This window comes from Agrobacterium sp. 16-172Ci, from assembly GCF_053522725.1.
In genome coordinates this window covers 1-57,671 of the sequence record NZ_JBNWBW010000029.1, presented here as the reverse complement: position 1 = coordinate 57,671, position 57,671 = coordinate 1, and the positions used below count along the sequence as shown (strand labels likewise).

General features: G+C 57.1%; 50 protein-coding genes and 4 pseudogenes (1 of these 54 running past the window's edge). 37 read left to right on the top strand and 17 right to left on the bottom strand.

What is annotated here, in order from left to right; translation table 11 throughout:
- From ACQZ40_RS21685 to ACQZ40_RS21670, 4 genes and pseudogenes are all read right to left on the bottom strand, one after another.
- Positions 1 to 234: pseudogene (locus tag ACQZ40_RS21685) on the bottom strand (RHE_PE00001 family protein); it reaches 908 nt to the left of the window's first position.
- Between the two features lie 203 nt (positions 235 to 437).
- The gene (locus tag ACQZ40_RS21680) at positions 438 to 1,685 is read right to left on the bottom strand and encodes a type II toxin-antitoxin system HipA family toxin (RefSeq protein ID WP_012478038.1); all 1,248 of its coding nucleotides are present in this window, start codon (positions 1,683 to 1,685) and stop codon (positions 438 to 440) included.
- A complete protein-coding gene (locus tag ACQZ40_RS21675; RefSeq protein WP_012478037.1) occupies positions 1,678 to 2,013 on the bottom strand; it encodes a helix-turn-helix domain-containing protein in 336 nt (111 codons plus the stop codon). The genes ACQZ40_RS21680 and ACQZ40_RS21675 overlap by 8 nt, the downstream gene beginning before the upstream one ends.
- 203 nt (positions 2,014 to 2,216) lie before the next feature.
- The gene (locus ACQZ40_RS21670; protein WP_327785659.1) at positions 2,217 to 2,738 is read right to left on the bottom strand and encodes a DUF72 domain-containing protein; all 522 of its coding nucleotides are present in this window, start codon (positions 2,736 to 2,738) and stop codon (positions 2,217 to 2,219) included.
- A 310-nt stretch (positions 2,739 to 3,048) separates the two neighbouring features.
- On the opposite strand from ACQZ40_RS21670, the gene ACQZ40_RS21665 reads away from it, so the two are divergent.
- Complete coding sequence (locus ACQZ40_RS21665) at positions 3,049 to 3,264, top strand: DUF3072 domain-containing protein (protein WP_035258441.1); 216 nt, start codon at positions 3,049 to 3,051, stop codon at positions 3,262 to 3,264.
- A gap of 44 nt (positions 3,265 to 3,308) precedes the next feature.
- Here the strand turns inward: ACQZ40_RS21665 and scpB are convergent, their stop codons facing one another.
- Both scpB and ACQZ40_RS21655 read right to left on the bottom strand, forming a co-directional pair.
- On the bottom strand, positions 3,309 to 4,001 hold the full coding sequence (gene scpB, locus ACQZ40_RS21660; protein WP_012478035.1) for an SMC-Scp complex subunit ScpB: 693 nt from the start codon (positions 3,999 to 4,001) through the stop codon (positions 3,309 to 3,311).
- A 2-nt stretch (positions 4,002 to 4,003) separates the two neighbouring features.
- Entirely contained in the window at positions 4,004 to 4,957 is a 954-nt protein-coding gene (locus ACQZ40_RS21655; RefSeq protein WP_065657626.1) for a DUF1403 family protein, read from the bottom strand.
- Positions 4,958 to 5,081: 124 nt separating this feature from the next.
- Here ACQZ40_RS21655 and ACQZ40_RS21650 point away from each other — a divergent pair, with 124 nt between their 5' ends.
- Positions 5,082 to 6,215 (top strand): site-specific integrase, encoded by a 1,134-nt coding sequence (locus tag ACQZ40_RS21650; RefSeq protein WP_012478033.1) that lies wholly within the window; start codon positions 5,082 to 5,084, stop codon positions 6,213 to 6,215.
- A 182-nt stretch (positions 6,216 to 6,397) separates the two neighbouring features.
- Here the strand turns inward: ACQZ40_RS21650 and repC (ACQZ40_RS21645) are convergent, their stop codons facing one another.
- The 6 genes from repC (ACQZ40_RS21645) to repA (ACQZ40_RS21620) form a co-directional block, all read right to left on the bottom strand.
- On the bottom strand, positions 6,398 to 7,717 hold the full coding sequence (repC, locus tag ACQZ40_RS21645) for a plasmid replication protein RepC (RefSeq protein ID WP_012478032.1): 1,320 nt from the start codon (positions 7,715 to 7,717) through the stop codon (positions 6,398 to 6,400).
- Between the two features lie 214 nt (positions 7,718 to 7,931).
- Positions 7,932 to 8,948, bottom strand: a complete 1,017-nt coding sequence (gene repB / locus ACQZ40_RS21640) for a plasmid partitioning protein RepB (protein WP_012478031.1) — start codon at positions 8,946 to 8,948, stop codon at positions 7,932 to 7,934.
- Positions 8,949 to 9,051: 103 nt separating this feature from the next.
- Positions 9,052 to 10,269 (bottom strand): plasmid partitioning protein RepA, encoded by a 1,218-nt coding sequence (gene repA / locus ACQZ40_RS21635; protein ID WP_012478030.1) that lies wholly within the window; start codon positions 10,267 to 10,269, stop codon positions 9,052 to 9,054.
- A 941-nt stretch (positions 10,270 to 11,210) separates the two neighbouring features.
- The gene (repC, locus tag ACQZ40_RS21630) at positions 11,211 to 12,425 is read right to left on the bottom strand and encodes a plasmid replication protein RepC (RefSeq protein WP_172691037.1); all 1,215 of its coding nucleotides are present in this window, start codon (positions 12,423 to 12,425) and stop codon (positions 11,211 to 11,213) included.
- A 174-nt stretch (positions 12,426 to 12,599) separates the two neighbouring features.
- Positions 12,600 to 13,559 carry a plasmid partitioning protein RepB gene (repB, locus tag ACQZ40_RS21625; RefSeq protein WP_172691036.1) on the bottom strand — a complete coding sequence of 320 codons (960 nt, stop codon included), beginning with the start codon at positions 13,557 to 13,559 and terminating at the stop codon, positions 12,600 to 12,602.
- A 102-nt stretch (positions 13,560 to 13,661) separates the two neighbouring features.
- A complete protein-coding gene (gene repA, locus ACQZ40_RS21620; protein WP_012478027.1) occupies positions 13,662 to 14,858 on the bottom strand; it encodes a plasmid partitioning protein RepA in 1,197 nt (398 codons plus the stop codon).
- Between the two features lie 365 nt (positions 14,859 to 15,223).
- On the opposite strand from repA (ACQZ40_RS21620), the gene traI reads away from it, so the two are divergent.
- From traI to ACQZ40_RS21555, 13 genes are all read left to right on the top strand, one after another.
- Positions 15,224 to 15,862 carry an acyl-homoserine-lactone synthase gene (traI, locus tag ACQZ40_RS21615; protein ID WP_173994888.1) on the top strand — a complete coding sequence of 213 codons (639 nt, stop codon included), beginning with the start codon at positions 15,224 to 15,226 and terminating at the stop codon, positions 15,860 to 15,862.
- Positions 15,859 to 16,830, top strand: a complete 972-nt coding sequence (gene trbB, locus ACQZ40_RS21610) for a P-type conjugative transfer ATPase TrbB (protein ID WP_065657566.1) — start codon at positions 15,859 to 15,861, stop codon at positions 16,828 to 16,830. Before traI ends, trbB begins: the two co-directional genes overlap by 4 nt.
- On the top strand, positions 16,820 to 17,224 hold the full coding sequence (gene trbC, locus ACQZ40_RS21605) for a conjugal transfer pilin TrbC (RefSeq protein WP_065657565.1): 405 nt from the start codon (positions 16,820 to 16,822) through the stop codon (positions 17,222 to 17,224). The genes trbB and trbC overlap by 11 nt, the downstream gene beginning before the upstream one ends.
- Positions 17,217 to 17,516, top strand: coding sequence for a conjugal transfer protein TrbD (locus ACQZ40_RS21600; protein WP_065657564.1), 300 nt, complete (start codon positions 17,217 to 17,219; stop codon positions 17,514 to 17,516). Before trbC ends, ACQZ40_RS21600 begins: the two co-directional genes overlap by 8 nt.
- Positions 17,517 to 17,526: 10 nt before the next feature.
- Positions 17,527 to 19,989, top strand: coding sequence for a conjugal transfer protein TrbE (locus tag ACQZ40_RS21595; RefSeq protein ID WP_065657563.1), 2,463 nt, complete (start codon positions 17,527 to 17,529; stop codon positions 19,987 to 19,989).
- Positions 19,961 to 20,770 (top strand): P-type conjugative transfer protein TrbJ, encoded by an 810-nt coding sequence (gene trbJ / locus ACQZ40_RS21590; RefSeq protein WP_065657562.1) that lies wholly within the window; start codon positions 19,961 to 19,963, stop codon positions 20,768 to 20,770. The genes ACQZ40_RS21595 and trbJ overlap by 29 nt, the downstream gene beginning before the upstream one ends.
- Positions 20,767 to 20,994 (top strand): entry exclusion protein TrbK, encoded by a 228-nt coding sequence (gene trbK, locus ACQZ40_RS21585; protein ID WP_065658790.1) that lies wholly within the window; start codon positions 20,767 to 20,769, stop codon positions 20,992 to 20,994. The genes trbJ and trbK overlap by 4 nt, the downstream gene beginning before the upstream one ends.
- Positions 20,988 to 22,178 (top strand): P-type conjugative transfer protein TrbL, encoded by a 1,191-nt coding sequence (gene trbL / locus ACQZ40_RS21580; RefSeq protein WP_065657561.1) that lies wholly within the window; start codon positions 20,988 to 20,990, stop codon positions 22,176 to 22,178. The genes trbK and trbL overlap by 7 nt, the downstream gene beginning before the upstream one ends.
- Positions 22,179 to 22,192: 14 nt before the next feature.
- Positions 22,193 to 22,855: a conjugal transfer protein TrbF gene (locus tag ACQZ40_RS21575; protein ID WP_065657560.1), complete on the top strand. Its 663-nt coding sequence runs from the start codon at positions 22,193 to 22,195 to the stop codon at positions 22,853 to 22,855.
- Between the two features lie 16 nt (positions 22,856 to 22,871).
- Positions 22,872 to 23,726 (top strand): P-type conjugative transfer protein TrbG, encoded by an 855-nt coding sequence (gene trbG / locus ACQZ40_RS21570; RefSeq protein WP_065657559.1) that lies wholly within the window; start codon positions 22,872 to 22,874, stop codon positions 23,724 to 23,726.
- A complete protein-coding gene (gene trbH, locus ACQZ40_RS21565) occupies positions 23,726 to 24,202 on the top strand; it encodes a conjugal transfer protein TrbH (RefSeq protein ID WP_065657558.1) in 477 nt (158 codons plus the stop codon). Before trbG ends, trbH begins: the two co-directional genes overlap by 1 nt.
- Positions 24,203 to 24,213: 11 nt before the next feature.
- Positions 24,214 to 25,524 (top strand): IncP-type conjugal transfer protein TrbI, encoded by a 1,311-nt coding sequence (gene trbI / locus ACQZ40_RS21560; RefSeq protein ID WP_065657557.1) that lies wholly within the window; start codon positions 24,214 to 24,216, stop codon positions 25,522 to 25,524.
- Between the two features lie 198 nt (positions 25,525 to 25,722).
- Positions 25,723 to 26,487, top strand: a complete 765-nt coding sequence (locus tag ACQZ40_RS21555; protein ID WP_065657556.1) for a glutamine amidotransferase — start codon at positions 25,723 to 25,725, stop codon at positions 26,485 to 26,487.
- A 120-nt stretch (positions 26,488 to 26,607) separates the two neighbouring features.
- Here ACQZ40_RS21555 and ACQZ40_RS21550 read toward each other — a convergent pair whose 3' ends face one another.
- Positions 26,608 to 27,510, bottom strand: a complete 903-nt coding sequence (locus ACQZ40_RS21550; protein ID WP_065657555.1) for a LysR family transcriptional regulator — start codon at positions 27,508 to 27,510, stop codon at positions 26,608 to 26,610.
- A gap of 108 nt (positions 27,511 to 27,618) precedes the next feature.
- On the opposite strand from ACQZ40_RS21550, the gene ACQZ40_RS21545 reads away from it, so the two are divergent.
- Genes ACQZ40_RS21545 through ACQZ40_RS21510 form a run of 8 tightly spaced genes read left to right on the top strand, consistent with a single transcriptional unit; the run spans position 27,619 to position 38,411 of the window.
- Positions 27,619 to 29,700 carry a hydantoinase/oxoprolinase family protein gene (locus ACQZ40_RS21545; protein ID WP_233279015.1) on the top strand — a complete coding sequence of 694 codons (2,082 nt, stop codon included), beginning with the start codon at positions 27,619 to 27,621 and terminating at the stop codon, positions 29,698 to 29,700.
- Complete coding sequence (locus ACQZ40_RS21540; RefSeq protein WP_065657554.1) at positions 29,700 to 31,310, top strand: hydantoinase B/oxoprolinase family protein; 1,611 nt, start codon at positions 29,700 to 29,702, stop codon at positions 31,308 to 31,310. Before ACQZ40_RS21545 ends, ACQZ40_RS21540 begins: the two co-directional genes overlap by 1 nt.
- A 22-nt stretch (positions 31,311 to 31,332) precedes the next feature.
- Positions 31,333 to 32,379 carry an SIS domain-containing protein gene (locus tag ACQZ40_RS21535; RefSeq protein ID WP_065657553.1) on the top strand — a complete coding sequence of 349 codons (1,047 nt, stop codon included), beginning with the start codon at positions 31,333 to 31,335 and terminating at the stop codon, positions 32,377 to 32,379.
- Positions 32,380 to 32,397: 18 nt separating this feature from the next.
- Entirely contained in the window at positions 32,398 to 33,303 is a 906-nt protein-coding gene (locus ACQZ40_RS21530) for a fructoselysine 6-kinase (protein ID WP_032489959.1), read from the top strand.
- Between the two features lie 11 nt (positions 33,304 to 33,314).
- Positions 33,315 to 35,018, top strand: a complete 1,704-nt coding sequence (locus ACQZ40_RS21525; protein ID WP_065657551.1) for an ABC transporter ATP-binding protein — start codon at positions 33,315 to 33,317, stop codon at positions 35,016 to 35,018.
- Positions 35,015 to 35,989: an ABC transporter permease gene (locus ACQZ40_RS21520; RefSeq protein WP_065657550.1), complete on the top strand. Its 975-nt coding sequence runs from the start codon at positions 35,015 to 35,017 to the stop codon at positions 35,987 to 35,989. Before ACQZ40_RS21525 ends, ACQZ40_RS21520 begins: the two co-directional genes overlap by 4 nt.
- Positions 35,986 to 36,825 carry an ABC transporter permease gene (locus ACQZ40_RS21515; protein ID WP_174000899.1) on the top strand — a complete coding sequence of 280 codons (840 nt, stop codon included), beginning with the start codon at positions 35,986 to 35,988 and terminating at the stop codon, positions 36,823 to 36,825. The genes ACQZ40_RS21520 and ACQZ40_RS21515 overlap by 4 nt, the downstream gene beginning before the upstream one ends.
- Before the next feature lie 5 nt (positions 36,826 to 36,830).
- Positions 36,831 to 38,411, top strand: a complete 1,581-nt coding sequence (locus ACQZ40_RS21510; RefSeq protein WP_032489955.1) for an ABC transporter substrate-binding protein — start codon at positions 36,831 to 36,833, stop codon at positions 38,409 to 38,411.
- Positions 38,412 to 38,511: 100 nt separating this feature from the next.
- Here ACQZ40_RS21510 and ACQZ40_RS21505 read toward each other — a convergent pair whose 3' ends face one another.
- Positions 38,512 to 39,621 (bottom strand): LacI family DNA-binding transcriptional regulator, encoded by a 1,110-nt coding sequence (locus ACQZ40_RS21505; RefSeq protein ID WP_234911001.1) that lies wholly within the window; start codon positions 39,619 to 39,621, stop codon positions 38,512 to 38,514.
- A 56-nt stretch (positions 39,622 to 39,677) separates the two neighbouring features.
- Here ACQZ40_RS21505 and ACQZ40_RS21500 point away from each other — a divergent pair, with 56 nt between their 5' ends.
- The 5 genes from ACQZ40_RS21500 to ACQZ40_RS21480 all read left to right on the top strand — a co-directional run bounded on the left by ACQZ40_RS21500 (position 39,678) and on the right by ACQZ40_RS21480 (position 44,027).
- Positions 39,678 to 40,826 carry an NAD(P)/FAD-dependent oxidoreductase gene (locus ACQZ40_RS21500; protein WP_065657548.1) on the top strand — a complete coding sequence of 383 codons (1,149 nt, stop codon included), beginning with the start codon at positions 39,678 to 39,680 and terminating at the stop codon, positions 40,824 to 40,826.
- A 48-nt stretch (positions 40,827 to 40,874) separates the two neighbouring features.
- Positions 40,875 to 41,618, top strand: a complete 744-nt coding sequence (locus ACQZ40_RS21495; RefSeq protein WP_065657622.1) for an amino acid ABC transporter ATP-binding protein — start codon at positions 40,875 to 40,877, stop codon at positions 41,616 to 41,618.
- 103 nt (positions 41,619 to 41,721) lie between these two features.
- Positions 41,722 to 42,567, top strand: coding sequence for a cysteine ABC transporter substrate-binding protein (locus ACQZ40_RS21490; RefSeq protein ID WP_081307307.1), 846 nt, complete (start codon positions 41,722 to 41,724; stop codon positions 42,565 to 42,567).
- A 74-nt stretch (positions 42,568 to 42,641) separates the two neighbouring features.
- The gene (locus ACQZ40_RS21485) at positions 42,642 to 43,301 is read left to right on the top strand and encodes an amino acid ABC transporter permease (protein ID WP_139103027.1); all 660 of its coding nucleotides are present in this window, start codon (positions 42,642 to 42,644) and stop codon (positions 43,299 to 43,301) included.
- A 3-nt stretch (positions 43,302 to 43,304) separates the two neighbouring features.
- Complete coding sequence (locus ACQZ40_RS21480) at positions 43,305 to 44,027, top strand: amino acid ABC transporter permease (RefSeq protein ID WP_032489949.1); 723 nt, start codon at positions 43,305 to 43,307, stop codon at positions 44,025 to 44,027.
- Positions 44,028 to 44,094: 67 nt separating this feature from the next.
- Here ACQZ40_RS21480 and ACQZ40_RS21475 read toward each other — a convergent pair whose 3' ends face one another.
- Positions 44,095 to 45,198: a LacI family DNA-binding transcriptional regulator gene (locus tag ACQZ40_RS21475; protein ID WP_065657547.1), complete on the bottom strand. Its 1,104-nt coding sequence runs from the start codon at positions 45,196 to 45,198 to the stop codon at positions 44,095 to 44,097.
- Positions 45,199 to 45,341: 143 nt separating this feature from the next.
- Between ACQZ40_RS21475 and ACQZ40_RS21470 the strand changes: the two genes are divergently transcribed.
- The 7 genes from ACQZ40_RS21470 to tnpB all read left to right on the top strand — a co-directional run bounded on the left by ACQZ40_RS21470 (position 45,342) and on the right by tnpB (position 52,590).
- Entirely contained in the window at positions 45,342 to 46,364 is a 1,023-nt protein-coding gene (locus ACQZ40_RS21470) for an SIS domain-containing protein (RefSeq protein ID WP_065657546.1), read from the top strand.
- 9 nt (positions 46,365 to 46,373) lie between these two features.
- The gene (locus tag ACQZ40_RS21465) at positions 46,374 to 47,192 is read left to right on the top strand and encodes a PfkB family carbohydrate kinase (protein WP_032489946.1); all 819 of its coding nucleotides are present in this window, start codon (positions 46,374 to 46,376) and stop codon (positions 47,190 to 47,192) included.
- Positions 47,193 to 47,199: 7 nt separating this feature from the next.
- A complete protein-coding gene (locus ACQZ40_RS21460; protein ID WP_032489945.1) occupies positions 47,200 to 48,405 on the top strand; it encodes a M24 family metallopeptidase in 1,206 nt (401 codons plus the stop codon).
- The gene (gene potA / locus ACQZ40_RS21455) at positions 48,405 to 49,487 is read left to right on the top strand and encodes a polyamine ABC transporter ATP-binding protein (RefSeq protein ID WP_032489944.1); all 1,083 of its coding nucleotides are present in this window, start codon (positions 48,405 to 48,407) and stop codon (positions 49,485 to 49,487) included. The genes ACQZ40_RS21460 and potA overlap by 1 nt, the downstream gene beginning before the upstream one ends.
- Positions 49,488 to 49,519: 32 nt before the next feature.
- On the top strand, positions 49,520 to 50,539 hold the full coding sequence (locus ACQZ40_RS21450) for a polyamine ABC transporter substrate-binding protein (RefSeq protein ID WP_065657545.1): 1,020 nt from the start codon (positions 49,520 to 49,522) through the stop codon (positions 50,537 to 50,539).
- 26 nt (positions 50,540 to 50,565) lie between these two features.
- On the top strand, positions 50,566 to 52,344 hold the full coding sequence (locus ACQZ40_RS21445) for an ABC transporter permease subunit (RefSeq protein WP_174000897.1): 1,779 nt from the start codon (positions 50,566 to 50,568) through the stop codon (positions 52,342 to 52,344).
- Between the two features lie 141 nt (positions 52,345 to 52,485).
- Positions 52,486 to 52,590, top strand: a complete 105-nt coding sequence (gene tnpB, locus ACQZ40_RS21440; protein ID WP_081307306.1) for an IS66 family insertion sequence element accessory protein TnpB — start codon at positions 52,486 to 52,488, stop codon at positions 52,588 to 52,590.
- A gap of 159 nt (positions 52,591 to 52,749) precedes the next feature.
- Here tnpB and ACQZ40_RS21435 read toward each other — a convergent pair.
- A pseudogene (locus tag ACQZ40_RS21435) lies at positions 52,750 to 53,352 on the bottom strand (IS3 family transposase); the annotation flags it as partial.
- Positions 53,353 to 53,542: 190 nt separating this feature from the next.
- Between ACQZ40_RS21435 and ACQZ40_RS21430 the strand changes: the two are divergent.
- Both ACQZ40_RS21430 and ACQZ40_RS21425 read left to right on the top strand, forming a co-directional pair.
- A pseudogene (locus tag ACQZ40_RS21430) lies at positions 53,543 to 54,918 on the top strand (ISNCY family transposase).
- A gap of 551 nt (positions 54,919 to 55,469) precedes the next feature.
- Positions 55,470 to 56,741 (top strand): M24 family metallopeptidase, encoded by a 1,272-nt coding sequence (locus tag ACQZ40_RS21425; protein ID WP_139103025.1) that lies wholly within the window; start codon positions 55,470 to 55,472, stop codon positions 56,739 to 56,741.
- Between the two features lie 348 nt (positions 56,742 to 57,089).
- Here the strand turns inward: ACQZ40_RS21425 and ACQZ40_RS21420 are convergent.
- A pseudogene (locus tag ACQZ40_RS21420) lies at positions 57,090 to 57,581 on the bottom strand (SDR family NAD(P)-dependent oxidoreductase); the annotation flags it as partial.
- Positions 57,582 to 57,671 lie beyond the last annotated feature (90 nt).

The following is a 57,671-nucleotide window of genomic DNA, read 5'->3' as shown; positions in this document are numbered from 1 at the left end:
GCGGATATCGCGGGTCGCATCGTGAAGGACGAGGTCTTCGAGATGGACGAGTTCGCCGTCAATCCAGAGGGAAGCACAGGCGTCGGCGAAGTTTTGGCGTTCGATCCAGCCGGCGCCGACCGGTGAACGGGCGATCCGCTCGTCCAAACGCGTCAGAGCAGTTCCCGCGTCGAAAGCCGGCCGCATCAGGGCTGACATGCTAATTTTTGCAAGATCGCAAGCCATTGAAATCATGGTAAATGATTTTCTATAGGAACTCTATAGGAATATCGCAGTTCATCACATGGTATGGTTGTGGGTTGTTGGTATAACCATCGTTAATTACTCCTTATCGATGGTAGATACTATATATAAAACCTACAGGAAATTTAATATATAATTATATAGCTCTTGAATATATTAAGTTCTAATGGATATCCATCACCATAAATACTATATCAAACAGTGAGCGCTCGGTTAAGGTCGCTATGCTCGAAGGCGCTGGCCATTCGGGTGATTTCGCTGCCGCGCGCACCGACGGCCTTGGCTGTATCGCGCCAGGTCGCGGTGACGGTCGCTACGTCTCTGATGATGCCGCGGGCCTGAGCTAGGGTGAGTGCGAAATACTCCGATGCAGCCTCCAGAAGATCGAGTGAGCAGGTACTCTCATCAAGATCTATATTGGTGCTCAATACCCGCGCCTTGACGTCGGTCGGAACGGGATTGAGATCGTAGGCCGGTGACAACGACCACCCCGCCTTGCCCGACCATAAAAAACCGTGATTACGCAGGTGATCATCGACATTGGAGATTAGCACATTGAAGACCACGCGCCGATAGAGAGCGTGCGCGTCTTCCTTGCCCCGCGCGCCGTGCTCAGCAATAGCATCTACAATTTCCGGATAGCTGCCGCGCTCCCCGTCCCTGGCACCCATCATCGCCATCGCTGATAGAAACGGAATGCGGATGGCACCGTTGCGGTCGAAGCGTCGAGACAACATGACGGCTTTGCCCGCGACCTCGACGAGCTGATGTTGCGGCGTTGCAATACCGGCTTTCTCAGCCAGCCTGAGTGCGACCTCCTCCCAGGTCTCGATGCTGTATTCGTCGGTTTCCTTCGGGAACTTGGCTATGGACAGATGGCCATGTTGATCGACGACAGAGGCTTTCGGTCGGGCACCACCGAGCGAGGATCCGGGTGCAAAAATGAGCTGAAGGTCTTCGTCGGTCTCCTCATCGCGCAGGATGCGTTCGGTGATCTGCACAAGCCGGCCGAGTTCGATTATGGCCGGGACCCCGGTCTGGATGGGCGCCTGAAACACCTCATCTCCGACCCAGCGGAACCGGAGTGCGCCAAGCCGGGTCTCGTCTGCGACACCTAGCAGGTAGTCGCTCTCGGAAAGGGTGCGGACGGCCCGCCCCTCACGCTCTGCGCTACGACGTTCGGCACGTTGCATCAACCGCCGACCCCACGTATCCGGAGCCGAGTCGCCGATGGACCCGAAGGTCGCAAACCCTGCCGGTGGCGCGAAGGCACCACGGGTCAGCGAAAGCGCAGGTTCGAGCGAAAAACGATCAGCGTCTTTCAGCCAAGCGTCATCATACTCGAACATGATTGTTTCTGAGCCTCGAATGCGATTGCTTCTTGCCAGCCCAACGCGCCGCGTACATGCGGCGAGATCGATAAGAACTTCAAAATCAGCCATCGGAAGAAGATCCTGATACGCGCTTTAAACGGACACGCTTTGGCAGATCAGCACTGGCAAGCGCTTGCCCGACACTGTCGTTACCAATATCAGCAACCTTGCTCAGCCCCTCGAGCAGTCCCAAAGCCTGAAGGACCCCGGCATAGATACCGATGCTGACATTCGAATCGCCCGCCTCGATCTTTTGTAACGTCGAGCGAGAGGTAAAGGCTCGCTCTGCCACAACAGCCATCGGCAACTTACGGCGTCGGCGCGCGTCGTGAATGTCCGCGCCGAGCTTTCGCAAAGAACGCCGTACGGCTGCAGACGGCTGATGAGGAGTGGGCATTTGTCACCTTCGTACGGCAATACATTGCTTTATGTAGCACGAAGATGACAAAGTAGCTAGCATAAGTCGATGAAGCATATTGTTTAGCAACGCCTCTTGTACGGCTGGAGCGATAACGGGGTTCATGGCTCTTCACTCATGCGTTGTTTTGCGCCTCCCGAATGCTGCGGCGCCATCCGCTGAGCTGTCGGTCCCTAATAGGTTCATTGCTTCTCAAGCATGATCAGCGCGCTCTCGATCGCAGCCCCGGAGGCCGTATTGTCGAAAATGCACCAACTGTTTGGGGCGAGCAAGTTCGAAAACGCTTCTATCTCGTCTTCCGTGTAACTTGAATAATAGATCTTTGGCTTACCGTGTAGACGGACATAACGCGGAGGCTCGGCGAAATCGTCCGCCGGCCAAACCGTGGCGGGGTCTGCAAGAACCCTGTCGATTGCGTATGTCTTTAGCAGATCTTTTGCTTCGACCGATGCCCAGCTTTTATGCCGCACCTCTATAACGATCTGCCCCGGATCGGCCTCCCGCATCACCTGCAATGTTCGATCCAGTTGCTCTGGGTCGAACGCTAACGACGGTAGCAACTGACAAAGCATCGGGCCGCCTTTGTGACCAAGAGGAGCGATGTCTTCAAGGAAGGTGGCGAGCGGTTCCTCAATATCCTTCGTTGCTCGGGTATGCGTGATGTCCTTGGGGATCTTGACCGAGAACTTAAAATTGTCGGGCACGGCCTCAGCCCACAGCGCAAAGGTGGAGGATTTGCCATCGGTAGAATTTCGAATTAATTTCTACGCCACTGAACACGGACGCATATCTGGCCAACCCACTTCCCTCTGCGGCAAAGCGAGCGCCCACCATTTTCGGGATAGACCAGGCTGCAGTTGCTATGACTGGCATATTCGATCTCTCCATCCCGCGGTCGCACTTTGTCGGCATTGGAGGATCAAAAAGCGGCAACTGAGTTCCGCACTCGGCTTCAAAAGCACACCGAACCAAGACGCGGAAGGAACGTTTAGAGAACAAATTCAGGAGAACGTTATGACTGATAATCCTAAAACCGACACCACGTCCAACACCCAAAAGGATCCGGACGACTGGGTAAGCGGCGATGAGCCAGTGACCGGCGCGCAGGGGTCCTATCTCAAGACCCTGTCGGAACAGGCACCCAAGCCTGACACCTACGCCGAGGACCTGACAAAGGCGGAAGCATCAAAGCGTATCGATGAAATCAAGCAATCGCTCAATCTGGAATGAGGCACGGTCGCGCCACCGAACCAAGCTGTTAAACGCCGTTGGCATCACTCCATAAGGCTCTCATCTGCTTCCGCGATTTGAGATGCCGCACTTTCGCTTTGTATGGCGTATCTGCTGAGCAATCCCGCGTCCTCCAGCGCTTCGATGTTTGGGAGATCACGCAACGTCTCCATATCGAAGGCTGACAGGAAGTACTTCGTCGTCACGTAGGTGTAGGGCGCACCGGGCGTCGGACTGCGTGGTCCGGAACCTATGAGGCCCGCGCCCCGAAGACTGCCGATGGTATCGCGGCTTACTTCCTTGCCAAAAATCTTACTGAGCTCTCCACGGGTGATTGGCTGGAAGTATCCCACAGCCATCAACACCATCGCATCGAACTCTGACAGCACCGCCGCTCCTCCCCGCGTCGGTGCATAAGACGCCCGGATCGTTTCGGCAAAGCGTGGCCGCGTGCGATGCTGCCATCCTCCAGCGACCGACACCAATTCATAGGGACGATCTAACAATTCCTCGACGAGATCGTCGATCAGCAGATCAATGCTGCAGTCCCTACCGACTACCCGCGCCAGCGTCTCGCGGGAAACCGGCTCGGCCGAGGCAAAGATCACCGCCTCGACCCGCATCATCCATTCCCGCCAGCGCAGTTCTGGCGGTAGATCTTCCAGCTCGCGATCGTACAGAATATCCTGTCGATCTTGCGCTGGACGACGGCCTGATTTCGGTGAGCTCGCTTCCATGGTCACAGGCCATAAATCCGAAACGATGATCGGCCCGACAGCTCACGCACCGCCTCAAAACTCTCGAGGCGCTCGAACAGTCGGGTTGCCGCCCATCGCGACAGATTGCCTCCGAGTGCCGAGATCGACACGGAATCTTCCGTCAGCAATCTACGAATGACGGGCTCGGCCCCCTTCGTACGCAATTTCGGCGCGACAGTGAGCAACCGTGCGGCTCGTCGGTCGACCTCGGCGGCAGATCGCAGGGCTGTGTCAGCGCCACTCACCAGCGCCAGGCAAATTGCCTTCTGGTACGCCGGCTCGCCGGGATGGACGCGGCCTCTGCCACCAATCGAGCGGAATGCTGGACCGTAGCGTTCCGGCAACAGCAAAGGTACGGGTTTCAGCCAACTCAGCTTATGCGCGAGCACAGCCTCACCCAGCACTAGCCCCAGCACCTCTGCATCCGGGCGAACAGCAGAGATCGCCGATATAAGGTCCGCCACAGCAAAGGGTGCCGCTCGCCCGGACTGGATGGCGGTATCGGTCAAATCCGGGATCGCCGCAAGGCCATCGTCCCACCGAAGTGCTAACAGGTCAGCGATTTGCTTGACGAAAGAGGTGTTGATGGCCCCGGACCGGCGCGCCAGCTTTCGTGTGGCGAGAAACAGCCTTCCAGCGGGGCCTGGATCGTCTCCCGCAGAGGTCAACAAGACGGCGTCGCGAAGCGCGTCTTCCTCTTCGCTTCGGCCGAGCATTTTGGCAGCGACAGCGGCGGACTTGAGTGCATGGCGATCGCGCCAGCAGTCGAGCCATGGCGGGGATAAGCGGATGAGATCATCGAGTGATTTCAGAGCGATACCGGCAGAGAAGGCTACATCTGAGTCGGTCAGATCCTGTCCGCGTGCCACGACCCAACGCGGCAGGCGGGGCGACCATGTTGAGGCGGGTTCTGTGATGATAGGTAACGAGTCCATGCCGAGGAGAGTAAACCAAGAGAGCGGTTTAATCCAGCCATATCGGATAAAACCGCACAGCATGTCGGCGTATTATTATGTCCGATAATCTTGCATTATCGGACATAATGCTCATTATAGAGAAATGGCCCAAATCATCGAGCAAAACAACGAAATTCACGTCGAGGAGACCTCAGCGCCATCTCTCAGCATGGCGCCCGGGTTTGATGTTTCCGCGCCGGAGGTGTCTGGCGATAGCCCCCTCCCCTCTCTCGTCGGCGAGGATCAGACGCCAGCTCATCTCGCAGGTCTTGCTGATCGCGCCCGGGGTTATGTCGAAGCCGCCAGTTCCGCCAATACCCGCAAGGCTTATGCATCGGACTGGAAGCATTTTGCGGCCTGGTGTCGGCGGTCCAATCTGGCTCCGCTCCCGCCACACCCGCAAACCGTTGGGCTCTATATTACCGCCTGCGCCTCCGGTACGGCTGAACGGGGTGCAAAAGCGAACTCAGTCTCGACCATCGAACGCCGCCTCTCCTCGCTCTCTTGGAACTATGCCCAGCGTGGCCTCTCGCTCGATCGCAAAGACCGGCATATCGCCACCGTGATGGCCGGCATTCGCAATAGCCACGCCAAGCCACCGGTCCAGAAGGAAGCGGTCATGGCTGAAGATATCATCGCTATGGTCGAGACGCTCGATCGCGGTTCGCTGCGCGGCCTGCGCGACCGCGCAATGTTGCTGGTCGGCTTTGCCGGTGGTCTTCGTCGCTCCGAGCTCGTTGGCCTTGATCTGAAGGCAGACCAGACCGAAGATGGGCGCGGCTGGATCGAAATCCTCGACAAGGGAATGCTCGTCACCTTGCGCGGCAAAGCCGGATGGCGAGAGGTTGAGGTGGGTCGCGGCTCGTCTGATACGACCTGCCCGGTCGCCGCGATCGAGATGTGGATCAAGTTCGCCAAGCTTGCGCACGGTCCCCTCTTCCGTCGCGTGACGGGACAAGGCAAAGCAGTTGGGCCAGAACGGCTGAATGACAAGGAAGTAGCTCGGCTAGTGAAGCGGGCCGCGATGGCGGCCGGCGTTCGCGGTGATCTCAGCGAGATCGAGCGTGCGTTTAAGTTCTCCGGTCACTCCCTTCGTGCTGGCCTCGCTTCTTCTGCCGAAGTCGATGAGCGGTACGTCCAGAAGCAACTGGGGCACGCGTCCGCAGAGATGACCCGCCGATATCAGAGACGACGTGATCGCTTCCGCGTGAATTTGACCAAGGCATCAGGGCTTTAGCCGGCCCCCTCCCTCCCCCGCATGAGGTCGTAAGCGGAAATTTTTGGTATGGGAGTTTTAGCTTAGCGCTTCAAATGAAGTCGGGAGCTAAAAGCCACATCCGTCAAGAACCTGATCGATCGCGCCCGACGTTCCGGGTTGATCACTGACGTCGACATCTCGGCGGCTGATTAGCGAGGGGATTACCATGATCTCGGCTTTCTCAGGTTTTTGTGCAGCGATTCCGAAACGTGGAGGCGGCTGTCATCCTCGACCTCCTCAACAGTTCGCGGCTTCCCAACGCCGGTTGCATTCTTCTGATCGTCCAGCTTCGCCCGGCGCAACGCCATGACCATCGGCCAGGTCGAAAACTTCCCATCCTTGGCCCGTTCCGTCAGGCTGCGCAGATAGCCCCCGGCGTTATTGATCTGACCGGCCCGCTGATAGATCGAAGCCAGCGTGATCGCCGCGTGTTGCTCGCCCATGGTTTCGCGGGCCTCCTGCCAGGCGCTCGGACTAATCCCCAGCATCGGCCGGGCAAGCTCAGCCGTCGCCAGCAAATCGCGCCAATGTCGGATTGTCCCTCCCTGAGCCAGTTCCTGCATCTCGGGGCAGGCATCCAGCACGATTCCCAATGGCAGCTCGCGTTGCGGCGAACTCCGCCCGTTTTTGGTTTCCGCAACGCTGCCGCCCGCTTCTTTTTCCTTTCTAGTACCGTATTCAGATTCAAATTTAGAGTCTGGCTTTGAATTCTGTATGTGACGACCGAAATGGGACTCATTGGCGTTCAGAATCACTGATTTCGTAAACAATTCCAATACGTCACGGATCTCAGTGCAGAGTTCCTCGAGCTCCAAGGCAATACTCTCGGTAATCTGGCGAGACGCGGAACGTGGCAGCCGGCCGATGATCCCCTGATAGGTCTGTGAAAATCTTCCCCAATTTCCCGGTACGCTCTCGTCGATGCCCGCGTCGATCATTTTCACGATGTCTCGGCGAAGAAGGGTCAAACGCTCCTTCGCCACTCGGAAGGCCGTCTTTTCAACTTGTACCTCCTGAGCCATATCTCGGAATTCTTCGGACCGCGCCACGATCGGCGACAGATCGAAGCCATAGGCCTGCTTGATCTCTCCTCCCCTTCCTTTGCGAGCGAACCGTTTGCCGTTGGGGCTGTCGCGACGAATGATGAGCCCGCAGTCGACCAGTACGGCAAGATGCCGGCGCAGTGTCGTGGCGGGCATGCCGTTGGCGCGAGCCATCAGTTGCTCGTTAGAAGGCCATACGACCAGTTCGGCGCCACCAGTCAAGGTGATCTCTGGGTGAAATGTCAACAGCGCGTTAAGGATCGAGAGTGAGCGGTCGGTGGCTCCGATCAGTTCCCGCGATTCACGGATGTGCTGGAAAACCTGCCATTTGTTGGCAATAACGTCTGATGCGACCGCTCTTGCTGCCATCTGACTTGCAAGATGGCCGAGCGTCATCGGCCGCCGCCCAAAGGGCGTCGTTGAGATATGCGTCTGCATTTCCTCTTACCTTTTGCTAGGCAATAGAAATCCGCCCGTCGAAATGACGCTTTCCCTTACGGGTCCCTTGACTACGATTCCTGGAAATGCGATTCTCTTAGCTGCTAGACTACAGAGGAGGTCTACTGAAACGCTGTTTCGGGGGCCTTTTTCTTTTGCTGTGAGAGCCAATCCATCTTAATCAAGCAAAGCTTTGAATTGGATGAAACCTTGGCTATTGGTCGAGCTTTCCTCCTCCGGTTGTTTCAAGGAATTGGGCATACAGGCTATCCAACTTGTCAGCGACATATTCGCCAAAGGTTGGCACCAATTTCTCGTCGAAAATCAGCGCCGTTCGTCCGACTTCTTGCCGAATCGTCGCGGCCTTTTTCCCCTTTGGCGTGCTCCAGGCCCTTACTTTTTTTAGAACCTTAGCGGTAGCGGGCGGCTTTGAAACAGCGTTGAAAATGAGGGTAAAGCGGGCGTCGCTATCGGAGTGCTTAAAGTGCTCTAAACTAAGCACCGCTTCGATTGCTTCCCTTGCCTTGGGCTTCCCAAGCTCCTCGGCGAGTGCGACCCAACGCGATCGACCAGCTTTCGACGCTGGACCAATTTGTGTAGCGAGGTTCAGCGGTATTCCCCTCGCTACAGTTATGTAGCGGCTGAGGTCGGCTTTGTCAGTGGAAAGCGCGGCGATGATGGTGGCCCGATCAAATCCTGCATCTTCAAGGCGCAGGGCGAAGAGAGCCTTCTCAATGAATGATAGGTCAGCACGGTCAAGATTTTCGCGGCCTTGAGCCACGACCAGTTCACGGTCCGTGAGATTTCGGACAATTGCAGAAACCTCTCTCCGCAGATTTACCGCTGCGCGCAGCCGACGCCTTCCATATACGATTTGATATCGACCGGCAGCCTCAGGATGCGGCCTGACGAGAATCGGCACCTGCTGTCCATCTTGCGAAATGCTCGCCTCAAGCAGCTCGAACTTCGGATCCACGTCCGCGGGCAGCCGATCCGCGATCGGCGAGCCGTCGATCATGGATGGATCCAGGGACACGACCGCTTCGCCCGCAGCCAGTTGCTCCTGCAGCCGAGCTGCAGCTTTTACTGCCTCGGACATTTCTTGCAAAGACGAACCCATGGCCGAAATCGCTCCGGTACGGACACGAACGGCTGACTTGTCGACTGATGTTCTATCGGTCGCAGGCTGCTTCTTTAGGAACAACGTATCGATTGCGTCTTTGCGACTCATGACATCATCCTCTTGGGCTTGCCGTCGTGCCGTCGCATTTTTGATTGCAAAAGCTCTTGGTTGGGAGCTCCCAACAGATCTGTGAGGAACGCGAATGCTACCATCAGACCCGCCCCCACGCCATCTTGATCAAAGCCTCAATCTCCGAGTTCACCGCATCTAAAGATTCCATCGCCCGGTCGTAGGTTGATCGAGTAAGATTTTTTCGCCCTATCTCGTAGAGTGTCTGCTTGGTCAAACCGGCATCAGACACCGCTGCCGACTTGACCATGGGATTTGTAAGGACGTGATCTTCGAACATGTTGCGGAGCAGTGCCGTCACTTTCGTCTGCGGCGCGTTCTGAGGCTCATAGCGCGTCAAGAGGTAGCGTATGAAATCGTACTGGAGGTTTCCGCCCGCCTCTTTCACCACGCCCAGAAGGTCGCGTGTCATAAGGAGAAACTGGCTCATAGACGCGATGTCCAGCATCTGAGGATGTACGGTGATTACCATTGATGTCGCAGCACACAACCCGCTGAGCGTCAGAAAACCAAGCTGAGGGGGGCAGTCAATAACGACCACATCGTAATCGTCGGCGACGTCGTCAAAGGCTTGGGCAACACGAGTGAAGAACAATCCGTCCCGCGTACCTCTATCAGACAAGGCTTTCGGCGTTGCATGCTCAAACTCCATGAGCTCGAGATTCCCAGGAACCAGATGAAGACCGTCAAAATACGTCGGTCGGATAACATCTCGCAACGGACGGCGTGTCTCGTCATACCGAATAGCAGCATAGAGCGTTTCGTTCGCACGGATATCAGATTCTGGTAGAACGCCGAGGAGTGCTGAAAGACTAGCCTGCGGATCGAGATCAACGGTGAGAACCCTATATCCTTGCAACGCCAGATACTGTGAAAGATGAGCGGACGTCGTCGTCTTCCCAGAACCACCTTTGAAGTTGGTTACAGCAATAACTTGCAAATGCTCAGAACCGCGGCGATGAGGCACAAAATCAATGCTTTCACGACCTCGCGTCGATCCGGCAAGCATTCCCCTGATTTCGTTTATCTGACTGAGGGTGTAAAAGCGCCGCCCGTTACTGGCGAGCTCAGGTTGCGGCCCTTCGCCTGCCAGTGTCATCTTCCGAAGGGTTGAGTCAGATATTTTCATTAAGCGTGCGGCTTCACCCGACGTGAACTTACGCAAGCTCTTGTGCGAGGCCGGCGGAAAAAGAGCCTCGCTCATCGCGTGAAGCTGAGAGCTGAGCTGCTCAGCATGCCCACCAATGGTAACCTCTGCCGACGGGCGATCATTTCGGAGTATGGCAGCGGCTTTGCTCACGGTGTAATCTCTTGTCACGGTTAGGAGGCACGTATTGCCGTTTATCCGTGACGATTACCCAGTGCGGGTGAGGTTGCAAGGCGCTTTTGGTTACTCCTAGGTTAAACGCATTTCAATAGAAATCACATTAAAAGCCGATCCTTTAAAGCCTATCTGTTAATTAGACCGATCCCCTTTGTCGGTGCTACGCGGCGCGAAGTGCAGATTTGCAAGCAGGGACACGCGTCGTGTCATGATTTCTATTCGCATGACCTGTTCATGCGGAGATCATGATGGGGATACTGACAGTCTCACCGAACAGTATCAAGCTCGTCGGATCTTCCTCAAACAGATGACCGCCTTCGCCCGCACCCCGAAGCCATGGAGCAGTGTCAGCGCAGATCGGTGCAGCAGGCCTCCAGCTACTACGATAGCGCTACACAGCGAACTACTAGGCAGCCCCAGGCTTTAGATTAGCTTCTGGCGGAGCTGCCCTCTACTCGGCGGTGACCCTCACCCTTCGCTTGGTCAGGCCGACAAGTGGCAATAAGTCAGCGGCGCCATCGTCGATGTTTGTTTGCAGAACCCCACTAGGGCTTCTGCGCCCGAACAGTCCCTTCACCAATCCTCTAGTTAACCCCTTCAAGGTATACTGCTCGATTCGCTGGCGCGCTCTGATGTTGCCCAAATGGCAATGTTTACGAGACAGCTCTATTAGATTCTCTTCCTCGACGAAGACTGTTCCATGGCTTCTGCTCCTCTTCTCCCAGAAAGTTGCCAGCCGGAAACTTTTAACGGGAGAGGGGATATTATAGTAATATCAGTCGCTTCACGCTCTCATCGTTGAAAACCAGACACCTCGCCAAAGCTTTGAATGGAACGGGGGAGCCGTGAATTCGACAACACTCGTCTTTGCCGTTTCGAGTTCAGCCATTTTCGAGCCACCTTCTGTCAATGGTCATTCACGCAGACTGCTTTCCAGCTTCCCCGCTTAACCGGAGCAGTGCCATCACCATCGGCCCCAGGGAAAACTGCCCTCGCGCTGCCCGGTTGGTGAGATCACGCAGATAGCCACCGGCGGATTTGATATGCCCCGCCCTCTCCAGGATACAGGCGACTGCCACCGCTGTATTTTCAGGTCCCATTGTTTCGCAGGCCTCCTGATAAGCCGACGGGCTGACGCCCAGCATCGATCTCACCACAACCGCGGCCGACATGAGATCCCGCCAGCCACCCACAGTGCCGGCCGGACCATAATCGATGATCTGCGGGCATGCCTTCAACACAACACCCAGAGGGAAGGCCTTCAACGTCTCAGTTTGAGATCCGCGTCTCTTGTTCGGCTTTTCTCCCTGCTCTTTTTCAGAGCTAGGTTCAAGTTCATGGAAGGATTCGGATTTTGAATTCTGTAAGTGCTGCTCAATTTGAGCATCATTGGTGCTATTAAATTTTGAATTCGACTGCAAATCCAACAGATTAACGATCTCCTCGCGCAGGAGTTCGAGTTCATCAAGGATATTGGCGATGTCAGCGGTGGTCGGGTGGCGTGGAATGCGGGAAACGAGGTCGATGTACATAGCCTCGATGGCGAACCAGTCGCCGTCAGCCCCCTCCTCTATCGCTGCAGTGATGAGCTTACGGACATCCCGGCGGCAGATTGTCAGGTTCTCTTTCGCCTTGCGGAACGCTGAGCGCGCTGCGACGACTTTCTGCGCGATGACAGCAAGCTCTTCAGACCGGGCAAGGATTGGCGAGAGGTCGAAACCAAACGCACTCTCAATCTCGCCGGCGCCATTCTTTCTCGCATAGCGCTTTCCGTTGGCACTATCCTTGCGGACAATCAGGCCTGCATCGACCAGAAGCGCTAGATGACGACGCAGCGTAGCGCCCGCCATGCCGTGAGCCCGAAGGATCAATTGAGCGTTTGACGGAAACACGACGAGCTGCGCGTCTTGGCGCAATTCGTTTTCCGGATAGAAGCTCAGAAGAGCGTCGAGCACAGCGAGGCTGTTCGACTGCAGGCCGAGCTCTTCTCTCGCTTCCGAGGCATCACGGAAGACTTTCCATTTCTCAACGGTTTTGCCAGCCTTGATCTCGTTTGTGGCCACTTGCCGTTTAACCAAGGCAAGCGTCATCGGCCGCCGCCCGAAGGGCGTCGTTACATGTCTAGTCTCCATCTCTCTCACCTTTCAAAAGGCAAAGAAAAGGCTACGCCGGGACGGCGTTGACTCTTGACTGGGATTCCGGAAAATGCGATTCTCTAAGCGACCAAACTGAGAGAGGCCTTCTGGAACACCGTTTCGGAGGGCTTTTTCTTTGCGCTATCGTTCCTTTCCTGGTTCCGTTTCGCCTTACTGCTTCGACCTTTTGAACGAAGCGTAGATTTCTGGGAGCGCCGACATCAGGTAGTCCGCAAATTCCGGAGCGGCCTTTTTGTCGATCATTAACGTCAGGGTACGCTTGTCTTGCTTGTAACGAGCGGCCTTCGTGCCGTCCTCAGCTTTCCAAACTTCTACCTCAGTCTTCACTGCCTTTGGCTTCTTAGGGGTGACAGCTTCGAATACCCGAGCGAAACGCTCGTCAGAATTCAATCTTCTCACCTCATCGTCATTGAGCAATGTACGGGCAGTTTCCGATGCGCCAGCTTGTCCCAGACAGGCTGACAATTCGTACCAACGGTCCCGACCTGTTTTAGGGGCAGCTCCAATCAAGCGAATAATATCTGCTGGAAGTTGCTTCGCAGCTTGGATCAAGCGGGAAAGATTGCTTTTATCAACGGCGAGGGCCGCCATGATGACTGGCCGCTGAAATCCACCAGCTTCAAGCTCTGCGGCGTATAGGGCGCGCTCGATAAACGAAAGATCTTGCCGGGCACTGTTTTCTTGACCTTGGGCCAGAACCAACTCGTCATCCGACAGGGTGCGAACGGCGGCCTTAACTTGGATACCGGCAGCCTTCACTGCTCTCAGTCGGCGGCGTCCGTAGGCAATCTGGTAACGACCTTCAACAGACGGGTGAGGGCGCACGAGAATAGGGACCTGTTGACCGTGCTCCCTTATATTTCGAGCGAACTCTTCGAACTGCTCGGGAGATTCTTCCAACCGGTCGGCCACAAGCGGCGCGTCAATGAGATCCGGATCGAGTTCCATAAGGGACTGAGACTTTAAAAGCTCGATGGAACGCGAAACAGCACCGATCGCACCACGCGGAGAATACTGCGGAGTGGCGGCGTCCTGGGTGGCAATATCCTCAGAGTTTCCGGCTGGCAACTTTGGTCCAGCGAGATCTGATAACAGGTGTTTTCTAGCCATTAGTAGCCCCCTCGGGCGTCGAGATTGCCGCCCCACAATAAGCGGTTTCCCGAAAGTTTCCGGCTGACAACTTCTGCGCTTCTACGCGAGATGCGAGCGTCCTCATTTGCGCCCCCATGCGCTTTGAATGAGCTGTGCGATTTCAGTGTTTACATTGTCCAGCGACTCCATCGCTCTGTCGTAGGTCGCGCGCGTAAACTGGTCACGGCTGACTTCATAGAGGGTCTGCTTTGTAATCCCCGCGTCGGAGATAGCTGTGCTTTTCAACATTGGATGATTTAGGACATGGTCGCCGAACATTGTCCTCATAAACGACACCATCTGGTTCTGAGGACCATCACCTGGCTCGTAGCGAGTGACAAGGTACCGCATCCAGTCGTAATTCATGCTTCCGCCTGCATCGGCGACGACGCTTAGCAATTCCGACGTCATCAAAAGAAACTGGCACATCGACATGACGTCCAGCATTTGCGGATGAACCGTGACGAGAACGGCGGTCGCTGCACAGAGAGCGGAAATGGTGAGAAAGCCAAGCTGTGGAGGGCAATCCACGACGACGACATCGTAGTCGTCCGCGACTGAAGCAATCGCATCGTCCATGCGCGTGAAAAAGATGTTCTTCCGATCGTTCGAGCCCAAGACCTTTGCTGTATCGTGTTCGAACTCCATCAGCTCAAGGTTTCCTGGCACCAGGTCGAGGTTGGCGAAGTAGGTCTTCTTGATCACGTCTTTCAACGGGCGACGCTCAGCGTCATAGCGCATCGCACCGTATAGCGTCTCATTGTCCTTGACGTCGAACTCCGGCTGGAACCCGTGTAGTGCCGACATACTGGCCTGTGGATCAAGATCGATGGCAAGAACACGATAGCCGTTCAGGGCGAGATATTGCGCCAAGTGCGCAGCTGTCGTGGTCTTGCCACTGCCACCTTTGAAATTGACAACGGTGATGACCTGCAGATGCTCTTTACCTGAACGTTTGGGGGAATAACGCCGATCGTTTTTTCCGGTTAGATCAAGATATTCTCGAAGGGCCTGAATCGTTTCGACGCTATAGGAGCGACGATTGTTGTTTCCAATTTCGGGCTGAGGGCCTTTCCCTTCGATCGAGAGGTGACGAAGGTATCCGTCATTGACACCGATAAGCTTCGCAGCCTCCGTCGAGGAGAAGGAACGCAAGGTTTTCCGCGCCTCTGGCGGATACAACTTTACACGATGTTCGTGCAGCGCACCGGAGAGGTCTCGCGCGTGGGCCGCGATCAGTTTATGAATAGCCTTTTGAAGCTGAGCCGGATTTTCCACGACTTCCTCTCGTACACACGGTAATTTTCGTAAACACACCTATTTATCGTGGATAGCACAACCGATTCCAGCACGGTTTGCAAGATATTTAAAGTTAATCAATAGTTAACGCGTTTTCGTTGTGTCAGAGACCTATCCCGATTCTTTGATTTGAATCTGTCACTTACACCTGTTTGCGCAAGTCGATCTCGTTGGGACGACATGCAGATTTGCACATGAATCTCCTCCGCCTAGCTCACCACACGCTCACACTCTAAGAGCCGGACCAGCGACTCGCTAGAATCACCTTAGGTGCAGATCTGCACATAGGCACACGCGTCGCGGCGTGATTTCCTTTCGCACGACCTGTTCATGCGGAGATCATCATGCGGATATTGACCGTCGCGCCCGAGAAATACGACCGCCATCGCGACTTCCTGAGACAGATGCACCGTCTTCGCGCGACGGTATTTGGCGGACGTCTCGCCTGGGACGTCTCCATCACCGTGGGAGAGGAGCGTGACCAGTACGATGATTGCAGCCCGACTTATCTTCTGGCAATTGCCGACGGTGGAAAGGTCGCAGGTTGCGTTCGTCTTCTTCCAGCTTCTGGCCCGACCATGCTGGAGCAAACCTTTCCCCAGCTTCTCGATACGGGTTCGCTTGGGGGGCATTCAGGCATGATCGAGAGTTCGCGCTTCTGCGTCGATACCTCACTTGTCTTACAGAGGGAGGGGAGCACACTGAATCTTGCGACGCTCACCTTGTTCGCCGGTATCATCGAATGGTCGATCGCGAGCGGCTACAGTGAAATCGTCACGGCCACCGATCTCCGCTTCGAGCGCATCCTGAAGCGCGCCGGTTGGCCGATGACGCGACTTGGCGAACCCGTCGCGATCGGCAACACCGTCGCCATCGCCGGACGTTTGCCTGCCGACCGAATGAGCTTCGAACGGGTCTGCCCGCCGGGATACCGTTCAATCATCGCAGACGACGACGGCCGACCGTTCAGGAGCGCAGCGTGACCCAGCTTCGCTCCCATCCGCGCCTTGTCCGCAAACTCCAGGACGCGCTCGGCGACCAGCTTTGCGTCGCCCTTGATGACGCGACGGTCGTCGAGATCATGCTCAATCCCGATGGTCGACTGTTTATCGAGCGGCTCGGTCATGGGGTCGAATCAGCCGGCGCAATGACGCCTGCCGCCGCCGAAGTCGTGATCGGCAGTGTCGCTCATGCCCTGCAGTCGGAGGCAGACGGCGAGCGACCGATTATCTCTGGCGAACTGCCGATCGGCGGACACCGTTTCGAGGGCCTGTTGCCACCGATCGTATCCGGGCCGGCATTCACGATCCGGCGGAGGGCGTCGCGCCTCATACCGCTCGACGATTATGTGACGTCGAAAGTGATGACCGAGCGCCAGGCTTCCGCCATCCGCAGCGCGATCGATTCCCGCATGAACATTGTCATCTCAGGCGGGACGGGCTCCGGCAAGACGACGCTCGCCAATGCGATCATTGGCGAGATCGTCGCGTCCGCTCCGAACGATCGCATGGTCATTCTCGAAGACACCACCGAAATCCAGTGCGCCGCCGAGAACGCTGTCTCACTGCATACCAGCGATACGGTCGACATGGCGCGGCTCCTCAAAAGCACGATGCGACTGCGTCCCGACCGCATCATTGTCGGGGAGGTCCGGGATGGCGCGGCACTCACACTGCTGAAGGCCTGGAACACCGGCCATCCCGGCGGAGTCACAACGATCCATTCCAACACGGCGATGTCGGCCCTACGGCGACTGGAGCAACTGACGGCGGAAGCCAGCCAGCAGCCAATGCAGGAAGTGATCGGCGAGGCCGTCGATCTTGTCGTCTCCATCGAACGCACGGGGAAGGGGAGGCGGGTCCGCGAGGTCATCCATATCGAAGGATACCGCAACAGCCACTACCAGACCGAACATTACGCCCAGATCGACGAGGACAGCCATGTCGCGTAAGACCCATCTCATTCTCACAGTCACAGCATTGGCCCTCGTTTCGTTCGGCTCAATGGATGCGGCACTGGCATCTTCCGGTGGCGGCAGTCTGCCATGGGAATCCCCACTCCAGCAGATCCAGCAGTCGATTACCGGTCCCGTCGCCGGCTTCATCGCGCTTGCGGCCGTCGCCATCGCTGGTGCGATGCTGATCTTCGGCGGCGAACTGAACGACTTTGCCCGACGGCTTTGCTACGTCGCGCTGGTCGGTGGCGTGTTGCTCGGCGCCACGCAGATCGTCGCCCTGTTCGGCGCGACAGGGGCGTCGATCGGCGAGCTTCATTCGCAGGCTAACCGGTTCGATTATTCACCCTCCGCCACGCTCATTGAAAGAGGGGAGGGGGATCGTGGCTGAATCTGGCTCGGCTCTCGTGCGGTCGCGGGTTCATCGGGCGCTATCACGTCCGAACCTGCTGATGGGCGCCGATCGTGAGTTGGTGTTGCTGACGGCGCTGGCCGCCATCATCCTGATCTTCGTGGTGCTGACCTGGTATGCAGCACTGTTCGGGATCGCGATCTGGCTGGTCGCGGTTGCAGCGCTTCGCATGATGGCCAAGGCCGATCCGCTGATGCGGCGCGTCTATGTCCGCCACATCTCCTACAAGACATTCTACCGCGCGACATCGTCGCCGTGGCGCAAATTCTGAAGGGGTCGAGATGGTCGTCCTCAAATCCTTCCGTCATTCCGGGCCATCCTTCGCCGATCTCGTGCCCTATGCTGGTCTGGTCGATAACGGCGTCATCCTGCTGAAGGACGGCTCGCTGATGGCCGGCTGGTACTTTGCCGGCCCTGACAGCGAAAGCTCGACGGACGCTGAGCGCAACGATGTCTCTCGCCAGATCAATGCGATCCTGTCGCGGCTTGGCTCCGGCTGGATGATTCAGGTCGAGGCCGTCCGGGTGCCGACCGCGGATTACCCGCAACGGCCCGACTGCCATTTTCCTGATCTCGTCACCCGCGCTATCGATGCGGAACGACGGGCACATTTCCAGAAGGAAAGAGGGCATTTCGAGAGCCGGCATGCCTTGATCCTGACCTGGCGGCCGCCGGAGCCACGCCGCTCTGGCCTGACCCGCTATATCTATTCGGACACCGCCAGCCGGTCCGCAACTCACGCCGACAAGGCGCTGGACAGCTTTCTCTCCTCAATCCGGGAGGTTGAGCAGTATCTCGCCAATGTCGTATCCATCCGCCGGATGATGACACGCGAGACGTCGGAGCGCGGTGGCTTTCGTGTTGCCCGATATGACGAGCTCTTCCAGTTCATCCGCTTTTGCGTCACCGGTGAGAACCATCCGGTTCGCCTGCCGGAAATCCCCATGTATCTCGACTGGCTGGTGACGGCGGAACTCCAGCACGGGCTGACGCCGCTCATCGAGAATCGCTTTCTTGGCGTCGTCGCGATCGACGGCCTGCCTGCGGAAAGCTGGCCCGGCATTCTCAACGCGCTCGATCTGATGCCGCTGACCTATCGATGGTCGTCGCGTTTCGTCTTCCTCGATGCGGAGCAAGCGCGGGCGAAGCTCGAGCGTACGCGCAAGAAGTGGCAGCAGAAGGTGAGGCCCTTCTTCGACCAGTTGTTTCAAACCCAGTCCCGCTCGCTTGACCAGGACGCAATGCTGATGGTGGCGGAAACCGAGGACGCGATTGCCGAAGCATCGTCGCAGCTCGTGGCCTATGGCTATTACACGCCGGTCATCGTCCTGTTCGAAGAGGACCAGGCCCGGCTTCAGGAAAAGTGCGAAGCGATCCGTCGCTTAATTCAGGCCGAAGGGTTTGGTGCCCGGATCGAGACATTGAATGCGACCGACGCCTTTCTCGGCAGCCTGCCCGGCGTCTCCTACGCGAATATCCGCGAGCCGCTGATCAATACGCGCAATCTCGCCGACCTCATCCCGCTCAATTCGGTCTGGTCCGGAAGCGCGGTCGCACCGTGCCCCTTTTATCCGCCAGCCTCACCGCCACTGATGCAGGTGGCGTCGGGTTCGACCCCGTTCCGCCTCAACCTGCATGTCGACGATGTCGGTCACACGCTGATCTTCGGTCCGACCGGATCCGGCAAATCCACCTTGTTATCGCTAATCGCCGCGCAGTTCCGGCGTTATGCCGGTGCGCAAATCTTCGCCTTCGACAAGGGCGGCTCGATGCTGCCGCTGACGCTCGGGATCGATGGCGATCATTACCAGATCGGCGGCGATGCCTCCGGAGACGGGGAGGGGAGGGTACTTTCCTTCTGCCCGCTGTCCGAACTGTCTACCGACGGCGACCGCGCCTTTGCATCCGAATGGATCGAGATGCTTGTGGCGCTGCAGGGTGTGACGATCACACCGGATTATCGCAACGCCATCTCTCGACAGGTCGGGTTGATGGCGGAATCACGCGGGCGGTCGCTATCGGACTTCGTGTCGGGCGTGCAGATGCGCGAGATTAAGGATGCTCTGCATCACTACACCGTCGATGGCCCAATGGGCCAGCTTCTCGACGGCGAGGAGGACGGTCTGGCGCTGGGCACCTTCCAGTGCTTCGAGATCGAGGAATTGATGAACATGGGCGAGCGCAATCTCGTTCCCGTTCTCACCTATCTGTTCCGCCGTATCGAAAAACGCCTGACCGGTGCGCCCAGCCTGATCATCCTCGATGAGGCCTGGCTGATGCTGGGCCATCCGGTGTTTCGCGACAAGATCCGGGAATGGCTGAAAGTGCTGCGCAAGGCCAACTGCGCCGTGGTGCTCGCCACACAGTCGATCTCGGATGCCGAGCGCTCCGGCATCATCGATGTCCTGAAAGAGTCGTGCCCAACGAAAATCTGCCTGCCGAACGGGGCGGCCCGCGAGCCCGGCACGCGAGAATTCTACGAGCGCATCGGCTTCAACGAGCGGCAGATCGAGATCGTCGCAACCGCCATTCCGAAGCGGGACTATTATGTCGTCTCGCCCGAAGGCCGCCGCCTGTTCGACATGGCGCTCGGACCGGTAGCGCTCTCCTTCGTCGGAGCATCCGGGAAGGAAGACCTGAAACGGATCCGCTCCCTGCATTCCGAACACGGGGCAAATTGGCCTCTTCATTGGCTCCAGCAAAGGGGGATCGCCCATGCCGATAAGCTCTTCCCGGTTGAATAGGATATTGCGCGTCGCACTCAGTGCGGTCGCTACGTTCTCCTGGACTCTCCCTGTTCCCGTCCATGCCGGTGGCGTGACCGGTCAGGCGACCGAATGGACGCAGCTCGCCAACAACGCCGAACTCATCTCGTTGGTCGGCAAATCGGCGGACCAAGTCAACAACCAAATCACGCAGATCTCACAGCTGGCCGAGCAGATCCAGAACCAACTCAAGATCTACCAGAACATGTTGCAGAACACGGCGCAGCTGCCCAACCATATCTGGGGCCAGGTCGAAAGCGACCTGCAGAACCTGCAAAACGTCGTTACCCAGGGGCAGGGCGTCGCCTTCTCGATGGGCAACATCGATGATGTGCTGAAGCAGCGCTTCCAGAGTTTTTCCGAGATGAAGGGTAACCTGCCGGATGGCGCGAGCTTTTCCTCGACCTACCAGACCTGGTCCGACACCAATCGCGACACGATCGCCGGGACGCTGAAGGCCGCGAACCTGACGGCAGAGCAGTTCTCCAGCGAGGAAAGCACGATGTCGTCTCTGCGCTCCATGTCGAAATCATCGGACGGCCAGATGAAGGCGCTGCAGGTCGGCCACCAGATTGCCGCCCAGCAGGTAGCGCAGATGCAAAAGCTTCGCGGTCTCGTTTCCCAGCAGATGACCATGATGGGCACCTGGTTCCAGTCGGAACAGGCGAGACAAGACCTGGCGCAGGCCCGACGTGAACAGTTCTTCGGTGGTAGCGAGCGGGATATCCGCGGTGGACAAACGATGGAGCCTCGGTGGTGAGCCCGCGTCTGATCATAATCCTCGTGGTGGCAGTAATCCTGGCTGCTGGTGGCACCGTGAGCTGGACGCTGATCCAGCCCCAGCCCACCTCGGTATCCGGTTCAGGTGCAGGCGCAACCGGTCCCTCTTCCAATGCACAAAAGCGCCAACATCGCGAACAGTTCTTTGGCGGTGATACCACCCGCGATATTCGCGGCGGCCAGGAGATGAAGCCACGATGGTAGCGGCGCCTCCTTCCCGCAAGTTTGAACTTGCTTTGATAGTGATCGGCGTTGCGCTGATCGCAACCACCCCCGCCCTCGCGCAACAGGGTCAGGTACTGACCACCCTAGAAAACTCCGTCGTCACCGCTGCCAAGGGCTGGGAAACGACCGTGATGAACGCGGCGCGGTCGCTGTTCTGGATCCTCGCCGGGATTGAGGTCGGGATTGCCGCTGTGTGGCTGGCGATCAATGCAGCCTCGCTCGACAGCTGGTTCGCGGAACTCGTCAAGCGCATCATGTTCATCGGTCTCTTCGCCTTTGTCCTCAACGAAGGGCCAGCGTTCGCCAAGGCCGTGGTCGACAGCCTCTATCAGATCGGCGCCGGCGGCGGTTCAGCCTCACCGGCCAATATCTTTGATGCCGGAATCCGCGTTGCGACGAAAATGTCGGAGCTGGCGAAGTTCGGCATCTTCGAGGACAATGCACTGGCGATCGCCGCCGTCTTCGCCATGGTCGTCGTCGTCGTGTCCTTCTCGCTCGTTGCGGCAATCTTCGTCGCCGTCATGGTGGAGATGTATGTCGGTCTGCTTGCCGGCATGATCATGCTCGGGCTTGGCGGCTCATCCTACACCAAGGATTTTGCCGTCAAATATCTGGTCTATGCCTTCTCGGTCGGCATGAAACTGATGGCGCTGGTGATGATCGCCAAGATCGGCTCCGATATTTTGCTCGGTCTTGCCGAAGCGCCGACGGCGACCTCCGAACAGTTCATCACGACGCTTGCCATTGCGGGTATCTCCGTCGTGGTGTTCGTCATCGCCATGTATGTGCCGCCCATCCTGCAAGGCGCAGTCCAGGGCGCATCGGTGGGCGGCGGCATGGAAGCCATTCGTCACGGTGGGCAAGCTGCCTCTGCCGCACTCGGCGCCGGGTTCCTCACGATCGGCGCGGCCAACCGGGGCTTTGAGGCAGCAAGTGCGGCTAGGGCAGGGGGAGCGTCACTGGCAGGTGCCGCCATGCGCGGGTTGGAAGCCGGCATTGGGGGAGCGGCCGGCGCAGTTGGCTCGGCTGCTAAGGACAAGGCCATCGGCTCGCCCGGCGCCTATGCCGGTTCGATGCTCGGCCTCGCCAACGCCAAGCTCGACCAGCAATCCGGCCGGCCCGGTACACCGCCGCCACCACCGCCGATCAATGACAAGAAATAAGAGGCTGACAGCGCATGGCTGGAACCACTCCACCAGACAACCCCTATATCGCTGCGCGCAACGAATGGAACGAACGCTACGGCTCATACGTAAAAGCGGCCGCCGCCTGGCGCATCGTCGGCATCACCGGCATGACCGTGGCCGTCATCGGTTTCGGCTATGCCCTCTATCAGAGCACGCAGGTGAAGCTGATCCCCTATATCGTCGAGGTCGACAAGCTCGGGACAGCCGTCAATGCCGGCTTTCCGCAACAGATCGAATATGCTGATCCGCGCGTGGTGCGCGCCACGCTCGGCAGTTTCGTCTCGAACTTCCGCTCCGTCACGCCCGACGCCGTCGTCCAGAAACAATATATCGACCGGACCTACGGGCTGCTGCGGACATCCGATCCGGCTACCGAAAAAGTCAATGCCTGGTTCCGCTCGAACTCGCCGTTCGAAAAGGCGAAGACCGCGACCGTGGCCATCGAGGTCAACAATATCGTCGCGCTATCGAACCAGAGTTATCAGGTTGACTGGACCGAATTCGAGCGCGATCGGCGAGGCAAGGAAACGGCGACACGCCGCTTCCGCGGCATCGCCACTGTGACGCTGACGCCGCCCCAGGATGAGGGCGTCATCCGTCTCAATCCAATCGGTCTCTATCTCCGCGACTTCGACTGGACAGCACAGCTTTGAAAGGCATGGCCCGAGCATGAATATCAGACACAGAAGACAACGGGCTGCCCTGGCCATCGGCCTCCTGGTTTTGGCGATCGCCCCCTTTACCGTCCTCGGCCCGCTGACTGCGCTTGCCGCAGATGGTGTCACCGCCAACGAGGCGAAAGGCATTGGGCTGTCGACCCAATGGCGCGGGTCGAAAGGCCTGGTCACCAAAGGCGCCGATGGCAAGGTGATCTTTCTTTACGGCGAGATCCAGCCATCGGTCGTCTGCTCACCGTTGCAGGTCTGCGATATCGAACTTCAGGGCGGCGAGGTGGTGCGCGATGTGCTGGTCGGCGATACGGTGCGCTGGAAGGTCGAGACGGCGACCTCGGGTGCTGCCGGTGGTCAGGCGATCCATCTGATCGTCAAACCCTCAGAGCCCGGTCTTGTCACCTCAATGGTGGTGACCACATCCCGGCGGACATATCATATCCAGCTCAAGTCGCATCCAACGCAATATATGGCCCGCGTCGGCTTCGAATATCCCGAGGATGTTTCCTCGAAACTTGCCGACGTCAACGCGCGGCTTGAAGCAAGTACGATCCCCGGCGCCGGGGTACCAGCGGAGCACTTAAGCTTTTCCTATTCCATATCGGGCAGTGTCGGCTGGCGGCCGACACGGGTCTATTCGGACGGATTGAAAACCTACATCCAGTTCCCGCGGTCGATCTCGGGTCAGGACGCGCCGGTTCTCTTTGTCGTTTCCGGCGGCCAGAACCGTATCGTCAACTACCGCATGAAAAACAATGTGATGGTGGTGGATTACAATATCGACCGCGCCGTGCTCGTCTCGGGCGTCGGCTGGAAACAACAAAAGGTGACGATCAGCAGGGGAGGGCGGTGATGAAGATTCTTGCCTTCATTCGACGCCCCCTGAACCGTATACCCGGCCTTGCTGCCGCCTGCATCCTCGCCATCCTCCTTTCCGGGTGCCAATCGATCGACACAGAAGGTCTTGTCACCAGCAACGCGCCGCCCGAAATCTTGAGCCCGGCGGCGAGCGCCATTGCAGGCGACATGGTCAGCCGCCTTGCCGAACAGATCGGGCCGGGCAAGGCAACCGTTGCCCTGAAGGCGGATACCTCACCCTTCGGGCAGGCACTGGAGGCGGCCCTGAAGGGATGGGGCTATGCCGTCGTCACCGACCAGAAGACGGATAGCGGAACGACCGTCGTCCCACTTGCCTATGTGATCATGCCATTCGAGGGCCAAGTGCTGGCGCGCCTTTCGACCAACAGCGTCGAACTCGGCCGCGCTTACACGGTGACGTCGACCGGAGCGACGCCGATGAGCGCGCTTTCGCTGCTGCGGCGCGGGTGAGGGAGAAGATCATGGTGCAATCCCTCAAACTCGGCGGCGCGCAGAACAGTCAGGCGGCATCGGGCATCCGCCGGATCAATCGCCTGCCGATCGTCGTCGTCATCGTGCTGGCACTCGCCTTCCTCGGCATCATCTTTTATGGGCTCGCGTCGCGCGGGCTTTATTTTGGGAAGGATGCCGGCCCGGACACCAGTTCCGGCGATCCCGCCTCGACCTTTGCCGATCAGATCAAGCGCGGCGTCACCGACGGTATTATCGGCGAACCGCAGCAGCAGACGACGTTTCAGCCGACACCTGTCGAGACGAAGCAGGTGGACGAAAACGTCAGCAATCCGCTCACCCCGACGCCGGAGCAGCGGCAGGAACAGCGTCGCGGACAGGAACTGGAGCCGGAGGCGGTTTGGCGGGCGCGTCTCGAGCGCGAGCAACAGGAGCAATATCTCAGGGAGAGACAGCGCCAGCGCATGGCAAGGCTCCAGGCGAACGATGCTGCCTATGACGCGCCGCTCACCATCGATCGCGGCAAGCTGGAGGCACGTACGGCAACAGACGATACTTCGGCCGCCAATACATCGACTGCGATCTCGACGACGGCAGGCGCTTCCGATCTCTATGCCGCCGCCTTGCGTGCCGGCCTCGGCGGCCAGAACATTGATCCCAATGGGCAGAAGAGCAAGGAGGATTTCTTCAACACGGACCTCAAGGACCTCGGCTATCTGCCGAACCGTGTTGTCCCGCAGCAGTCACTCTATGAGCTCAAACGGGGCTCGGTTATCCCGGCGACCTTGATTACTGGTATTAATTCCGACCTGCCCGGCCGCATCACTGCTCAGGTCAGCCAGAACGTCTATGACAGCGCGACCGGACATCGCCTGCTGATCCCGCAGGGCACGAAGCTATTCGGCCGCTACGACAGCAAGGTCTCGTTTGGCCAGAGCCGCATTCTCGTCGTTTGGTCCGATATTATCTTCCCTGATGGATCGACACTGCAGATCGGCGGCATGGCAGGGACCGATGCTGAAGGCTATGGCGGCTTCAAGGACAAGGTGAACAATCACTATCTGAAAACCTTCGGCTCGGCGGTGATGATTGCGCTGATCGGGACCGGGATCGACATGTCCGTGCCACAGAGTTCGACGCTCGCAACGCAAGACACGGCGTCAGATGCAGCGAGGCGGAATTTCGCGGAGACCTTCGGGCGGGTTGCTGATCGGACCATACAGAAAAACATGGATGTGCAGCCGACACTGGAAATCCGGCCTGGCTACAAATTCAATGTCCTTGTCGATCAGGATATCGTGTTTCCAGGAGCATATCGGTAGTTGGTGCGGGCATCGTCTTCGGGGTCTAGATCGCCGTCAAGCCTCGCCTGACAACCAGACGGTGATCCCGCGTGCGATCATGTTGCAGTCAACAAAGATTCTTGACACCTTCACCCGAATCTGAGACCGCTCTCAGAACAATTCAAATCTTCACTTGGGCAGCATCCCGCGCCCTTTCCAGTTAAGGATAACCTCCTCATGAAGCCAGTGTTGCTTGCCGGCGAATCATTCCACACAACCTTTCTTTCATCGAAAGGGCTGGAAGTGCGAGCCTCCGCCCGCTATTCGAACGGCGCGGTGAGGTTTGTCGAAGCCCTCACGAACAACGGAATAACGGTTGTTCAAATCGGAGGAGAACGCTGCGAAGCGGAGTTCCCGAAAACTTTCTCTGAGCTCGAAAAATATGCCGCCGTTATAATTTCCGATGTTGGGGCGCTTTCGCTGCTATACACTCCCGAAACACGCATCGGCAAAAGATCGGTCAATCGCCTGGAACTGCTCCGCGAGTGGGCTGCGCGTGGTGGCGGCCTAATGATGGCTGGAGGATACACCTCCTATCAAGGCATCGACGGCTCGGCTATGTTTCACGGTACCCCGATTGAAGAGGCTCTTCCCGTTACGCTCCACGCCGGCCCTGACGGACTGGAGGCGCCAGAAGGTCTCGACCCGATTATTGAGAAAGGCGAACACCCGATTCTTTCCGGGGTACCAGCAAGCATTCCCTATGTTCTCGGGCTCAACCGCGTTCAGCTTCGGTCGGATGATGGCTCGATAAATTTGGTCCATTGCGAAAGCCGTGGGCAGAAACTTCCGCTGCTGTCGGTCCGCCAATATGAATCAGGAAGAACACTGGCTTGGACGACCGACATTGCACCGCATTGGCTTTCCGATGAATTCATGCGTTGGGACGGTTACGACGCGCTGATGGTCAACATGGTTCGTTGGCTCGCGCAGGAGATTTAGACTGGGCGGCAAAAATGATGGGCAGGCAGTAACAGGTTTCTCTGCCGACTACGCCAGTGGGGCTCATGAATGCTGCATGAGGCGGCGGGGCTATTCTGTTTGAGAATAGAGCTGCCTGGTTCAGCCGGGATCCTGTTCCAGCACTTCCTTTAACATTCCAACGAAGGTTTGCGCTGCCAGCGAGAGAGGCCGGCGCTTGGGGATAATCATGCCGACTGAGACTGGAATGCGCGGCTCGAACTGACGCACCACGATATGGTCCAGCTCGTTGGCATCCCACACAGAGAAATGATCAACGAGGGCCACGCCCCGGCCACGCTCCACAAGGCGGCGAATGAGCTGGCTCTGGTTCGAGATCAGGGTATTTGATGGCTTGACGCCCTCGTCGGACAGAGAGCGGAAGATCGCTGCGCCGAACGGTACCGACCGTGGGTACGTCACAAATGGCTGGTCGGCAATGTCGCTCGACAGAACGATCCGGTGTTTCGCAAGCGGATGGTCCGGCGGCATGATGCAGACCATGGATGAGGTTTTAAGCGTCTGAGTCATCAAGTCGGATTCGTGCTCGGGATGGTGTACCAGACCGAAATCGTAATTCCCGCGACTGACATAGGTGTGGATCTTGTCGGAATCGAGCAGGTCCACCTGTACCTGAATTCCAGGATAGAGATCGTTGAAACGCTCGATCGCCATGGGGATGAGGGCGGTGCTGAAAGCCGACAAAATACCTATGTTGACATAGCCCTGCGTCATCGCCGTCAGATCAAGCGACAGGTTTTCGAACACGGTCAGCTCGTCCATGAGACGTGCTGCGTGTGAAAAAAGCAGTTCCGCCTCGGGAGTGGGTCGAAGCCGTCCAGCGCTCCGCTCGAAAAGTCGTACACCCGCGAAATCCTCAAGCTGTTTCAGCGACTTGCTGGCGTTGGGCTGGGTGGTGTGAAGTACGAGCGCCGCCTCCGTCACCGAGCCGGTTTTCATGAAGGCGGCAAGAGTGTCGAGATGTCTGAGTTTGATCCGTCTCATATCGCTCTCCTCGCATATTCCATTTTGGAATGGAAAGCTTGAATAATTGAATTTTACTAGATGCGATAGGTGTTTTTAGATCGTGGTCATGAGAGGCAAGGCAGCGGCATGAAGCCAAGGCCACAGCGCAAAGACCAGAGCATCATGGGCAATATCAGGGTCGGCATTGATGTCGGCGGAACCTTCACAGACTTTACGGTCCTCGACGACGAAACGGGCGGCATGCGTCACTTCAAAGTGTCCTCGACACCGCATGATCCGTCGGAAGCGATCGAGATCGGCATTACCGGTTTCGGCAAACGTGGGCTTCAATCGTCCGACGTGGTGCATTTCGGTCATGGCACCACGGTCGCGACAAACATGGTTATCGAGCGTCGCGGCGGCAAAACCGGCCTGTTGACAACCGAAGGTTTTCGCGACGTGCTTGAGATCGGCCGCCAGACCCGCCCGGACCTTTTCGACATGAGCGTTCGCAAGCCCGATCCGCTGGTCGTGCGCCCGCTGCGTCTTGAAGTCGCCGAACGTCTCGGTCCTGCCGGCGAGGTCATCGTGCCCCTTGACGATGCCGGTGTTGAAGCGGCCGCCAAACGGTTCAAGGAAGAGGGCGTAGAGGCGGTCGCGATCGGCTTCCTCCACTCTTACCGCAACCCAGCTCACGAACAACGCGCCGCCGAGATCATTCGCCAGCACCTTCCGGATGTCTTCATCTCTCTTTCAAGCGATGTTCTGCCGGAGTTCCGGGAGTATGAGCGCATCTCCACCACGGTCATGAACGCTTATCTCATGCCGCGCATGGACGGCTATCTCGAACGGTTCATGGCCCGGTCGCGCAAGGCGGGCGTGAAAGCCAAGCCTTATACCATCCATTCCAACGGTGGCCTGATGTCCACCGAGACTGCCCGCAATTATCCGGTCCGTACCTGCCTTTCCGGTCCGGCCGCGGGCGTCGTCGGTGCATCGCTGGTGGGCAAGGCAGCCTCATTCCCCAACATCATCACCTATGACGTCGGCGGCACCTCGACCGACGTCGCGCTGATCGCCAATGGCAAGCCGGCCTATTCCACCGACCGCGATGTTGCTGGTTACTCTATCCGCTGCCCGATGGTCGACGTGCATGTGATCGGCGCTGGCGGCGGCTCGATCGCCTGGCTCGATGATGCCGGCGGCCTGAAAGTCGGCCCGCAGAGCGCGGCTGCCGTGCCGGGACCTGCCGCATATGGTAAGGGGGGCACGGACGCGACGATCTCGGATGCCAATATCGTCCTGCAGCGGCTCAACCCAGTCGCACTTCTCGACGGTGCCATGCCGGTCGATCGCGAGGCGGCTCTCAGGGCCATCGGTGCAGTCGCAACGCAGATCGGGCGGTCGGTCGAGGACACGGCCTGGGGCATCATCCGCATCGCGGTCGCCAATATGGCCCGCGCGATCCGCGCGGTTTCGATGGATAAGGGGCATGACCTCAAATCCTTCGCGCTGATGGCATTCGGCGGTGCTGGCCCGCTCCATTCCTCACTCGTGGCCGCGGAAACTGGCCTGAAAACCGTCATCATCCCGGAATCTCCCGGCACGATGTGCGCCCGCGGCGTGCTTCTGTCGGATGTAACGCGCGACTTCGTCTCGACGCAGATCAAGTGGGCACAGGGCGAGGCTTGGCTCGATATCGCATCGGCTCTCCAGGGCCTGGAGCTGCAGGCGAAAGAATGGCTGGAAGCAGAAACCATCCCTGACGAGAAGCGTGCGCTCCAGCATATTGCCGAAGCCCGTTATGCTGGACAGAACCACGAAATCCGCGTCGAGGGCATTCTGTCCACTGCGGAAGATTTCACCACTCGTTTCGCCGAAGCCCATCGTGTCGTTTATGGGTACGCGCTGGAAAACCATCCGGTAGAGATCGTCAACCTGCGCGTCCAGGCGATTGGCCATGCCGGCCGGCCGCTCCAGACAGTCGACGGCGCCGCAGGCTCCATGAAGGACGCCATCGTCGGTGAGCGCGAGGTCTATATCGATCCGCAGGCGGGATGGCAGACTGTGCCGGTCTATAAACGTCCGGCCATGCCGCAGGGCGAGACTTTCACAGGTCCGGCGATCGTCGAGGAACTCACCTCCACGACCTACATCCTCCCAGGCCAGTCCGGCGTCGTCGATGCCTATGGCAACATCATTCTTAGCTTTGTGAAGGACCGTGCGTGATGCAGCAGCACGTCAAACCACCGCGCGAATTCGACACCATCGAAATGGAGGTCTACTCCAATCGGTTCATGTCGATTACGGATGAAATGGGCTTGAGCCTCGTGCGCTCATCCTTCTCGACCAATATCAAGGAGCGCAAGGACTGCTCCGTCGGCCTCTTCGACGGCCGTGGCCGCCTCATCGTCCAGGCCTCGCATATCCCGGTGCATCTGGGCTCCCTGCAGGGAGGCGTCGCGGCGGTTCTCGAAAACTACAGGCTCGAGGATATCAAGCCGGGTGACGCATTCATCTGCAACGACCCCTATCTTGCCGGTGGTTCGCACACGCCGGATATCTCGATCCTGACACCCGTCTTCTACCAAGGCCGGCTCTGCTTCTTCGCCGCCAATCTCGGCCACCATTCGGATGTCGGCGGCGGTGTTCCGGGCTCCTGCGATCCGAGCCAGACGAGCATCTTCGCTGAGGGCATCCGTATTCCGGTGCTGAAAATCGCTCGTGAGGGCGTGTTGGACGAGCAGATCGTCAGGTTGATCAGCACCAACAGCCGCGACCCGCTGGAGCGCATTCTGGACCTGAAGGTACAGATCGCCACCAACGAGATCGGCGAGCGCAAGTTAGTAGCGCTCGCCGATCAGTTCGGCATTGCCACGATCGAGAAAGCGATCGACGATCTGATCGCTTATTCGGAAAGCCGCCTGCGCAAGCGAATCCAGGAAATGCCGGATGGGATCTATACCGGTGAGGCGTTCATCGACGGCGACGGGGTCGGTTTCGATCCCTGCCGCATCCAGGTTGCCATCAAGGTGGAAGGCGACGGCATCACCTTCGATTTCACCGACACGGACGTTCAGGCGCGGGGCGCGGTCAACATCCCGAAGACCGCCCTCGACGCCACCTGCTACTACACGATCAAGGCGTTGCTCGATCCGTCTCTGCCGCCGAACGAAGGCATGGCCCTTCCGGTCTCGATCATCGCGGAAGAGGGCACTCTGGTTCGCCCGAAATTCCCGGCCGCGGTCGGCATCCGCTCGACGAGCTGCCAGCGTGTCGTGCGCGCCATCTTCCAGGCATTCGCCGATGTCCTGCCGAAGGAAAAGGTCTTTGCCTCTTCCGCCGACATGAACGCGACGATGATCTTTTTTGGTCCGCACAAGACACGCGAAGGCAACTTCGTATATCTCGAAACTGTCGGCGGTGGTGCCGGTGCCAGCCTCGAGCACGACGGCATGAACGGCATTCAGGTCCACATTACAAACACTTCCAACCTGCCTGCCGAAGCGCTCGAAATCGAATATCCACTGATGGTCCGTCGCTACGCGCTTGCCACCGGCTCCGGCGGCGAAGGTCAGCAAACCGGCGGCATGGGCATCGTCCGGGAAGTGGTCGCCATGACCGACGGCGTGCGGGCAAACGCGTCCTGCGAAGGTCTTCGCACCCCCGCGGACGGCGTGTTCGGCGGCGGCCAGGGAGAGGTCGCTCGGCTGAAGTTCGCGACGGCCGATGGCGCCGTCAAGGAATACGACATCTCGATCACCAACATCCTCATGAACCGCGGGGACAGCCTGTTCCTGCAGACACCGGGCGGCGGCGGCTTCGGCAGCGCGTCCTGAATTCACACGGAGAATGAACATTATGGCTCTCGAAAACCTGACGCCGAGCGACGAACAGATCAAGTCCGCTCCCAACCCGAATTACTTGGAAGGGGACTATCTGAAGGGCGTCCTTGAAATGGCGTTCCGGGATGGCAATCCGGTCGCGGAAAAGCTGGTGAAGGACGTTTTTTCCGCGCGCCAGATCGAATCCGTTTATCTTGTAGGCTCAGGCGGTTCGAACTCCTACATCGAACCGGTCAAATACATCCTCGACAAGTATTGCGACCTGCGCATCGAGCGCATCAACTCCACCGAGCTCGAAACGCGCCGTCCCAAGCCTGTCAATGAGACGGCGGTGGTGCTGATCACCTCGCATAACGGCGAAACCGAAGACGCGCTGGTTGCCGCACGCTGGGCGAAGACGACAGGCGCAGTCACGGTCGCGCTGACTTCGGGAACCGAAAGCGGATTGGCCAAGATTTGCGATTATCTGCTGCCCTACAGCAAGGAACTGCCGGGCATGCCGAAGACGCTGGTGGCATATCTCTTCGCCGCGCATCTACTTCAGCATCTCGGCAATCCGGTCGGCGCGCAGCTCGTCCGCGATCTCGAAGCGATGCCTGCCAGGCTGCACGAAATCAAGGATGCCGAGCGCGAGCGCGGCATGGAACTCGCCCGCCGTTACAAGGACGAGAACATCTACTACGTGCTATCCAGCGGCATTCTTTCGGCGCTCAATTACCAGTATTCGATCTGTATCTTTAACGAGATGCTGTGGCTCGATGCTTCCGACATCCATTCGGGCGAATTCCGTCATGGCCCCTACGAGGTGGCGGATGCCGACATGGCCTACGTCTTCCTGATGGACAATGGCGAGAACCGCAAGATCGACCAGCGAGCGTTGAAATTCACTCGCCGCGTGACCGACAAGATCATCACGTTCGATGCCGGCCGCTACGAAGACGTTTCGCCGCTCCTCTCGCCTTTCGTGATCGGCGTCACCTGGTACTGGTTTGCCCACACGCTTTCGGTGCTGCGCGAGCATCCGCTCAGCGTTCGTCGCTACATGTGGAAAGTCGATTACTGATGACGAAGATGTCCGTCCATGTCGTGCTCGATCCCGATGCGAGAATCCGCATCAGTAAAGCAATGCATCGGCGGACGTCTCATCCAAATCAAACCGCATGACAGAAAAGGCGGTCGGGGAAAGATGAAAGAAGAGAAAAAATATTCAAGCCTCAAGGTCCTCGGGCTCGGCGCCGAAGCGGCTTTTCTTGGAACGTTCGGCACGGACGCCGCCGGAAGGCATGTTCGCGCCACACTTCAAGGCCTTGCGATACAGACGTCATTCTGCCGGATTGTCGAACGTGAGAACGGGCATGCGGACGTCCACGTCGTTGACGGAAATCGTGAATTCATTTTCTCAAACAAGGGCGGTGTCGCGCGTGAAAACCCTTTCACGCCGTGTGATACTGACCTCAACTATGTGTCCCATTTCGACCTCGTGCATACGAGCTGTTACAGCTACCTGAATGCACATCTCGGAGCATTGAATGGCGCCAGCGCTCTGCTCTCGTATGACTTTTCCTATCGCTGGCAGGTGGATGAGCTGATCGGCACCTTGACGCCGCATCTCGATTTTGCAGCAATCTCTGCCGGCGATGTAGGCCGCGAACGCGGAATTGCAGCTCTTCGCGAAGCCGTTTCCAACGGATGCAGCCTAGCCTTGGCTACCTTCGGGCCGGACGGCGCCACGGCCTACAATGGCGAGGCATTCGTTTCGGTTCTGCCAAAGCCTGCCGCTATCGTTGATACACTTGGCGCTGGCGACGCCTTCATCACGGCAACACTTCTTTCTTTACTCGCGTCCGGCTGGACGCGAGGCGTCCGACCTTCTGCGGATGCCATCTCGATTGCGATGAACAAAGGCAGCCAGTTTGCAGCCGAGATCTGCGGGATCGAGGGAGCATTCGGTCATGCCGCTCCCATCGCAACCAACGAACACGTGTGAGAGGAGGTCGGATGCTCGAAGTCAAGAACCTCTCAATCGCTTTCAAGACCGGTACGGGGCTGAGGTCGGCCGTACGCAATATGGATTTCACCATCCGACCGGGCGAAATCCTCGGCCTGGTGGGCGAGAGCGGCAGCGGAAAGACCATCACATCGCTCGCAGTCATGGGCCTTCTGCCACCGAACGCGGCGGTCACCGGTGGCGAGGTTCTGGTCGACGGCGTCGATATCCTGAAACTGTCGTCGGCAGAGCTGCGCAGGCTGCGTGGCAGCCATATTGCTATGATCTTCCAGGATCCAATAGCGTCGCTCGATCCGATCTTCACCTGCGGCGACCAAATCGTTGAGGCGATTCTTTTGCATGAGCCGATCGGTCGCGGGAATGCGCGCCGCAAGGCCCGCGAACTTCTGGAAAAAGTGCTGATCCCCGATCCCGATCGCGCCATGCGCTCCTATCCTCACGAGCTGTCCGGCGGTCAGTGCCAGCGCATCATGATCGCGATGGCTGTCGCTTGCCGGCCACACATCATTATCGCCGACGAGCCGACAACAGCGCTCGACGTAACGGTCCAAAAGCAGGTGCTCGAACTACTTCGCGAATTGAATGCAGATGTAGGCGCTGCCATCCTGTTGATCACGCATGATCTCGGTGTCATCTACGAAGTGGCTGACCGTGTCGTCGTCATGTATGCAGGCGACAAGATGGAGGAGGCGACGACCGCCGATCTCTTCTCCAGGCCTCAAAGCGACTATTCCCGGGCGCTGATCGATTCTATGCCGTCGCTTGGTGGCGATGCCGAACGGCTGCCAGTGATCGAGCGCGACTCAACGGGCAAGGCGCGCAGTGTCCGGCCGGAACCGCGTCGCCGTCCTGCATCTTCTGGACCAATCCCGATCGAGGCTGACCGCCCCCTTCTTGAAATCCGTGATCTCTGCAAGTCCTATTGGCTGAAACCTTCGCCTCTTGCCATGCCCGTCGAGATGCGTGCCGTCGATCGAGTGAGCCTATCGGTCGCGCCGCGAACGACGCTTGGCCTCGTCGGGGAATCCGGCTGCGGAAAGAGCACACTCTCCCGCGCCGTTATCCGGCTCTTTAAGCCTGATTCCGGGAAGATCCTGTTCAAGGGAAAAGACATAGCAGGGCTTTCTGACAGGGACATGCTGCCGTTCCGGCGCGAGATCGCCATGGTATTCCAGAACCCGTACGGTTCGCTTAACCCGCGCCAGACGGTCGCCCAATTGGTGGAGGCGCCAATGGTGATATTCGCCAACGGTGATGCGTCGGAGCGTCAAGCGCGAGTTCGGACGTTGCTCGAAGCCGTTGGCTTGCCTGCAACCGCTGCTCAAAAGTACCCCCATGAATTCTCTGGCGGCCAGCGGCAGAGAATTGCCATCGCGCGTGCGCTTGCTCTCAACCCATCGCTCGTAATCTGCGACGAAGCTGTCTCCGCGCTCGACGTATCCGTCCAGGCCCAGGTGCTCAATCTCCTCAAAGATCTGCAGGCAGAATTCGACCTGACCTATCTCTTCATCTCCCACGATCTTTCTGTCGTGAAATATGTCAGCGATACAGTCGCGGTGATGCGGAAAGGCAGGATCGTCGAATCCGGCGAGACGTCCGCAGTCTTCAGTGATCCCCAGGATGCCTACACCCGCATGTTGCTCGAGGCCGTACCAACTGTCGGTTCGACACTCGGTGGAAAGGAGGGCGCATGAGTGCCTCGGTCGGAGCTCTGCTCCTGGTCGCACGAAAGTTGCTGACGGCTTTCATTCAGCTTCTTGTCGTCGCCACCCTCATTTTCTCCGTCATGTACATCATGCCCGGCGACCCTGTGCTCCTGCTGCTCGGCGCTGATAGCAACCCGTCGCCAGAGGCGATCGCCTCGATGCGAGCTCAGCTTGGCCTCGACCAGCCGGTCATATCGCAGTATTTCGTTTGGCTGCGGAATGCGCTGCATCTCGATTTCGGCAAATCGCTGACAAATGGATATCCGGTCGCCAACTATGTGATGCAGAATCTGCCGCGCACGCTGGAACTCGCCTTCGCGGCGATCATCATTGCAGCGCTAATCGGCGTTCCAATTGGCATTGCAGCAGCCCTGAAGCGCGGAAGCACGCGCGACACGGTGCTGACTTCGATCGCAACGATCGGCATTTCGGTGCCCGTTTACATCGTTGGCACGCTTCTGGTGTTGTTCTTCAGCGTCAAGCTCGGCTGGCTTCCGGCTAGCGGTTACACGGATATCTCGCGAAACGTACTTGAACATTTTCGTAAGTTGGCCTTGCCGGCCTTCGCCCTGGGCTTTGGCCTCGCCGCGTCGATTGCCCGTATGACGCGTTCTTCGGTGCTGGAAATTCTCGGCCGCGACTTCGTGCGAGCGTTGCGCGCCAAGGGCATGCCGGAGCGGCGGATCATCTGGCAGCACGTTTTGCGAAATGCAGCGATTCCGATCGTCACGATCATCGGCCTGCAGCTCGGCAACCTGATGGGCGGAACGGTTCTTGTCGAGGCCATGTTCAATTGGCCGGGGCTGAGCACGCTTCTTGTTGGAGCGGTGTCGGCCCGCAACTATCCGCTTGTTCAGGGTTCGATGCTCGCCATCGCCGCTGCCTTCATACTGATCAACCTGATCGTGGAACTGCTCTACAGTTTGCTCGATCCCCGCATACGGAGGAAAAGCTCTTGATCCCCGAGGTAATTCTCCGCGCCACCCGCAGCGAGCCGGCCTTCCTTGCCAGTATTCTGCTTCTCGTTGTTGTCATGTTCATTGGCATCTTCGGCAACTGGCTTGCGCCGCAAGACCCGTTCCTTCTCAATCCAGAGAGCGTCAATCAAGGCAGTTCGGTGGCTCATTGGTTGGGCACCGACGAATTTGGCCGCGATCTCTTGAGCCGCCTTCTCATCGGTGTCCAACCGACGCTGATGGTCGCGCTTGGCGCTACGTTGATCGCCGGATTTTTTGGGACCTTCATCGGCATCGCTGGCGCTTATGGCCGGCCCCTGACCGCCTTTCTGATCATGCGCGGCGTCGATATCATGCTGAGCTTTCCGCCGATCCTGCTCGCGCTGCTTGCGGTCGGTTTCTGGAAAAGCGGCGTCCTGAGCCTCGCCGTGGTGATCGGTGTCCTCTACATTCCACATTTCGCCCGCGTTGCACATGCCGCAACCCTCCAGGTCTCACGGATGGCGTTCATGGAGGCGGAGCACGCGATGGGCGCCTCCACCCGGCGGGTAGTCTTGACCGCGATCTTGCCAAACATCCTGTCTCCGTTGGTCGTGCAGGCAACTTTGACCGTAGCAGCCGCCATCCTGTTGGAATCCGGCCTAAGCTTCCTCGGCCTTGGCATCGTGCCTCCTGAGCCCTCCTGGGGCCAGATGATTGGGACGGCGCGCGGTTACCTTAGCCAGAACCCGATGTACGTCATCTGGCCTTCCCTTCTTCTCGCAATGACGGTTCTCGCCATCAATGTGGTCGGCGACCGGCTGCGCGACATTCTCGATCCACGACTCAGGGAGGAGTAACGGACATGGAAATCTCGCATCAACCAAGACAAGTAAAAAAGGGGTACAGCATGAAAGGGAAGATATTCGGGGTCGCTTTGGCCCTTGCATCGGGCGTCTTCGCTCAACAGGCGTTTGCCGCAGATGGCGGTTCGCTGTATTTCGGCCTATCCGGCGAACCGTCGACGCTTGAAAGCACGATCAATGCCGGCGCGCCGGCGCGCACGATAAGGCTAGCAATCCATCGCGGCCTCTTCAACTATGGTCCGGATGGAAAGCTCTCGTCCGAACTGGCGGAAAGCTATGACGTCTCCCCGGATGCGCTGACCTATACGTTCAAGCTCCGAGACGCAAAGTTTCACGACGGTTCTCCGGTCACGTCAGCGGATGTCAAGGCGTCCATCGAGCGCGTGACTGCCAAGGACAGCAAGGCGACCTATAGAAATGAGCTCGGCGTCATCCAGTCGATTGAGACGCCGGATCCCAAGACAGTTAAGCTTGTGCTCTCGAAGCCCTTTGTGCCGCTGGTCCATTACCTGGCTCTTCCGGAATCTGCGATTATTCCGGCCGCCTGGATCAAGGCGCATGGCAGCGATCCGAATGCCGCGCCAATTGGCGCCGGTCCTTTCAAGTTCGTCAACTGGGAACGCGGTCGTGAACTGACCGTTGAGAAGTTCGACAGTTATTACAAGAAGGGCAAGCCGCATCTCGATGACGTCCACTACGTCTTCTACGGTGACGAGAATACACGTGTGAACGCGCTGAAATCCGGCGACGTCGACATCATCGACTATGTTCCGTGGAAGGATGCCGCATCGATCGAGGGAAGCTCCGACTTGAAGCTGGCGAGCACCACCGGCCCGTTTATGATGCTTCAGTTCAATACCAAGTTCGAGCCGTTCTCCAAGCCGGAAGTGCGCCAAGCAATTTCCTATGCAATCGACCGTGCCACGGTGATCAACACCGCCTTCAACGGTCGCGGCACACCACTCTATGGCATCGCAATTCCGGAAGGCTACATGGGCTATTCCAAGGATAAGGCAAACTTCTTCAAATACGACCCCGCCAAGGCGAAAGAGATGTTGGCAAAGGCGGGCTATCCGAACGGTTTCGAAGCTAGGCTGCTTTCCACATCGCAGTACGGCTTCCACAACAACACGGCGATTGCGGTTCAGGCCGAACTCGCAAAGATCGGGATCAAGACCAAGCTTGACCTGCCGGACTGGTCCGGCCGCATCGCCAAGAACAACGCGGGGGACTACGATTTCCTTGTCGCCGGCACTGCAGGCGATATCGCCGATCCAGATTGGCTAAGTAACTTCTTCTACGGTGGCCAACAACTTGTGCGGCTCAATAATTCGGCCTATTTCGACGACGAGGTTATCAACAATCTGCTCGATAAAGGCCGCGTTACACTTGACCCCGTCGAGCGTGAGAAAATCTACAGCCAGTTCGTCGATCGTGCGCTCGAACAGTCGCCGTTCGTTTACCTGATGTGGCGTGACCAGAGTTTTGGTCTCAACAAGAAGGTTAAGGGCTTCACCAACATTCCTGGCTTCCTGACATTCCAATCAGGGTTCACCGTCGAGAACGTCGAAGTCGAATAAAATTGATGCCAAATGGAGCGACCGCCCCCCTGTCCTTGGAGCGCGGTCACTCCATCATTTTGTCGATTATTGCAAATCGCGCAAGCATCGATCGTCCCAATCAGACATATGGCGGTGCTGCAACGGACTTCCGGATTATCAGATGGGTTGAGAGAACGCGGCAGCGTGGTGACTCGCTCGGGTCGGTAATTCGTTGCAGAAGAACCTGGGCACTCTCAAAGCCCAATTCGTAGACCGGTTGAGACACGACCGTGATTGGCGGACTGGTAACACTCGTCCAGTCGGCATCGTGAAACGCGATGAGTGAAACGTCGTCAGGAATGTTCATCCCAAGCTGATGCAACGTCTTGAAGACCTGCAACGCCACCAGATTGTCGGAAGCTATGATAGCGGTTGGCCGTTGTTTACCTTGGAGGAGGTCGGCTATGATAGCTTCGCCCTTCCCACGGCGGCCCACACTCAGGCGAATGTACTGCTCAGGACTTTCAATGCCCGCCGCACGGCTTGCCTCGAGGACGCCCTCAATTCGCTCCATGACGGTGCTGAGATGGATTTGATGCAGTCCGCGATAGACAGGATCGTCTGAAACTGTAGCTGAGATATAGGCAATCCTGCGGTGCCCTGCATCAATGAGAGTACGAGTAGCGGTCAAAGCAGCCTGGCGATCGTCAGCGACGACGGCATCTACACTGAGACCCTGAACGGTCCTGTCGAGAAGCACAAGCGGCCTGCCGGACTGTTGTACTTCATGCAAATGTTCAACATCCTTGAAGGACGACGGCGCCACGATCAGACCGTCTACCCGCTTGCCGAGCAACACACGCACCGCAGCCTTTTCCCGCGTCAGATCCTCTCCCGAATTGGAAAGGACCACATCGAACCCCGCGCTGGCGGCCGCGTCGCTAATGCCGCGCACGGCCAGACCGAAATACGGGTTCTCAATGTCTCCGACGATGACGCCGATCGTGTTCGATTTACCCGTCGTCATACTGCGCGCAAGTTCATTCGGCTGGTAACCGAGCTTCTTCGCAGCTTCGAGAACCTTGTCTTTAACTTCCGTACTCACGGTGCTGTAGTTGCCGAGAACCCGGGCTGCCGTCGCTTTGGAGACGCCCGCGCTCCGCGCCACGTCAGAAACAGTTACAAGCCGTTTCGAAATCACTTTTCCCGCCATGCTCTCACACATAAGCAAAATGCCAATGAGCGTCAAGAATCGCGCATTGACAAATGAAACCGGTCTCAAGACTCAGTTGAAGGAACATGCGGATGGCAGCCTTGTCCTCTAGCCAACACGTCACCGTAATAGGTGGTGGCATTTTCGGCGTATCTTCAGCAGTGCATCTTGCGCGGCTTGGCGTTCGAGTAACGCTCGTGACCGAGGCGAGCTTTGCGAGCCAAGCTTCCGGGCGCTCGCTATCTTGGCTCAATTCGGCGCGGTTCCGGTCCGCGGACTATCACCGTTTGCGGATCATCGGCATGGACCGTTACCGTACTCTTGCAAGCCGCAACGAAGGCGCTCCGTGGCTGCGCTTCGAAGGCGGTTTGACGTGGGATGCGGACGATGCGTCGAACCGCATTGCCGAAGCCTTCGCATATGAACAGTCGATCGGTTACGACTGCCAGCTTCTCGATCCAGCCGATGTGGCCAAGGTCACGCCCGGCATCGATGCCGGCGCGATCTCGCGTCAGGGTGCTATCTTCAATCCGGGGGAGGGCTGGGTCGATCTGCCTTCGCTGATCGAACTGATGTTACAGGAATTTCAGACGCTCGGTGGTAAGGTGATCACTGATGCTGGCAAGGCGAGTGTTGATGTGAAGGGCGGCCGTGCAACGGGTGTATCCACGGCCAGTGGCCTGCTTGTCGAAGCAGATGCAATTCTGGTTGCGACTGGCTCGGCGGTGCCCAGCATGGTGAAGGACGCCGGGCATTTTATCGCGGATGGCACGCCGACCGCGCTTCTCGTTAAATCTAAGCCTTTCAGTCATGCCGTTCGTGCCGTGCTCAATACGCCGAATGTCGCGCTGCGACCTACGCCTGACGGCTCTATCGTTTGCGATTCTGCATGGTCGGAAGCTGCGCTCAACCGCAATTCCAATGGCAGCTACGAAATAAAACAGGACATGATCGACCGTCTCCTGTCCGAAGCTTCGCGCGTTCTAGAAGGCAATCCGAAGCTGGAGCTTGAAAGCTACCATTGTGGACCCAAGCCAGTGCCGGGAGACGGTGAGGCGGTCATCGGCGCTCTGGAGGGCATTCCGGGCTATTTCGTCGCCTTCAGCCATAGCGGAGCGACGCTCGGCCTGATTACCGGTGAGCTGATTGCCCGTGAGATCGTGACAGGGCAGTCAAGTCCGCTACTGGCAAAATTTCGCCCGTCCCGTTTCACGGATCAGGATCGGGCGCTGCCTTCCTGAGGGCAAAGGATTAGACCAATGGATGGCGGCAAAGGAGGTGCTCCAGGCATGAACGATACGGACGTTGCTGTCGAGCTTTCAGGCGTCGACAAATGGTTCTCCATCCTGCAGGTTCTGTACGACATCAACCTTACAGTCAGTCGCAGGGAAAAGGTGGTGGTCTGTGGGCCTTCGGGCTCCGGCAAGTCGACCATGATCCGGTGCATCAATCATCTGGAAAAGCATCAGAAGGGCCGCATCGTCGTCAATGGCATTGAGCTGACGGAAAACAGGCGTAATATCGATCGCGTCCGGCAGGATGTCGGCATGGTTTTTCAGAACTTCAATCTTTATCCGCACCTGACCGTGCTCGAAAACTGCACGCTGGCGCCACGCTGGGTGAAGGGCGTTTCCAGAAAAGATGCGGAGGCCGTCGCCCGCTCCTATCTGGAACGGGTGCGCATTCCTGACAAGGCCGACTTTTACCCAAGCCAGCTTTCCGGCGGCCAGCAGCAGCGCGCAGCAATCGCCCGCTCGCTCTGCATGAATCCGAAGATCATGCTTTTCGATGAGCCGACATCCGCGCTCGACCCTGAACTTGTTCGCGAGGTGCTGGACACGATGGCGCAGCTTGCTAACGACGGCATGACCATGGTGTGCGTGACCCATGAAATGGGCTTTGCGCGCCAGGTCGCGGATCGGGTCGTCTTCATGGACGCGGGCCGGATCGTCGAAGTCGCATCCCCGGAAGAATTTTTCAGCGCTCCGAAGGAAAGCCGAACAAGAGCTTTCTTGAAGCAAATTCTGCACTAGCCGTGTCGGCAACAGGTTTTTCCCCATCCGAGGAAAGGTGCGGCAAAAATACAAGAACGAGAAACGTTCGATCAACAACGATGAAACAAAGGGAACCGCAGCTATGACCAAATCAATCAGTATGATTTCGCGCACGGCAACAGCTCTAGGGACCATTGCCGCCCTAATGCTTGCCTCAGCACCTGCCTCCGCCCAAACTCTGCCCAAGGCCATCAAGGACGCCGGCATAATCCGCATCGGCGTAAAATGCGACTCGCCGCCGTTCGGCGCATCCGGCACCGATGGCAAGCCGGCCGGCATCGAGATCGATATTGCCAAGCAAATCGGAATTGCCGCTTTCGGTTCAGCCAACAAGGCGGAATTGAGCTGCGTCGCGACGGATGCCCGTATCCCGTCGCTGACCGGCGGCAAGATCGACCTCATCATCGCGACACTCGGCAAAACGCCGTCGCGCGAGCAGGTCATCGATTATTCCAACATCTATTATTGGGGCAGCAGCCGCGTCATCGTCCCGAAGGAAAGCAAGGTCCAGAAGCTGGCCGATCTTGATGGCAAATCCATGCTCATCATCAAGGGCGGTTCGCAGCTGAAATGGCTCAAGGAGCGCATACCGACGCTCGAATTTATTCAACTCAACACCAATGCCGATAATCTTCAGGCCCTTCAGCAGGGACGCGCCGACGGTTATGTCGGGGATGCCATCACCATCGCGACGCTTGCCAGCAGCTATCCCCAGTTCCGCGCGCTCGAAGAGCCTGTTGACCTCGGCTTCAACGGCGTCGGCATCCGCAAGGGAGAAGATGAGCTGAAGGCATTCGTCAACGGCGTGCTGAAGAAGCTGAAGGATGAAAAGTTCTACTCGAAGACCGTTCCGACCTACGTCAAGGATCCGGTCGTCGCCGCTGAAATGATCAAGTCCTTCGAGTCGGATCCGCCCGCCACGAAGTGAACGCCTGATGAGGTCCCGGCAGCCATCGCGGCCGGGGCCGACGCTCACCGTTAACGCGAATACGGATGGTGGCTATGGATTTTGCTTATATTCTCGAAGCCTTGCCGGATCTGATGTCCGGCCTCAGGATGACGCTGCTCGTCAGTTTCATCGCGATCCTGCTGTCTTGCATCATCGGCGTGATCGGCTCGATCATGAGGACAAGTGGCGTGAAGGCACTGGAATATACCGTCACCGCCTATGTGGAGTTCATACGCGGCACGCCATTCCTCGTTCAAATCTTCTTTGTATTCTATGGTCTACCCAGCCTCGGCTTGCGTTTCAGCATATTCTGGTCCGGCGTGATCGCGCTCACGGCTTGGGCCAGTGCATTCCAGATCGAGAATTTCCGCGCAGGTTTGGCGGCGGTAGACAGGGGAATGCAGGATGCATCGGCATCGCTTGGCCTTAAACGATGGCACTACGGCGTTTTCATCGTGCTGCCGCTGGCCGCGCGCGCCGCGCTGCCATCTTCGATGAATACGATCGTCGCTACGATCAAGAACTCCGCTTATCTGCAGGCAATCGGCCTCGTGGAACTCACCTTCGTCGCCGTCGACAGGATCGCCTATGATTTCCGGGCGATTGAGATGTTTGCCTCGATCTGCGTGATCTACCTGCTTTGCGTCTTTACCGCATCCGGCGTCGGTTCCATGGTCGAACGCCGCCTCAACAGACCCTTTGGCGGGTGGTAAGAAATGCTGCTTCTCGAATTCAAGTCCTTCCTGCTTGACGGTATTCTCAACACCCTGCTTCTCTCCGGTGTCATGATTTTGGGCGGCACCTTCTTCGCCGTCATCTTCGCGACCGGACTTTCCGTGAAGACCGGATGGGTCAGTCGCCCGATTTACGGTCTGGTGGAGTGCCTTCGAGACATCCCGCTGATGGTTACCGTACTGATGGTCTACTTCGTGCTTCCACATGCAGGGCTTTCGTTGAACCCGTTCTGGTCGAGCGCTCTGAGTGTTTCCGTTTGGGGCGGCGCGAACGGGGCGCACATCATCCGTGCCGGATTGCTCTCCGTGCCCATAGGACAGCGAGAGGCGGCATTGTCTTCCGGCTTACGCAGTTGGAAAGGGCTACTCCTCGTCGTATTACCACAGGCTATGCCCATCATTCTGCCGCCCTATGTCAGCCTCGTTACAGGTCTGGTACAGGCGAGTTCTCTAGGATCAGTACTTGGTGTGAACGAACTGCTTCGCTCGGCCCAGATCCTCATCGAGCAGACCACCATCTCACGTGGAGGTAGCCCCGCCTATCTCGTTTATGGCGCCATTCTCGTTGTCTATTTCGCGCTTTGCTGGAGTATCTCTGCTCTCGGAGCCCGACTTGAGCGACATTTTGCCCGCCCATATCGAAGAGACAGGGACCGGAAGGCGCAAACAGTGGAGGCCACGCCTGTAATTCAGACGACGACATAATCATGGCCGAAACGACAACGTTGCTTAAGATTAAACCTATACACGCAGATGCGTAATGCAGGGCTGATTATTTGCTCGCCTTCCGGGGTCGTTTTACCTTACCCGATGGCTGCTGCGCTGAAGCGGTGCTCACAGAGTCCCGCACGACCAGAGTCGCCTGGAGCAGCGTCTCCCGACTTGTTTCAGTTGTCTCTCCAGTTAACCGAGCGATAAGATCCTCGGTGGCGGCAGCTGCCAATTCTCTGATCGGTTGCGAGACGACGGTCAGAGGAGGTGTTACCGCCGCCGTCCAATCAGCATCATCAAAAGAAATGAGCGAGACTTCATCCGGGATAACCAATCGTAAATTTCTGAAAACGTTCAACAAAACAAGCGCCACAGAACTATCTGTGGCAAGAACCGCGCTGGGACGGTCCGGTGTATCAAAGAGCCTACGGACCTTCTCAGCCAACTTCTCAATGTCCCAACCGCCGAGAACCACCAGGTTGGGGTCAATCTCGATGTTTGCATCGTGCAAAGCGGCACGATAACCGTCGATGCGCTCACGAACGGACGAAATCAGGTATTCTTTCTCTCCGTGAGACGGAGCGTTTGAGACGAGCGCAATGCGTTGGTGCCCCTTTGCAATTAGCGATGCAACCGCTTGGTGGGCCGCCCCATAGTTGTCGATTGCAAACGTATCTGCATTGAGGACAGGCACGCGGCGATCAAGCAAAACCAGCGGGCAACCGCCGTCCCTGGCACGCTTTAGATGATCGACATCGATGCTGGACGTCGGCGATACGATAAGACCATCGACTCGCTTGGATAGCAAAACACGCACCGCCTCACGTTCAAGCGCGATATCTTCATCAGTCGTCGCTAGAATGACAGCGAAACCCTTGGCACTGGCGGTGTCAGTAATGGCTCTGATCGCGCGGGCGAAGTAGAGATTCTCGATATCGGCAATGACGACACCGATCGTCTTGCTACGCCCTGTCGCCATGCTTCGGGCCAGTTGATTGGGCTGATAAGCCAGTTTCTTCGCTGCGGCGAATACCTTCTTGCGCGTGTCGGCTCCAACATAGCCGTAACTACCCAGGACGCGCGCAGCAGTGGCTCGAGAGACACCTGCAACCCGTGCCACATCATCGATTGTCGGCTGGCTGCCTACGCGTTCATTTTCTTTCATTTCATGGTCGCCTCGAAGGTCAGGAAGATCGTCTCGTATCAGACCAAGACACCTTAAACAAATCTCTTGACAGCGGCCAGCAAAATATGGGAGCGGTATCACATGAGAGCGGTATCACACATCGCCGCCATATGAGGAGCATCATGACAAACTATCCAAACCTTGTTTCGCCCGACGTCGATTTCCGCCGCATCACAGAGGCGGCGGTCGCGCAGCGTGAACGTATCGCTAGCGTGGCACAGACAGCAGCCAAGAACATGAGCAACCTGTTCCTTGTTGGTTGCGGTGGCTCCTACAACGATTTCTCGGCAGCATCATACCTTGCAGATCGTGCTGCTGAATTCCCGACGTTCATTTTCAACAGCGAGGAGTTTAATCGCCGTCGCCCTGCATTGCTCGGTCCAAAGTCGGTTGTCCTGGTCGCCTCCCATAACGGCACGACTGGAGAGACGATCGAAGCCGCCCGCTGGGCGCGCGCCGCCGGCGCTCACGTTATTGGCTTCACAAAGAACGAGACCACCAACCTTGCTGCTGAATGCGATGAGGTCTTCACCTATAACAGCGACCGCACGATCCTTGCTCCGAAGCAGGTTCTGATCGGCCTGATGGTCACGGCGCTGTTGAAGGCCGCTGGTTCTAAACTCGATTTCACGACAATCGACCAGGCTTATGCCGCTGTGCCGGCCGCTTTCGAGAAGGCAATCCAAGAAGCAGAGGCTCATCTGCATGAAATCGCCAAAACCTTTGGTCCCGAGCCATTCACCTATGTCCTCTCCGCTGGACCAAATCAAGGTGCGGGCTACGGGTTTGCGATGTGCTACCTGATGGAAATGCAGTGGAAGCATGCATCCTGGTTCAATGCGAACGAATTTCTCCACGGTGCTTTCGAAGTCGTTCAGCCTGATACGCCAGTCCTGCTGTTCAAGGGCGAAGACGACACCCGTGCTGTGATCGATCGTGTTGAAACGTTCCTCAACAAGAACACCAAGCGCTGCCTTGTCGTCGACTCTAAAGACTACACCTTGCCGGGTGTACCCGCGTCAATGCGCGGTGAGATTTCTCCACTGCTTCTGTCCACGCTCTCGAAGCGCCTCGCCGAGCATTATCAAGCTGTCACCGGGCACCTGCTGACAGACCGCCGCTACATGTTCAAAACAACCTACTGAGGCAGCGACATGCGTATTTGTGGCGTCGGCGACAATGTGGTCGACCGATATTATAATCAAAAGCTGATGTTTCCCGGTGGCAATGCGGTGAATTTCGCCGTCCATGCCGCGCGCAGCGGAATGGATGCTGCCTACCTTGGAGTTATCGGGACGGACTCGGATGGTGATCTGATCCGGTCGAGCCTCCAGGCCGAAGGCGTAGATCTGACACATCTGCGTGTCAAGGACGGCCCCAATGCCTTTGCGACCGTTCACATGGATGACGACGGCAACAATCGGAAATGGGGCCTTTGCGAAAAGGGCGTGTCGATGCTCCAGCTCGATAGTGCTGAACTTGAGTACCTCGCAGGTTTTGATCTGGCTCATACGGGTGAGACGAGTCGCTTAGACGGCCAGCTTCCCGAAATCCGCGAAAGGGTTGCGATCTCCTTCGATTTTTCGGATCGTGATCTGGATTATGCGGCGAGCGTATTGCCCTACGTGAAGGTTGCGGCCTTCTCGCGCTCGGGTGCTAGCGAGACTGAAATCGCCCGGGTCCTCGATATCGCCCATTCTGCCGGAGTCGAGCTCGTAACAATTACGCAGGGAGCTAAAGGGGCGACCGTATCCTATAAGGGTGAAGCCCTTTTCGTACCCGCAGTGCCCGTGGATGCCGTCGACACCCTCGGGGCAGGCGATGCATTTGTCGCCAGATTGGCATGCCGCGTATTGAACGGCGTTCCACTCGTAGAAGCCGGTAAAGACGCAGCCCAATACTCTGCGCTAATCTGCGGGACGCGCGGTGCCTTTGGTCACGCCCGTCCTATCACCCGCGATATTCCTTTGTGAGAGCGCCATGACAGAAAACCCAGCAGACTCCAAACTGACATTTCCGAACGAAGCCGACTACACCAGGCGCATAGAGCGCGCCAGAACCGCAATGAAGGAGAACGGCATTGACGTTCTCGCATTGTCGAGCTTCGACAACCATCGCTTCTTTACCGGGCTCGACGGCATCGCATCCGTGAGGCCGATCTGGTTCGTCTTCCCTCAGGATGGCAACCCGGCGTTCATTTCTCCACGCATCGAAGCACCTGAAATTCGCTCGCAGTGTACCGTTCCGGTCGCCGTCGAATGGGTTGAGTGGGAAGAGCCAGCCAAGACGCCAATGTCCTTTTCGGCTGCTCTGGCAAAGCATATCGAGGCGGTCGCCCCAACAGCACGCAAGATTGGCGTAGATTTTGACGCCACCTCCGCGCGCAGCCTGGATCTGGTTCGCGATGCTCTCGGTCGCGATCGAATCGTCGATATTACTGACATCATCCGCGAGGTGCGCCGACGTAAGGATCAGGCAACGATTGACGTTGTTCGCCGTAGCGCCGATATCGCAGCACACCAGTTCCTGGCAAGCCGAGATGCAGTAAGGCCTGGCGTTCCGGAGTGGAAAGTTGCGCTCGCATCGCGCACGGCCGCGATGGAACGCGCAGCGGAATGGTGGAATGGCGACGAAGACCATTCGCCGCTTCTGCAGGGCATCCACGTCATGGGCTGCGGTAGCATCCGTTCCGGTCGTGCACACGCTGTTGCTGCGGGTCGCCCAATGCGCGAAGGCGAGGTCGTACAGCTTTGCTATTGCGGCCGCCCCTTCTTTGGCCACGGAATATGTTTCGATCGACCGCTGAAGGTGGGGTCAGAAGAAGTCTCGGATGATCTTCGCAAGATTGTCGATGTCGCACGCAAAGCGCAAGAAGCCGCGCTGGCGAAAGTTCGTGCCGGCGTTACGACTGGCGAGGTCCACGCCGCTGCGGTCGCGGTTATCGAGGGCCATGGATACGGCGGCGCTATGCAGCATCGCACTGGGCGCGGTATCGGCCTGTCAGATCCCGAATTCCCTGAGATCAAGGCCAACGATCCGACGGTTCTCGAAGCCGGCATGTTGCTGGGCATCGAGCCTGGTGTTTACGTCGATGGCGTTGGCGGCGCCCGTTTTGGGGACACCATCCTTGTAACGGAGACGGGCTACGAGCCGCTCACGCCTCTTGAATTGGGCAGGGACATCTAATGACAGACCAGTCGCTCCCCGCCGTTTCCTTCCATCGTGTCACCCGGCGCTATGGGCCGGTCACTGCGGTGAGCGGCGTCACCCTCGACATCGCAAAGGGCGAATTCTTCGCACTGCTCGGCTCAAGTGGTTCCGGCAAAACTACGCTTCTCATGTTGCTTGCGGGTTTCGACCAACCGAGCGAAGGCAAGGTGCTGATGTCCGGCACTTCCGTGACGGAGGTGCCGCCGCACCGCCGCAGCATCGGCGTCGTATTTCAAAACTACGCCTTGTTCCCGCATATGACCGCAGCCGAGAATGTCGCCTACCCGCTCAAGATGCGCGGCGTCGGACGAAGTGAACGAGACGAGCGCGTAAAAGCGGCGCTCAGTCTCGTCAACCTGACAGATCGCGGGGCTTCATATCCTATACAGATGTCTGGAGGACAACAGCAGCGTGTGGCACTTGCTCGCTCACTGGTCTTCGGCCCTGATATTTTGCTCATGGATGAACCGCTCGGAGCTCTCGACCGGAGACTTCGTGACCAGATGCAGCACGAGCTGAAGCGCATCCAGCACGAACTCGGCATCACCGTCATCTATGTTACCCACGACCAGTCGGAAGCCATGGCGATGGCTGACCGGATTGGAATCATGTCGGGCGGTGAACTACTTCAGGTAGCCGATCCTGAGACCATTTACGCAGCGCCTTCCAATCATTTTGTTGCACGGTTCATCGGCGATTGCTCGATCCTCCGGGTTACAAACCTGGACGAGGGCCGAGGATACGAGATCGCAGGGGGGCGCCAGTTGCTGCCGTCCCCGGCTAAGACGCCTTTCGATATTGTGGTCCGACCGGAAAGCGTTTCTATCCGCTCAGTCGCCGAAGCAAATTCGGACGAAGGCTTCGCGGTTCCAGCAACAATTCGCGACATCACCTATCTCGGATCCGGGTGGCGCGTAGCACTGCAAATTTCTGACGGGCAATCGCTGCTTGCCAACGTCATGCGAGGAGACCTTTTGGCCGGAAGCCTTGAGCCCGGAAAAAGCGTAATCGCGCGCTGGGCTCCAGCGTCCGTCGCCGTTCTTCCGACTGAAGGATGACCCTAAAGCGGAATGTTAGAGGAGAAGAAACTGTGGGAACGATCAAACAAAAAACTGGGATTTGGCTTGCAGCTGCGGCCGTCTTTCTTCTTGCTGGCGCAGCATCCGCTGCCGAAGTGGTAGTTGCTTCATACGGTGGCACTTTTCAGGATGCTCAGACAAAGGCTTTTTTCGAGCCTTACAACAAAGCATCGGGTGTAAAGGTCACTGCCACGACAGGTTCAGCCTACGCGAAGGTCAAGGCTATGGTTGAGAGCGGTAATGTGACGTGGGATGTCGTGTCCGCTGAAAGTTCGGCACATGCGAACGAGGCCAAGGACAGCCTTCTCGAACCGCTCGACTACAACGTAATCAAGGCCGACGGTGTCCCCGCCGAACTCCGCACCAAGTACGGCATCGGCTATATCACATTCGGCATGAACCTTTCCTGGGACAAGGCGAAGTTTGCGAATGGCGTTACGCCGGCGCAGTTTTTCGATCCCTCGGTGAAAGCTCGTCGTGCTGTTCCGCTAGAGCCCGAATACACGATTGAATTTGCCCTGCTCGCCGACGGCGTCAAGGCTGCCGATCTCTACCCGTTGGACGTCGACCGAGCACTCAAGGTGATCGACCGTGTCAAAGAGCAGATCGTTGCCTACAAGGGTGCCGCTGACACCCAGGCGCTGATCCAGCAGGGTGAAATCGATCTGGCCTACATCCCGAACGGCCGAGTGAATAACGCGATCAAGGCCGGGGCAAACTGGGCTTACGGTTGGGACGCGTCCGTCTCCGATACGGAATGGTGGGTCGTCGTGAAAGGTGCTCCGCACAAGGATGAAGCGATGAAATTCATCAATTTTGCTGTTCAGCCCGAGAACCAGGCGGAGCTGACACGAAACATCCCCTACGGTCCAACCAATGTCGAAGCGCTTAAGCTTCTCGATCCTGCGGTCGCAAAAGACCTCCCAAGCTACCCGGAGAATGCGAAGCTTGGCGCAATCCTCGATTCAAAGTGGTGGAACGACAATCGTGATGCAGTGAAGGCTCGCTGGTCCACATACATAATGAACTGATCGGTTTAAGGCAGGAGCAAACGACGATGACGCGAAATTTTTCAAGAGACTGGGAGCGACTCTTCCTACTTGCTCCGGTGTTTATCCTCCTCCTCGTCGCATTCGCACTGCCACTGCTTTACATCGTGCCCTCTGCGTTCGGCGGAAATGCCGCCGGGCGTTTTCTCAAGATTTTCGAAAGTCCGGTATACCTGAAAATCATTTGGACGACGGTGCGGATCAGCCTTGAAGCGACTGTGATAACACTCGTTGTCTCCTTTCCGCTGGCGTGGCTCCTGAGCCGGGCGACGGGATTTAAGGCGATGTTTCTCGGATTGCTGGTCCTTGTTCCGTTTTTGAGCAGCGTTCTGGTTCGAACCTTCGCGTGGCTGGCAATCCTAGGCCAGCGTGGGCTTATCAACGGGACGCTGCTTAGTCTTGGTCTTATTTCGGAACCCTTGCCGCTCCTCTTCAGCGAACCTGCGGTCATCCTCGCTTTGGTTCACTCTTCAATTCCTATGATGGTATTCGCCCTTGTAACAGTGCTTCGTCGCATCGACGGCCGCGTCCTGCTGGCAGCCAACACTCTTGGCGCGAACCCGCTCCGGGCTTGGTTTGGCATCGTCATCCCACTCTCGATACGTGGAATCCAATCAGGCGTCATCATCATCTTCCTCTTCACCATCGCCAGCTTCATTGCGCCGGCCTTCCTTGGCAATCAACGCCAGCAAATGCTCGCGCAAGTAATCCAGTCGGAGATCGAGACTGGTGCAGACTGGCCATTCGCCGCAGCACTTGGCATCACACTCGCGTTGATCGCGACAATCGTCGTCGCCCTGTTGAGCTGGGGTTTGAGCTTCTTCTCTCGTTGGCAAAGGCCAGGCTCGTCGCCTGCGAACCGATCGCAGCCGTCAGCGGGGCACGCGGACATGGATCTTCTACGTCGTCCTGTGGCATTACCCTCTGCTCGGTTTCAGTTTTCGACACTGTTGTCGAACGGCGCACGCTTGTTTGAACCAGTTTATCTTACATTGATTTCAATCTTCATTCTCCTGCCGCTCGTTGTTCTCTTTCCGGTATCGTTCAGCTCGGCCGACGTACTCATCTTTCCGCCTCCTGGCTATTCGTTGCGCTGGTTCGAGACCATCTTCAGCAGTTCAGAATGGACTAGCGCGGCAGTTACGAGCCTACGTATTGGTGTAGCCACTTGCTTGCTCAGCCTGGTGCTTGCCACGTTCGCCGTGCTCGGATTCGGTCGGCAGAAGTTTATACTTCAGGGGGTGTTAGAAGCCTTGGTGCAAGCTCCCCTCAGCGTCCCGGCCGTCGTATTCGCGCTTGGCGCATATCTTGCTTTCGCACGGGTTGGGCTTGTGGATACGGAAATAGGTATCATCATAGCACACACGGTGCTGATCTTCCCCGTCGTTTATCTTATAGCATCGGCGACTTATAGCTCGATCGATCCAAGGCTTTCGCTCGCGGCGGCAAGCCTCGGAGCAAACCCTTGGAGCGTTTTTCGTACGATCGTCTTCCCATTGTTGCTACCTGGTCTTGCAATCGGCGCACTGATTGCCGTTCTCCTTTCATTTGATGAATCGGTGGCATCGATCTTTCTTAGTGACCTTTCGGTCAAGACACTGCCGAGAAAATTGTGGGAAGGGATCCGCTTCAACACAAGTCCAGAATCCGCCGCCGTTTCCGCGGTTCTCCTAGGCGTGACGTGCGCCTTTATCGTCGTCGGCATCGTGGTCATGCTGTGGCGCAAGAGAGTCGCTGGCGCTCCGACCATGATTGGAGTTTTGGACACCTCCGCGGAAGAAACTTAGGCTTCCCAAGCCGATGTGGCTGCCGTCGGAATTCGCCGGCGGTAGCCGCTAGCAGCGGAGGCGGCATGATCGGGCCATCGGGAAATGTGGGGTCTGTCTGGCCTGCGGAGTGACCGACATGCGGAGTGGCATTGATGGTCTATCGGCGCGATCTTTGGTTTCCGCGAAAAGCGCGCTGATCGGGTCAAACTTCTTTGGTGGGACGGTCAGACGTTCTGCCTGTTCAACAAATATCTGGGTTCATAGTAGACCTCTTTCCTCGCCAGTTGATGTTCTTGTCGTGGGTTGCATTTGTCGTTGAGCAGGCGTGCGATCTTCGAGCCGACTGCGTTGCTTTTGCGGCAAGTTTGTTGATTGCCATTGAGAACTGACCCGGAGGGGGTGTGGATAAAAAGTTGGACAGCTTTACAAGTTAGGGCCAAGACTTCTTCGATATTCGATCGGGCTGAGTGATCCCAGGGATATCTTAATACGCCTCTCATTGTACCAGCGGATATAAGCGTCTATCTCGGCAACGAACTGTTCGATTCTAATAGCCTTCCAGTCTCGGGGATAGAAGAGCTCTGTTTTCATCCGGCAGAAGAAGACCTCACAAGCAAAGTTATCTTGTGAGCAGTCCTTCGGGGCATTGAGCGAATTAGGTTTGCTTCGCTAATCCGCATTAGCCAGCCGACCCAGCGATAATGAGCTCCGCGAGCGGAATGGACGATTGGTCGTTCCTCGCCGTCTGTCATGGTCTCAATGGCTGCATCAAGCATAGTATTCCCCCGCGTCTGGTTGCGATCCAATCGACCAACTGATGACCGTTCCGTCGAAGTAGTCGATGATGCGCGCAAGGTAGACGTTCCCGGCTGGGATATTGAACCCGGTGATATCTGTCAGCCACTTCAGGTTCGGCGCTTTTGCATGGAAATCGCGATTGATTAGGTTCTCGGTGCCGGACTTATTTTTCCCCAGGTATGATCCGAAACGCCGTCGGCGCGGTCTGGCAACGACCAGTTGCTCCTCCAACCCATCAGTGAAAATTAACGCGTATGATTTGAAACTACATTGCACCGAACGTGAAGCGGCTGGAAAACGCTATCTCATAATCGATATTACGTCGACAGGAAGTGTAGCCGCAAAGTTGAAGTGTCCTGATTCTTCAAAGTTGGAATGTCACTCTCCCCGGGCCTTAACGATGCCTGGGAGATTGCAGATGGGATTGATAGCGATGAGCGAGCGCGATCTGCAACGGATCGAGATTTTGTCGAAGGTGGTTGCCGGCCGGATGACCACGGTATCGGCGGCGCATGTGCTTGATCTGAGCGAGCGCCAGGTGCGCCGGCTGCTGGAGCGCATGCGGACTGGCGGGGCGGCTTCGATCCGGCACAAGGCAATCGGTCGGCCGTCGAACAACCGGATCAGCGCCGGGGTTCGCGATTATGCAATGACGCTGGTTCGCGAACGCTATGCGGATTTCGGGCCGACATTGGCGACGGAGAAGCTGGCCGAGCGCAATGGACTGCGTGTATCGCGCGAGACGGTGCGCAGCTGGATGACTGATGCCGGCCCCTGGCTGTCGCGCAAGCAGCGCCGGACGTTTCATCAGCCGCGGTTACGGCGAGAAGCCTATGGCGAACTGGTGCAGATCGACGGCTCGGAGCATCGCTGGTTCGAGGATCGCGGACCGTCTTGCTCGCTGCTGGTATTTGTCGACGATGCGACCGGCAGGTTGATGCAGCTGCGCTTCGTGCGCTCCGAAAAAGTGCCTTCAGCTATTTCGAGGCATTGGAGCTGTATCTCAAGCGTCATGGCGCGCCGGTTGCCTTCCATTCGGACAAGCATTCAGTGTTCCGGGTGGCGAAGAAGGATGCCAGGGGTGGTCAGGGCATGACCCAGTTCGGGCGTGCGCTCTGCGAGCTAAACATCGAGATTCTCTGTGCAAATTCGAGCCAGGCCAAGGGTCGGGTCGAGCGGATGAACCGGACGCTGCAGGATCGCCTGGTCAAGGAGCTCAGGCTTTCTGGCATCGACAGCATGCAGGCGGGCAATGCGTTCTTGCCGGGCTTCATAGAGGACTACAACGCGCGTTTTGCAATCGTCCCTGCCCGTCCCGACGATCTGCATCGGCCGCTGAATCTGGCGCCGGATCGGTTGACTGAGATCCTGTGCAAGCGCGAGCAGCGCTATGTCGGATCGCAGCTGACGTTTTCGTTCGAGCGCAAGCGGATCATGCTGGAGGAGACCGCGGTGACGCGTGGCCTGGTTGGCCGTTATGTCGAGACCTATGCCTATGCGGACGGTCGGCTGGATGTGCGATGGAAGGGACATTCCCTGCCCTATCAGGTGTTCGACAAGGACCAGCGGGTAACGCATGCGGCGATCACCGAGAACAGGCGGCTCGGTGATGTCCTGGCATATATCAAGGAGCGTCAGGACGAGCGCCCGGCGCCTGACGTGAAGAACAACAGCGATAAGAATGGATACATCAAACGCGCTCGTGGACCTGGTCGTCGGAAAGACTTCACGACCGATCCGGTTGTGATTGCGCGGCGAAAGAAAGCACTGTCGCAACAGCCGGCTGCGGAGTGAGGCGTCTCAAAGCTAAAGCCGAAGAGGTGTGTCAATCACCCGCCCCGATCTGATCTTGCAAGCGGGATCAGCCGCTCAGATCGGGGCTGGTCGGTGTTGCGTGTGGTGACATGCGGACATTTCTACTTTGCAAACCCGCGGACATTCCAACTTCCCATCCACAGGAAGAGCATAGACAAATTTTCGCATCAACGAACATTTGCACGGACACGACACCGTCATATATCCTGCCACTCAGCGCCAATCAGGGAAGGACACAAGCGCTTGTGAAATGGATACGTAAATAAATTAATCGGCTACAGCATGCCATTCCAAAAGTAATACGTCAGTGCTTGCGTTCAGAACCAATATGACAAAGCAAAGCGTTCAAACTTCAACTATAGGCTGCTTTCACGCCGCTTTCGTAAAATTTTTTGCACTCGTTTAAAAAAGATCCATAGACTTTAGAGAGTGGCGGTAGAATACGTGGCCCACAATCCATAGCCTTTTACTACACCTATAAATAGACCTTAACCAATTTATGCAATCAAATCCAACTCAAGCAAACAAACTTGCCTTCTTACAAATACCTCTTATATTTGTTAATATCCCTCAAAGACATGGCTCTATCTTCAAACCGTTTAAGCGAAGAGAGTTTTACTGCAACCGAAAACAGTTTCTCCTCACCTAGAGTGGACTACCGCAACCGCGTCGCTAGTCTCCAAGCCGAGATGAAAAAGATTAAGCTGGAAATTATTTTGTTGCACGGCTCGGCTAGCCATCGTTTTTTTTCAGGATTGGACGGCCTCCCAGACGTAAGGCCAGTCTTCCTTATTGTACTTCCAGATTCAGAGCCAGTGTTTGTCTCGCCTCGTATCGAAGCAGTTGTGATACGCAAGAAATGTACCGAGAAGGTCATTGCAGAATGGGGGGACTGGGAAGAACCTGGATTATTCAGGTCATTTGAAGATGCTATCGCCGATCGAATCAAAAAAGCGGCGCCACAAGCAGCAACAATTGGTATCGACTGTGATACAATCACTGCCCTAAATCTCGATCTCCTCGTTAAAAAATTTCATCCTATAGGTATCTCGGATGTCTCAGACTTAGTCGGAGATATTCGCCGCTTCAATGATGCAGCGGCCATGAACCGGTTGTCGCAAGCTGCCGAAGTTGCCGTACATAAATTTCGGGCAATCTTGGATGCGATCACACCAGGTATCGCTGAGTGGCAGGCGGCTCTCCAAGGCTACTGCGCTGCAACAGAGTGCGTGGCCAAGTTTTTGAAGGGAGATGTGAACTACTCACCCCTCGGTTCCAGCTTCACTGTTATGGGTAGCGGGCCCGAGCGCTCAGCGCATGCGCATTCTGTAGCTGCTGGACGCATTATGAGGGAAGGCGACCTAGTCCAAATTTGTTGCTGCACGCCGACATTTCTTGGGCAAGAAATTTGCTTTGACCGACCCGTAGTCGTTGGCACACTGGAATTGCCGCAAGCTGTAAAAAAAATCTTGAAAGCAGCGCGTGAGGCCTCGGCGGCGGCTTGGGCATCAGTCCGTCCGGGTGTGACGGCGGGAGAAGTGCACAACGCCGCATTGGATGTTATTGTCCGATATGGCTATGAGGAAGGAATGCAGCATGGCACTGGGCGGTCAATTGGTTCTGGCGGCGTTGGATTTCGTATCAAAGCCGGGGACCCAACAGTACTTAAGGAAGGTGACATGATTGCTATTGAGCCGGGAGTCTATGAATACGGTGTTGGCGGAGCACGCTATGGTGACACGGGGATCGTAGTGGATAAAGGATGCAAGATAATCACACCATTTCAGTTGGCTAGGGACTGACACCGCCCCAATATTGCTCAGTAATACTACTGAGACCTTTATTATCCCTGCGCGTTTTGTAGAATATCACAAGGATTTACCTTGACCTTTCAAAATAATAAAACACTGCAATTTATTGTTATATTTTAAATAAATTTTTATGTTTGTAATTTTCAATACTACAGTGATATTTTGAAATTAAAATTATTGAATTCGTAAAATACTGAAATTCAAGACAATATCATATAATAATTGAAACTTCGCAATTACATAGGCAGGAATACATAATCAGAAATACACACAATATTGCTTGCAGCCCAACGCAAATCACATAATGCGCAATTATTTCACAAACATAGTAGAAGCTCATCAGTTGAATGCAATGTTGGGACGCTCAATTTCTTCGCGGATGAGTTTTGCGATATGCTCAGGCCCAACCGTATCAGTCAAAGAACTCATGTTGGTAGCGGAAACAGCTAGGCATATATCAATTGCTCCTACACGATGGTCCAATCCGATATGATTGATAATCTGTGTTAGGCTCCCACATGCATGATTGGTCACATTGTAGCCAACAAAGGAATTAAACCCACGCTGGCGAGACATTGAGTTGAGATTAACGATGCGGCCAGAACCAGATTCAATCAGATAAGGCATGCATAGCTTTGTCATGATTAGAGGGGCCACGCAGTTGATATCCCATTGCTTTTGAAGCATCTCGACATTGATCTCTTTCTCGAGGTCAACATGATCGACACAGCCAGCATTGTTGACTAATCCATCGATCTTGTTGAATTTCGCGACGGTCGTGCTCACCCAATCTTTCATTGAGCTGTGATCAAGTGCATCAAAACAGTAACCCTCCGCCGAAGGCCGTCTGCCGTGATTTGCTGATTAGCTTTAAGTCTATACCTTATGTCATGCGCTACAGTCATTTCCCCCATTGAGGTT

Coding starts and splice junctions, on each gene's coding strand:
- ACQZ40_RS21480 (WP_032489949.1), top strand. CDS start 43,305: ATGCTGCTTCTCGAATTCAAGTCCTTCCTGCTTGACGGTATTCTCAAC.
- ACQZ40_RS21530 (WP_032489959.1), top strand. CDS start 32,398: ATGTCGTGCTCGATCCCGATGCGAGAATCCGCATCAGTAAAGCAATGC.
- ACQZ40_RS21445 (WP_174000897.1), top strand. CDS start 50,566: ATGACGCGAAATTTTTCAAGAGACTGGGAGCGACTCTTCCTACTTGCT.
- potA (WP_032489944.1), top strand. CDS start 48,405: ATGACAGACCAGTCGCTCCCCGCCGTTTCCTTCCATCGTGTCACCCGG.
- ACQZ40_RS21490 (WP_081307307.1), top strand. CDS start 41,722: ATGACCAAATCAATCAGTATGATTTCGCGCACGGCAACAGCTCTAGGG.
- trbI (WP_065657557.1), top strand. CDS start 24,214: ATGGTGCAATCCCTCAAACTCGGCGGCGCGCAGAACAGTCAGGCGGCA.
- ACQZ40_RS21595 (WP_065657563.1), top strand. CDS start 17,527: ATGGTCGTCCTCAAATCCTTCCGTCATTCCGGGCCATCCTTCGCCGAT.
- ACQZ40_RS21500 (WP_065657548.1), top strand. CDS start 39,678: ATGGCAGCCTTGTCCTCTAGCCAACACGTCACCGTAATAGGTGGTGGC.
- ACQZ40_RS21510 (WP_032489955.1), top strand. CDS start 36,831: ATGGAAATCTCGCATCAACCAAGACAAGTAAAAAAGGGGTACAGCATG.
- ACQZ40_RS21525 (WP_065657551.1), top strand. CDS start 33,315: ATGCTCGAAGTCAAGAACCTCTCAATCGCTTTCAAGACCGGTACGGGG.
- ACQZ40_RS21495 (WP_065657622.1), top strand. CDS start 40,875: ATGAACGATACGGACGTTGCTGTCGAGCTTTCAGGCGTCGACAAATGG.
- traI (WP_173994888.1), top strand. CDS start 15,224: ATGCGGATATTGACCGTCGCGCCCGAGAAATACGACCGCCATCGCGAC.
- ACQZ40_RS21655 (WP_065657626.1), bottom strand. CDS start 4,957: ATGGACTCGTTACCTATCATCACAGAACCCGCCTCAACATGGTCGCCC.
- repB (WP_172691036.1), bottom strand. CDS start 13,559: ATGGCTAGAAAACACCTGTTATCAGATCTCGCTGGACCAAAGTTGCCA.
- trbH (WP_065657558.1), top strand. CDS start 23,726: ATGAAGATTCTTGCCTTCATTCGACGCCCCCTGAACCGTATACCCGGC.
- trbG (WP_065657559.1), top strand. CDS start 22,872: ATGAATATCAGACACAGAAGACAACGGGCTGCCCTGGCCATCGGCCTC.
- scpB (WP_012478035.1), bottom strand. CDS start 4,001: ATGGAAGCGAGCTCACCGAAATCAGGCCGTCGTCCAGCGCAAGATCGA.
- ACQZ40_RS21555 (WP_065657556.1), top strand. CDS start 25,723: ATGAAGCCAGTGTTGCTTGCCGGCGAATCATTCCACACAACCTTTCTT.
- ACQZ40_RS21485 (WP_139103027.1), top strand. CDS start 42,642: ATGGATTTTGCTTATATTCTCGAAGCCTTGCCGGATCTGATGTCCGGC.
- ACQZ40_RS21535 (WP_065657553.1), top strand. CDS start 31,333: ATGGCTCTCGAAAACCTGACGCCGAGCGACGAACAGATCAAGTCCGCT.
- ACQZ40_RS21520 (WP_065657550.1), top strand. CDS start 35,015: ATGAGTGCCTCGGTCGGAGCTCTGCTCCTGGTCGCACGAAAGTTGCTG.
- ACQZ40_RS21475 (WP_065657547.1), bottom strand. CDS start 45,198: ATGAAAGAAAATGAACGCGTAGGCAGCCAGCCGACAATCGATGATGTG.
- trbC (WP_065657565.1), top strand. CDS start 16,820: ATGTCGCGTAAGACCCATCTCATTCTCACAGTCACAGCATTGGCCCTC.
- ACQZ40_RS21665 (WP_035258441.1), top strand. CDS start 3,049: ATGACTGATAATCCTAAAACCGACACCACGTCCAACACCCAAAAGGAT.
- trbJ (WP_065657562.1), top strand. CDS start 19,961: ATGCCGATAAGCTCTTCCCGGTTGAATAGGATATTGCGCGTCGCACTC.
- ACQZ40_RS21470 (WP_065657546.1), top strand. CDS start 45,342: ATGACAAACTATCCAAACCTTGTTTCGCCCGACGTCGATTTCCGCCGC.
- ACQZ40_RS21675 (WP_012478037.1), bottom strand. CDS start 2,013: ATGCCCACTCCTCATCAGCCGTCTGCAGCCGTACGGCGTTCTTTGCGA.
- repC (WP_172691037.1), bottom strand. CDS start 12,425: ATGGAGACTAGACATGTAACGACGCCCTTCGGGCGGCGGCCGATGACG.
- ACQZ40_RS21460 (WP_032489945.1), top strand. CDS start 47,200: ATGACAGAAAACCCAGCAGACTCCAAACTGACATTTCCGAACGAAGCC.
- ACQZ40_RS21465 (WP_032489946.1), top strand. CDS start 46,374: ATGCGTATTTGTGGCGTCGGCGACAATGTGGTCGACCGATATTATAAT.
- trbL (WP_065657561.1), top strand. CDS start 20,988: ATGGTAGCGGCGCCTCCTTCCCGCAAGTTTGAACTTGCTTTGATAGTG.
- repB (WP_012478031.1), bottom strand. CDS start 8,948: ATGAGTCGCAAAGACGCAATCGATACGTTGTTCCTAAAGAAGCAGCCT.
- ACQZ40_RS21575 (WP_065657560.1), top strand. CDS start 22,193: ATGGCTGGAACCACTCCACCAGACAACCCCTATATCGCTGCGCGCAAC.
- ACQZ40_RS21545 (WP_233279015.1), top strand. CDS start 27,619: ATGAAGCCAAGGCCACAGCGCAAAGACCAGAGCATCATGGGCAATATC.
- ACQZ40_RS21550 (WP_065657555.1), bottom strand. CDS start 27,510: ATGAGACGGATCAAACTCAGACATCTCGACACTCTTGCCGCCTTCATG.
- ACQZ40_RS21540 (WP_065657554.1), top strand. CDS start 29,700: ATGCAGCAGCACGTCAAACCACCGCGCGAATTCGACACCATCGAAATG.
- repC (WP_012478032.1), bottom strand. CDS start 7,717: ATGCAGACGCATATCTCAACGACGCCCTTTGGGCGGCGGCCGATGACG.
- ACQZ40_RS21680 (WP_012478038.1), bottom strand. CDS start 1,685: ATGGCTGATTTTGAAGTTCTTATCGATCTCGCCGCATGTACGCGGCGC.
- ACQZ40_RS21650 (WP_012478033.1), top strand. CDS start 5,082: ATGGCCCAAATCATCGAGCAAAACAACGAAATTCACGTCGAGGAGACC.